Origin of the sequence: Streptomyces sp. HUAS CB01, from assembly GCF_030406905.1 — a bacterium.
Classification (GTDB): domain Bacteria; phylum Actinomycetota; class Actinomycetes; order Streptomycetales; family Streptomycetaceae; genus Streptomyces; species Streptomyces chengbuensis.
Map to the genome: position 1 here is coordinate 6,777,917 of NZ_CP129137.1, position 57,671 is coordinate 6,835,587.

A 57,671-nucleotide genomic window follows, 5' to 3' on the forward strand; every position below is an offset into this window, starting at 1 on the left:
TGCGCCACTGGAGCCGGCCGGTGGTGAGGCTGATGGCGTAGAGGTGGCGGTCGGCGGAGCTGACGTAGACGGATCCGCCGTCGATGACGGGTTCGGCGAGAATGCTTCCCGCTGATGGGGTGGCGTAGGTCCACAGGGGTTTTCCGTTGGAGCCGTTCAGGGCGCGGACTTTGCCGTTGGCGGTGACGGTGACGAGGACGTTGCCGGCGGCGGCGATGCGCTCCATCCCGACGTCGTCGGTTTCCCAGCGCTGCCAGGTGACTTTGTGGGTGGTGAGGTCGACGGCGCGGAGTTGGCCGTCGAATTTGGTGTGGACGTGGCTGGTGGTGGCGACCGGTTCGTATCCGTCGGTGACGGCGGGCTTGGGGTCCGAGGTGACAGCGGTCCACAGAGGTTTGCCGGTTTCCGGGTCGATCGCGTTGATGCGGCCGTCGCCGGCGCTGTAGACGGCCTGCTTCGTGGCGCGAGGGCAGGACTGGTTCGGAGCCTTGTAGCTCCACATGATCTTGCCGCTGGCCGGGTCGTAGCGCTGGACCGTACCACCACCGGAGTCGACCAGCGCCTTGGCCTCGTACTGCAGGCACCACCGCTTCTCCGGCAGCGGACGGCTCCATGCCGGTTTGCTCTCGACGCCGGGCCCCGGGTCTTCGTGGCAGGCGGTCAGCAGGGCTGCCGCGGCCGAGAGTGTCACGAGGAGCGCCGCCCGCTTGTACCGGGGTCGCCTGGTAGAGGTCATGTGAACTCCCCCGCGGGGACATGGACGAGACGGTGGTTCACGCCGGCCACGAACACGCCTTCGGCGGTGGCGAGGGTGCCGCGGATCTTGTTGTCACTCTCGTAGAAGGAGCCCATGAAACCGCCGTCGCCGACGCGCAGGGCAAACAGCCGACGGCCTTGGCTGGAGTAGTAGAGACGGTCGGCAAACAAGGCGAGGTTGCCCAACGGGGCATCGCCGGAAGAGGTGGGGAACGCGCGCTGCCAGCGTTCCTTGCCGGTCTTCAAGTCAAGAGCCCGGAGCAGCTTCTCGTCGTCTGTCGAAGCGCGGAGGTACAGCGTCGTGGCGTCGGCGGCCATGTTCCGGCCCTCAGCGGTGACCGCACGACGCCAGGTCTCCTTGCCGGCACTGTCGAGCGCGACGACGTGCGTGTCGGTCACCGCGACCACGGTCTGCCCGGAGGTGACACACCCGAGATTCCGGTGCGAGGGCGTGAGGGTCCGCTTCCACTTCGTTGCACCGGAGCTCAGGTCCAGCGCCCACAGGAACCCCTTCTCGGTCATGACGTAGGCCGTGCCATTCCGGACGGTGATACGACCCAAGGAGTTTCGACGGAAACCGGCGACCTCCGACAGGGCGATGCGGCCCGTGGCGTTCGATTCCAGAGACTGCGTCCAGAGCTCGTCGCCGTTCTGAGCCAGCCGAGCCGTGATGGTAGGTCCGTTGGTGGTCACCAGGACTCCGCTCTGCGTCACCGCGGCGGACTCCATCCCGTCCATGACCTCGTCCCACTTCACCGCCCCGGTCTTCACCTCGAGGGTGCGCAGCTTCTTGTCCATGGTCATCACGTGGACCAGCCCGTTCGCGGCGACGGGCTGGGCGATCAGACCACCGCTTGGCGTGGTCCATTTCAGCGTGCCGGTCTTGGCGTCGGCCCCGTAGACATCGCGGTTGTGTCCGGACGTCACCAGCGTGCCGCCATCGAGCACAGGCGCCCAGTCCAGAGGCTGGGCTGTCTTGAGGACCCAGTCCGGTTCGGCGTCGGCCTGCAGATAGGTCACCCCCGGCTTCTCACCGGCCTTGCCAGTCGATGCCGGATCGTCCTCATCGAGGACGACCAGCAGGGTGATGAAGGCGCCGATCAAGACGACGAAAGAGAAGAACACAAACGCGACGACGCAGCCGTCGCCATCCACATTCTTCGTCTTCACCACGGCCGGTGAAGCAGCCGATGATCTCGGCGGCTTCTTCGCCGCTGTGTAAGGGCTCGGCTTCGCGCCTGGCTTCGGCGCGGAAGGCGATGGGGCTGAGGGCGTGCGAGGGCGCGATGGTCCCGGCGATGTCGAGTACGGCGACGCGTAAGGGGAGGACGGGGGATCCGAGTACCGCGACGGGAGCTTGGCAGACGTCCCGGCGGGCGGGGAGCCGTAGGGAGCAGACCCTGGCGGCGCCGGGGAGCCGTATCCAGAGGATGCGGGCGGCGGCGAGTAGCCGGAGGGGGGGTGCGAAGACGTGGGCGCGGGTGGCGGCGGGGAGCCGTAGGAAGAGGTCGGCGGCTGTGAGGAGCCGGACGGGGCTGGCCCGGACCCGCGCGGCGGAGGCGAGTAGCCGGACGGGAAGGAGGCGCGCGGGGCCGGCGGCCAGTCTGGCCTCGCGTATCCCGGCGTCGGTGGAGTCGGCCTCGTGGGAGGCTTCGTCTTGGCGGGTGCGTCTGTTTCCCCCGGGGGAACAACGACCGCCTCAGGGTCGGGTCCGGCCTTGGCCGCGGGGCTGGTTGTTTCCCCCGGAGGAATCCCGGCTTGCCTCTGGATACGGGCGACTTCGTGCCCGATCGTGGCCCACGCCTCATCCACCGTGCTCTTGGCCTCCGCAAGGGCTTCCTCCGGGGCGGTGCGGTCCTCCAGCAGGGCATCGCGGGAACGGAACGCGGCAACCAGACGCTCCTCCAGATCGGCCACCTGACGCTCGGCAGCGATCCGCAGCCGCTGCTGCTCCGCCTCGCTCTCCTGCGCCTGACGCAGTTCCTCCTCCAGCCTCAGTTGCGCGACGCGTGCCTGCAGCAGCCGCTGGCTGACCTCCGCACGCGACGCAAGGGCAGCATCCCGCTCGGCGGCCCGCTGCGCGGCGTCACTCTCCGCGCGCTCAAGGCTCTCCCTCACCTCAGCCAGCTCCGCCTGCGCCGTCTGCTCCGCCCGCCGGCTCTCCTCAACCGCTTTTTGCGCGGCCAGCAGAGCCGCACGCAGCTCACCGACCTCCTTCTCCCGATCGGCATCGAGGCGGGTTGCTTGCCGGTCCTGCTGCTCGACCAGGTCGAGCAGTCGCTGCACCTCTTTACGCGCGGCTTGCTGCCGGCCACGGGCCTTGCGCGCCGCACGGGCAAGCTCTGCCTGCTGCTCCAGGCAACGCTCAAGGTCGTCTTCGGCGGCCTGTGCCTGTTCCAGCTCCAGCAGCCCGCCCCGACGCGTACGCTTCGCCTGCGCTTCTAAGGACGCGACTTCCTGCCGGGCCTTCTCCAAGCTCTCCTGACAGCGCACCAGTTCCGTCCGCAGCCGCTGCTGCTCGGCCAACGCCTGCTCGCGCTGCGCGACGGAGCGGTCCCGCTCGTCCATCAGCCGGTAGGAGTCGTGCAGCGGCTTGTTGGTGATCTTCAGTGCTGCGTAGTAGGCCTCGATCACGCGCTCGCGCGCTTCACCGGGCAGCGGCTGGCCCACGATCTCTTCCGCGTAGGCGAGCAGACGCAGCAGCTTGTCCCGGTCCGGTACCCGGTCCGCGTTCCGCAACCGCGACAGCGTGGTGGCGCTGAACCCCGAGCCGAGCGCCTTGGAGATGTCGGCCGTGGTGACACCCAGTGCGGTGAGCCGGTCGAAGAACTCGGTACGGATCAGCTCAGCGAACTCACGCTGAGCCCCACCCGCGGACGCCGCCAGGTCTTTGGGCTGCCGCCCCTGCTTACGCGGCACGCGCGGCTCGGGGGAATTCCTGCCGTCACCCTCGGCCATGTGACTCCCCTTGGCTGCCACCCCTGGGGGGATGTTGATTCCCCCTGTGGTCAGCGTTGTTCCCCGTTGTGGATCAAAGTTCAGCCCTCAACCATCGAGATCGCCGGCAGCAAACAGCGTCCGGAAACAGCCGAGTTGAGGAACAGGAAGACAATCATGCTGGATAATTCTCGCGTACGTCAGCACATCGCCGAAGAACGACGCCACCCCCGCCCCCGCACGCCGCTCCTCCTGAGGGCGACGGCGCTCGCCTGGGGGACCGGACTCCTGCTCGCCGGCCCCGCCCACGCGTCCGGCAGCGATCTCCTCGCCTCCCTCCAGCCCGCCGCCTCCGCCCAGCCCGCAGCACCCACCCCGGAGCAGCCCGCGGCGAACCCCGCGACACCAGAAGCGGCCCCCGGCCCCCCGGCCCCTGCTCCCCAGATGGACACCCAGCCGCCCGGCGTCAGCGCCTACATGCCGGCCGAGGCACTCATCACCATCCTCGTCATCACCGCGATCTTCACCCTCAGCCTCCGCTTCGGACCCGCCCTCGCGAAAACCGGCATCGAAGGCCTCCTGCGCCTGCTCCGCAACACACCCCCCGCCCCTTGACGGGCCCGTACCAGCCCGGCGGTGCCCCGGCCCCCGTCATGTGCCCGCCGGTGGTGAAGTTCGCGCCGATACGGAGTGGCGTCCGTGGCCGGGGTGCCCGGCCACCTGGCCATCAACCGGTCACTTCTCGGACGATTGCCCTGCTAGTCAGCACAGGCGGATGGAGCGCCACCCCCGGTCGCGGCAGATCAGCCCCCGCTGCTGCAGCTTGCCCAGCTGGTACGCCGTCGAGCCAGTGCTCGACAAGCCCACCGCCCGGCTGATCTCCAAGACCGTCGGGGACTCACTGCATCCGCGATCCACTCGCGGATGCAGTGAGGGATCCGGCGCTCCCTCTCGCTGATCTCTCTCACGCGGCCTCCCTCCAGCCGTCATCTGCACGGGCGGCCCGCCGCAGCTCCCCCCACATGGCTGGCGAGCGGCCCGTTTCAGTCCAGAAGGGGTGCCTGGCGATACGGCATGACTCCACGATCAGGCGGCGCCGCAACGCCGTGGTTCCGACCGAGGGAGAACAGCGAGCCAGCGCCTCATACGTGCGGAGCCAGTCACGCTGGATCTGCACCAGGTCATCAGGGAAGCCGTATCGCGCCATGGCTCGATTAGAGCACGTGTTCGAATTTGTGTGCACGGCGAGACACGTCACCCGGAATGGTGAAAGGAGTCGGGAGGCGATCCCGGGCCCCCGGAGAACGCACGAGGTAGGTGGCGGCTGGACTCCCCGACGACCGTCCCGCCGCTTCCCGCCGCTAGAGATGCCCGTTCCGGAGCGACCCGCTGGCCGGCTGCCGCCTGCTGGAATGAGGTTGCAGGGGCTATCCCGCGCTGGAACGTGGGGTCATGGTGAGCTGGAAGCACGGGGGCGCCGTTCCAGCGCCCGGGAGGGAGGAGGACGCCATGCCGGAAGAGCAGCTGCCCCTGGTGCCGTGGGGGCGGTTGGCCGCCGACCCCGAGACCGTCGGGCGGTACGAGGCCAAGGTGCACCGCGGAGGCGGCCCGGACGCCCACCACTGGTGGCTGGGCGCCATCAGCGACTCCGGGCACGGGAAGCTCCGCGCGGGCAGCCGAGCGGCAGGCACCTCCCGGGTGGTGTCGGCGCACGTACTGGGGTGGGCCATCCATCACGGGGCGGCCGCTCTCAGGAACGGAGCCGTGGTCCGGCACACGTGCGATGAGTCGAGCTGCCAGAACCCCCGACACTGGCTGATCGGGGAGCGACTGCAGAACGTCGTGGACTACGCCGCCCGGTCGCGCCTGGCCGGCCACGCGCTCGCAGACGTACGAGGCGCGGCCGGACGAGCGGTCGCCGTCCGGGACGGCTGGCCGCCGCGCAGTCGAGCGCAGCGAGACAGGTCTCCAGCTTCCGGCATACGACGCCGACCGATTCGGCCAGGCCGTCCTCGACGAGGCCGGTCAGGTCCTCGGCGAGACTCGCCGCCATCGGCCTGGTCGGCAACCGCCCACCGTCGGTAGCCCTGGCGCTCCCCGGGAGCGAGCACCGAATTCCAGTGTCCGGAGACGTAGGAGAGAGCGGTACGCAGACACATGAGGCCGTGCATCGAAGCATGTACCCGGCGGAACGAGCCGAGGTCGTCGCGGCGGACGTCGAAGGAGCGGAGCAGGTGACGGAGTTCCTCCGCCCGCTGCGGCGCCGTTGCCTGGAGGTCGACACGGACGCCGTCCACGATGCGGGACTCCCACGCCGGAAGGGTGCCGTCCACGATGCCAGGCAGGTCGATGTCGCTCGCCGCGTGGGCGAAGCCGCAGGCGAGGGCTCCCTCCAGCCAGACCTCACGAGCCTCGCCGGACGCGAGCAGAGCCTGGGCGACTCTGTCGGCGATCTCCCGACGCAGTCGTGCCGATGGGTTCACCGGTGCCCTCCTTCGATCAGAATCTTGTCGACGGCGTTGATCTCCTTGAGGAGATCGATGGCCCATCGGTCGTGCGCCGCGCACGTCCGAGCGCTGGGCGCCGATATGGGGCGAGGCCAGGAGGCTGAGCGGCGTCGTGGAGCCGGTGAGCAGCGGCAGGTGCTCCCGCTCGACCGGGTCGAGTGCGAGACCCGAGAGCCTCCCGTCCGCCAGTGCCCGCAGGCAGGCCGCGACGTCGAGGGTCTCCAGCCGTCCTGCGCAGATGAGCAGAGGCCTGCGACTGCTCCATGAGGGCTGCCGGCGACAGCTCTCGCAGACCGGGAGAGTTCGACGGCCACGCGGCGAAGGCCGCGCGGCCCACGTAGGGGCGAGGGCCCATTCGGCGGCCAGCCCGACCGGACCCGCGCCCCAGATACCTGCGGCCAGGGTGCTGAGTGACGCTCCCATGTACACCTGCTTCTCGTGCTGGCCGAGCAGCAGCGCGTGCTGCCCCAAGGGGATCCGCCGGGCCAGGGCCAGGGCAGCGGCGAGCACCCACTCGTCCACGGCGCCCGCGCCGGCCTCGGCGTTGCGGTGCAGCGTGATGCCACGGTGCCAGAGGGCGCTCACGTCGATGCGGTCGATGCCGGAGCCGGTCCGTACGACGTGCCGCAGGCGGTGGAGCGCGTTGAGCTCCCGCTCGCCGAGACGGACGCCGGAACGCAGGACGAGCACGGCCGTGTCGGCGGGCAGAGGCGGGTCCAGGTCCGGCACACCCGTACATGCGTGCTCACGAGCTGACCGTAGGCCGTTCGGAGGCCCTCCGTGATCTGTCGGATGCGGTGGGCGTCGAGAGCGGCCTGGTAGCGGGCGAGGCGGCGGTCGCAGTCCTTGATCGCGTTGTGGGCTTTGGCCTGCTCGGGAAGCATGCGGCCCTCGTCGTCGGTCTCGGAAAGCTCCGCGTTCAGGCGCTCCAAGACGCGCTGGGCGCTGCTGGAGGGGTGGCCGAGCCAGATCGGCGTGGACAGGATCAAGATGCCGCGGCCCAGGATCGTGTCCCGGATCTCCGGCCACGCGTCCCCCTCGCCCATGTGGGCCTTCACGCCGGGCTTCACGTCGTGATCGGCGATACGAATGGTCTTGCCCGTGACGCCGTGCCGGCGAGGGCGGCCATGGTCTGTTCGGCCAGCAGTTGTGAGCTCGCTCGCGCGGGCGAGGGAGACAAGGTGCAGACGAGCGCGACAGCACGGAGCGGAGTGTGGTCGTTGGAGTCCATGAAGCTCGACTACCTCGACGCCCGCCTTCGATATCGCACACGACGCGTGGCCACCCTCAGGCGTGGCCGGTCGGGCCGACTCGTGACGTGAACCCAAGTGGAACGGTCGACAACCGCAGCCGTCACGGAGGGGGCCGGATGACGGGCGTGCGGGTCCCCCCACTGCGCCCTGCCCGAGAGCGTCCGGGCAGGGCGCAGTGCGCTGCTACATGGCCGGCCTGTCCTCCACCGGGTGGAGGTCACGCACCTTCGATGTCAGCGTGCCCTCCTGCTGCTCGTACTGGGACAGTGCGAGCCCGAGACCGAAGAAGGTGGGTGCCCATTCCCCGACGAAAATGCCCCACCGGTCGGCGCGATCGACACCGAAACCCGGCTCCGCCTTCATTGACGCGGTCCAGGAGAAGATGGAGAGGCCGATCGAAACCACGGCGGCCGTGTAGGCGTGTTCGCTGCGCAGGCCTTTCTCGTGCAGCATTTTGATCATCGCTGATCTCCCTACGGAGTGGGTGAACACTCTCACCAGCGTCGCCCCAACCCGCGCCCACCGCACCCCCAGAGTGCAGAGCACCGGGCGGGACGACCGCCGGGTGATCGGGTCGCACCACGCCGCGGCCCTGGCGGAGCTCCACCTGGGGCGCCGAGAGGTGGCCGGGCGCGATGCGGCAGCCGTCCTTGCCGTGCTGAGGGACTGCACCCACGTCGTCAGCGAGGGCGGATCCGTGCCCGGACGGGCGCGCGTTTGTCCCGGGGACCTGACAGGGGCTTACACAATTGGGTGGGAATGATTTTGGTCAGGTGGAAGGGCCGCACTGCTCGAGCTTCGTGTACTTGGCCCCGACGAACCGAGGGGGGCGTCCCTGCCCGAGAGCGGAGACCGCCGGACGGCTCTCGCTGGTGCGCAGTGTTCCATCAGCTCTGCGCTCCCACCCATTCCCATGGGCGTCAGTGATGACCAGCGCCTTCACCGGCCAGGCAGGACCGGCCACGGTGATCTGCTCATACCGAAACTCCATGCGCTGACAAGGCGGCAGGACGCCGAGGGGGTAGAAGACACCCGCACCTTTCGGATCAGTGGGACCGGCGGGAGCAGCCTTCAGCCACGCGGACGCAGGGTCCAGTGAGCGATTCACGACCACCACCACGCTGTCATTGTCGCCCTCACCCCAGAACGCGATGAGGGCTACCTGGCGCCGGTTCCTGTCCTCCTGTTGCTCCTTGGACTGGGCCAGTTGATCGTCGGCGACTTGTGCGGCCTTCAGCGTGCCCCACGCAGTCACTGCAAGACCGGCAGCAGCGACGATGGCGGCCAGCACTGTGGTGTGCTTCGCCCAATCCGCGCGCCGGTACCGCTCACGTACGCGACGGAGTCTCCCTCCCGTCGGCCCTGTAGCGGCGGGCGGCGGCGACTGCCGTATCCGCATCGGCGGCTGTGGGGGTATCGCACGTACTCGTAGTCTGGCTCGGCGCGGCCGGGGGGCCGGCATGCCACCTCGCAGGGTCGTAACGGTGAATGCTCAGACACTCACGTCCGCTCCGCCGGGCTCCTACGATGGCAGGAGCCCGGCGGAGCGGATCCTTTCCCCGAAGACCCAGGAGGCGAACTGGGTGCCGTGATCGGCGTGCACTATCCCGCCTGGTTGGGGGCGCCTGTTGCGGAGGGCCATGTCTAACGCGTTCACCACGAGGGTGGAGTCCTGTCTGGAGTCGATCGACCAGCCCACGATCTTGCGGCTGAACGTGTCCAGGACCGCCGCGCAGTACACCCACCCTTCTCTGGTGCGGTGTTGCGTGATGTCGGTGACCCACAGCTCGTTGGGACGCAGCCGATGGAACTTCCGGTTGACCAGGTCATCGGCGGTGACGACACCCCGCAGGCGCTTGATCCGCACCGGTCCGGGCAGTCCGTGGATCCCGGCCTGTGTCATCAGCACCGACACGGTCCTCGAGCACACCTGGATGCCCATGCCCAGGGTGAGCTCGGCGTGGACGCGGCGGTAGCCGTAGGTACCGCGTGAGGCGACGTGGACCTCACGGATCAGCCCGGTCAGCCACTCCCGTCGCAGCTGCCGCGGTGTGGTCGGGGTGCGCTTGTGTTTGTAGTAGTTCTGCCAGGCGACCCCAAGGATCCGGCAGCATCGGTCGACCGGTGCCCCGGCATCGACGAGACGGTCGATCACAGGGTAGAGCCTTTTGGGGCCGGCTTGTCCTCGCCGAGGAACTTGGCGGCCTTGCGGACGATCTCGAGCTCGGCTCCCAGCTCGCGGATTCGTCGCCGAGCTGCACGCAGCTCTGCGGACTCCTCCGAGACCCTGCCAGGGCGCCGCCGTTGTCGATGTCGTCCTGGCGCAACCACTTCGACAACGTGACCGGATGGATGCCGAGGTCAGCGGCGGTCTGCTTCTGTTCTTTTCCTGCCCGCACCAACGCGATGGCGCGGGCGCGGAACTCAGCGGGGTAGGCGCGGGGCATGTCCGGCAGCCTTTCGTGAAGGCCGTCAGTTAGCCAGCAGAACTGGAACCTGAGAGGTGGGGCAGGTCAACGTGTCACCCGAACCTGTATCAGACCCGGAGATGGTCCTCGATGGGCGGCTGCGACCTGCTGGGGTGGGCGCGTGTGGCGATAGCTCTGGGTTAGCACGCCTGTTCGTGAATCCGCTCATGCCTGCTCAAGCCGGCCCGGCTCGCGAGGAATCAGTCGAAAGTGCGGACACGTGCCGTAGTCGCCCCGTTATCCTGAGCGCTGCACGAGGGGGCAGGGCGAGGGGGACCGCATGAGTAAGCCGTTTACCGTGTATCGAAAGGCCGTTCGAGGCTCTTGGGGGAAGTTCTGGTGGCTCGCTTGGCCGATCACCGAGCGGATCTCTGTGGGCGACGTACTGCACAACGTCGATGGTCATGTGCGGCGTGCCGGGACGCTCAAGGACCGCGGTGTGACCTATGAGGATCGGGCGGGCAACCCGCATGCAGACGTGCTGCATGACGCTGGTGGTTCCGCGTCAGTTCGATTCAAGCCTGCGGGCGTTGCCGTGGAGGGTTTCTCCGCCTTGGCGGCGGCTGAGTTAGGGGCAGCCGTTGAGTTCTCGAAGAGTCATTCCGCTCTTGTCGTCTACAAAGGACTCCAAGAGCAGGCGGTCGCCGACGAGAAGGCACTCGCGGCTGCGCTTGTCGACCTGACCTGGCAGACCTGGGACGACTCGCTCCTGGCCGTCACACAGGTCATATCCGCAAACTCGGGCACTCTGCTCATCAGCGAGTCCAGCGGAGCATCGGTGGAGTTCAGACTTCAGGCGGGCCTGGGCCAGGCCCCCTTTGGGATCGCGGATCTCGCCGGGGGCGCCTCCATCCTCCGGCACCGTGGGGTGTCCGAGAAGTGGGCTGGCGCAGAGTGCACCCCGTTCTTCCGAGTGGTTCGTCTGCGCAAACGCTGGTTCCGGAGCGTCACCGAGGACTACGGCCCACGCCAGCCCGGACGCGGTGCCCAACCTGAGCCCGTGCCGCCAGTGCTGATCGATGAGGCGCGGCATGACCCGAGTGCCGTGCTGGAAACGGCGGAAGCGGAGGAGCAGCACACGTCGGATCCGGCGTCGGAGTAGCCGAGCGGGTCGAGCAAGATGAAAAAAGCGTCACTGCGGATCACTGCTTCGAGCGACGGGGTCGGCTTCGGCGTCGTCATATCGGCGGGCGATCGCTCCAACGAACCGGTCCCGTTGGGGAGCCTCGGGGAGGTCCACCGCCTTCGCGAGGTCTTCGACCGCAACGCGAGCGAGGACGACCGCCGAGAGGCGGGCGACCTTCTGTATGAGGCCCTACTCGGGGGCGGTGTGGCGGACCATTGGGCCACCCTGCGGGCGGGTTGCACCGCGGACTCTCCGTTGCGTGTGGTCCTGGACATAGAGCCGGCCGAGCTCAGGTCATTGCCCTGGGAGCTCATGCGGCAGCGTGGCGCGTGGTTGTGGCGTCGCCCCGAGCTTCTGATGAGGCGCGGTGCTGCTGTGCCCGCCGTCGACGTCGGCATGCCGGAGGCGTGGCCGCTGCGCGTTCTGGTGGTCATCGGCACACCAGCGCGTGACGAGCAGGCCCTCGCTGAACAGGAGCTGGCCGCGTTGTCTGGTGTACTGGAGTGCAGGCCCGGCCAGGCTCATGTGGAAGTCCTGGACTGCCCGGACTCCGCCCATGAACTGGCGGAGGCAATCGAGGAACTGCGCCCCCACGCTGTGCACTTCATCGCCCATGGAATGCAGAGGGCGGGCGGTGGCAGCCCGGAGCTCTCGTTTACCACCGAGTCGGGGGGTGGCTGGCAGCTGTGCGCCGAGGACGTCGCCGACCTGACGCAGTGGCAGCCGCGGCTGGTGGTGCTCAACGCCTGCCATCTCGCCCAGGCAGATCCTGCAGATTGGGTTGGAGGCATCGCTCAAGCCTTCTCGGACACCGGCGCCCGGGCCGTGATCTCCATGCAGGCTGACATCAAGTCGTCCGCTGCCGTCGTCTTCACGCGGAGCTTCTACGAGGGTTTGGTGCGCGGCCTGCCCATCGACGAATGCATGGCAGCGGCACGATCCGCACTGGGCAAGCTACCGGAAAGAACAGGGGAGTGGGCTCTCCCCGTACTGCTCACCAGTACCGAGCCCGACGCCGTCCTGCCCTTGATAATCCGTTCTCCCGAAGGCTCCCGGCCGGAAGACATTCACCGCCACAAGCAGTACATCGATCTCCGCCGTTTTGTGGGTCAGGTCATGGAGCGCAGACAGGCATGGTGGGCGCTGGACGACCCGCGAAGCAACGACGGGATCCCGAAGCGCTCAGTGCTCGTGATCGGGGGACACTCCCACGGCGACTTCCGCCGGACGGGTAAGACCTGGCTGTCCAATTGGTGTCAGGCGACATGGTTCCTCCGCGGGCACCAGATCATCTCGGTGGACCTGTCATCCAGGCTCGCTGCACCGGGAGCGCGCGCCGGCGGTGGAACGAGACGTAAGGACTGGCTGACGGTGCTGCGCACGATCCGAGAGCAGGCAATCTCCTCGGATCAGCTCTGCTCGCTGCCGAAGGATGCCTTCCGCGACTTCAACGCGGAGTTGAACAGGCTCGTGGTCGGCCACGTACAATCGGTCGAGGGTGCGGGGGCCGGGCAGGAGGATGAGTGGAATCCCTTCAATGACGACGTCGGCCATGCGGATGAGCGCAAGAGGGACATCATGGCGGCTTTCGTCACCACCCTCCGCCGGGTGGCTTCCGACCAACCGTTGATCCTCGCACTCGATCACGCCGATCGGATCATGGAGGAGTCGCTCGGCGGTGAACTGTACGAGGGGCTGATTCGCCCTATCGCTTACGGCAAAGCGGCCCCCTTGCGCCTGGTGCTTGTCGCGCCCGACAATTGGATGCGACCGATAATCCCGGACGCCGACTCGCACGTCATCGGCCGTGTGCAAGTCGGTGACTTCAGGCGCGGGCAGCTGGTGCGGCTGGCCAGAGCGTACAGCCAGCGCCTTGGATGCGAGCCCAACAAAGCCACCATCGGAGTCGTGGAAGCTCTGGCCCGACAGCCGCAGGAGTACTTCGGCGTCGATCTGTTTGAATGCCTCACCCCGCACGTCGACCAGTGGGCGGCCGCGATCAATAAACTGGAGGCAGGGTGAGGAACACCACGGGCCTCTCGGCCGAACTCATCCGAAGGATGGCTGCCGGCGAAACCCCGCAGGAGATCATTCGGTCGTTTCTCCCACCGCCCTGGCGAGCAGTCCTGCGAGCCGGCGCCGCCGCGCGCACGTTTGACGCCAACTTGTACGAAAAGGTGCTCCGACCCTGGGCCATGAAATCGCACTCCGAAGTGCCCACGCTGGCAGAACTCATCGAAGAACGTGCGGTTGTCGTCGTTCCCGGAGAGCCGGAGAAGTACAGCCTCCCCGAAAGCGACCGGAATAGCTATTTCGCTGAATGGCACAACCCTGCCCAGCCCGATCTGTTCGCAACTCTGCGCATCCTCGAAAAGAAGATCGCCGATCACGCCCGCGAGGCGGGGGACGAACACGAGGAGCTACGGCACCTACTCCTGGCCGACCCGGAACGGGCGCTGACGCTGTTTGACGAGCACTTCGATCGCGCCGACAACCAACGTGACTTCGCGGCATGCGAGGACTACGTCGACGTGCTGAGGGATCCGGACCGATCCGCCCACCTCACGCCGGAATTGTGCGAACGGCTCCAGAACCGAACCGGCTACGTCAGGGCACGTTCCTACTGGGCCGCCGACTACGCCCGCTCCGCACAGTACCTTCCGCCGGACGACCTCCTCTGGGACGCCGACAAACTCTTACGTGGCGAATCACGGGTATGGCATTTGCATGCGGCCGGTGGTGCCGGGAAGACGATGATGCTTCGGTGGCTCGTCGCCCGGCGCTGGGTACCCGCGCCCAGTGACGTGCTGTGCGCACGCCTGGACTTCGACTTCATCAGCGCCAGGGCCGTAGGCCAGCACCCGTGGCTGATCCTGCTCGAAGTCGCGGAGCAGTTGAGCCGCCGTCTACCGAAGAGCGTGTTCGAACGGCTCGACGCCTACGCCACCTACCGTGTGCTCCTGGACCGCCGCCCCTCACGGCTGGCCAAGGACGTCGCACAGACCATCAACTCGCTCGACTCCGCCGCTGTGGAGGAACGCCTGCTGAGCGACTTCGCCGTGCGCCTGAACGAAGCGAGTGCCGGCCAGCCGTGTGTCCTGGTGATAGACACGCTGGAGGAGCTGCTACTCCACGGCACCGCCGAAGCCGAGCGCCTGCTCCATATGCTCACACGAATGCTCGACCGCTGCCCCGGGCTGCGGCTGATCATCGCCGGCCGGTACGACCTCCGCGAAAGCGTTCCCGACGCCATTCGCGCCTTCGACGATGCCGGAATCGAGCACAGGGAACTCAAGCCCTTCACCGCCCAACAGGCCCGCGCATACCTCTGTGAGAAGCGCGGAATCACCGACGGCGAACTGGTGAGGGCGGCGTTCCGGAAGTCCCACGGTCTCCCCTTCACGCTGGCGCTCTGCGCCGACGTCATCGACAGTGATCCCAGCATCACACCTGATGCGCTGACGTCCCATCAAGAGCCGCATCTGCACTACCTGATCGACCGGGTCGTGCAGCGCATCGACGACCGAGACGTGCGATGGCTGCTGCGCTACGGCGTGATCCCCCGCCGCCTCAGCGCCGAAGACGTCAGGACCGTCATGGCGCCCTGGATCGCGCGCGGGATCTTGGGCAGTGAAGACATCGACGATCCCCTCAGGGACGCCCACCACCTTCGGGGTAGGCCGGACGTCTTCCCCACCTCCAGCCAACCACCCGAAAGACTCGACGACGCCTGGCGGCGTCTACTGGACTACGCAAGCGCGTCGTCCTGGGTTTCCCGGCACGCAGGTGACGACTCCGTCGTCGTCTTCCACCCCAACGTCGTGGCACCCATGCGACAACTGGTCGCCCACCAGCCCGTCGCCCGGCATCTCCACCTGGCCTTCGCCCAGCGGTTTGACGACCTGGCACAGGCAGAGCCCCCTCAATGGATCAGCCACACCCGGGAAGGGGTCTACCACCGTTTTCAGGCCGGGGACCCGCACGCCGACGCCTTCTGGCGTCAGGCCGTCGACACGGCAGACAGGCACGGCCGGGTAGAGGACATGCGCGAACTTGCCGAGGAGGTACTGGGGCACGAGTACGTCGACGGCGACGCACCCAGGCAGCGCACTGGTAACGGCTTGCTCATCAGCCACGCGACACTGGCCGCCGCGCACCTGACCATCGCCACGAGCCTCGTTCTCAAACAGGCGGAGGAGACCACCTACAGCCCAGCCGACCCGATGTGGAACGAAGTCGAAAGCAGGCTGGCCCTCGTCGACCGACTGCGGAACACGGCTCCGTCCCCTTTCCCGCCCGACAGCGCCGAGAGCATCCTGAGAGCAAGCCTGCTCAGCGGCAAGAACATGCACATCGAGGCCCAGAAACTGATCCGCGATGCGCTGCCCAGGGAGACAGACGACCGGTGGAGAGAACGGCTCCAGGTCACCCTGGCCCGCATCCAGGCCGCAGTGAACGACTCCAACGCCGAGACCACATACCGCGATGCGCTGGCTACCGCACGGAGCGAGACCAGCCGACTCCTCATCTCCCTCGAACTCGCACAAGAGCTCGAGCGGCAAGGTCGCATCTCACAGGCATTCGAAATCGAGGACGCTGTGAGCCTCCCACAGGAGGAAGCGCCCGAGACTGAACAACCACGGCCAGGAACAGAGCGCGAGCGACTCGCCGCACTACGCACTCGTGCGACCCTGGCCAAAGCGCGAAGGCAACTCCAGGCGTTCGCGCCCACAGAGGCGATCACCACCCTTCAGCAACTCGAACTGTCCGCCGCCACCGGATCTCAACGCATGGAAACGTGCCTGCTCCGCGCCCAGGGATACCACCTTCTGGGACAGTCCAAGCAGGCACTTGACGCGCTGGACCACGTACGGAGACTGTCCACCGGCAGCGAGAGCCCCACCGCCTACCGGTACCTCGCCGCGAGCCTGATGAGAAAAGGGGCCATCGAAGGCGAACTGCTCGCGGCGGACTCAGCCCAGGAGTCCTTCGACCGCGCAGCCGGCCTCTGGAGCGACCTAGGCTTCCCCAAAGGGCATCCGCACTGCCTCCTCCTCTACGCCTCCTACCTGGCACGCCACCTCGGAGACCTCCGCCGCGCCGCTCAGGCCCTCAAGAACCTTCGAGCCGCAGACGGAAGGAACGAGTGGGCCGTCCAACGGGGACTGCTCTGGCGCGAACTCAGAACCCTGGGATACCAGGTGAGAGATGAAGACCTACTCGTGGTGCCCGCAGGCACACGCAACGAGCTCCTACGGGGAGGCGTGGCCGCGGCCCTCGGCTCCCACCAACGATCGGAACGCCTGGCCGAAGCCCTGGCAACCCTGCAACCGCCCCCGGCTCGGCTGACCGCACTCGCAGGCCTGGCCACGTACCCCACACCCCTCAACCCCGATCCATACACCGAGTTGGATCTACTCGCACCACTCTTCGACGGCATCGTCCAGCCCGCGGACACCGCGGCCGACCAGCAGGTACAAGTCCTGCGCCTGGCCGAGTTCGAACGCATCCGCGGCCGCGTCAAGCAAGCAGCCGCACTCGCCGACCGCGCCCACCGCATCCTCACCCGTGAAGCCCCGGACGACCCGCTACCCATCTGGCGCCGGGCCCGCTCCCAGATCAGGATGCAGGGCGAGGTGCGCCCCCAGACCAATCGGCGACTCATCCGTACAGCCCCCGAAGAAGCCCCACTGCTCGCCGCCGTGGGTCGGTGGCTGACCGCCAAACAGACCCACTCCCCACTGGTCAAAGAGGAGCAACTCAGCGCAGCAGCCGAGGCGCTGAGCCATGTACGTCAGGCCTCACTCTGGGAGGCGCACATCCTGAGACTCGTGGGGCAAACCCACGGGCAGGAGTCGATGTGGCTCGCAGCCGACCGCATGCTGGCCCGCCTCGGGCATCCGGAACCGTGGAGCCAAGCCTCCCGAACCGTGCACGAGCTGGCACGCCCACACGACGAACGCGTGCTGGCCATCACTACCGACACCGACTCCACACTCGACCACGAAGCCCTGGCCGAGACACTGCGCCAAGACTGGCGAACCGCCGCACAACAGGCAGCTCCGAGGCTCAGCAACGTGGCACTCGCCGGCCACCACGCCAGCAACACCCAAGTACAGTCCGACGACCCCGCCGCCCACGCATTCCCCTGGGAACTGGTGCCCGTCGCGGACGGCCTCGAAGACCGGGACACCGTGCTGTACCGGAACCTCCCGGACACCGCGGAGTCAGCCGACATCCGCGCACTACAAGCAGCCCTGCGAGCCATCTCCACCCCGGAACTCGTGGTCGACGGCCTGCTGGGCACGCTCACCGCCGCCGCAGTCGGCGCAGCACTCTCCAAGAACATCAGCGGCGCGGCCAGGACCGTCCTGTTCTCCGTAGGCGCAGCAGCCCTGTGGCAGCTGATGCGAGACAACAGAAGGCAAACACGCCCCCAACTCGGCGCCCGCACCGTCCTGCTCCTCGAGAACACCCCGGGCGAAGCAACCGCCGACCCCCGCCCGATGCGCCGACCACTCGCCGACGTGTACCAGAGCCAAGGCTGCGCAGCCCTCCAACTCGTCACCCCCGAGGCGCTCCCCACAACGAACGAAAGCGCACCAGCACTGCTCCACGTCAGCGCTCCACTGAAGGCGAAGGCGGGCTCCACGCCATACTTCGACCTCTCTCCCGTCGGCCTGAGCCACAGCGACCGTCTCGGAAGCAAAGCGTCCGGGTCCGATCTGGACCCGTCGAGACTCGTGCGATGGTTGGCCACGTTCGAGCCCGGAACGCAACCCCTGATCGTCCTTGCCCCGCCCCGACCCGGCTCGACGGCCGACATCCCCCTCCAGCTGGTCCTACGCAACCACTTCGCCGCCATGCTGTTCGCATCCGGTGTGACACCCGCGGTCATCTGCACCGGTCTGACAAGAACCCCAGACCTCCCAGCCATGGTCCTCGCCACAGGACTGCTCCGGGATGCGCCGCTGTTGGACCTGCACAAAGCAGTCCGAGCCATGCTTCTGCTCCACTCGGAAGACGAAACCACAGTCGACGGGAAGCGGCACAGGCAGACGCTGCAGAACCTCGACTGGAGGCACGACACCCTGACCGCGTTGTGCACCACGTTGTTCGCCACACCATCCGCACTGCGAATCTCCGAGCCGCAGCCCGAAACAGAGTCGGCATGAATGCCGGCAACAGTTCCCCGACGGCCCCCACCGGGCACGCGCCCGTCGGCTACCCCGCTCGCCGGGAGCACGAGATCCGGCACGTCCTCGGGGACTTCCACACAGAACTCGACGAGTGGAGCGAAGCAGTCCTGACCGAGGGGCCGCTCCTGAAGCACCGCTCACAGGTGACAGGCGCGACAGGCGTCCTCCGGGCCGCTCTCGAACGCGTGGAGCGCATGTCGGCGCCGGACCGATCACAGCGAGCTCCCGAGATCATGCTTGATCTGCACCACCTGTGGGACTTCTTCCGCGGCAAACTGCTGATCCGTCACCTGCCCCGCTACAAGTCCCTGCTCGACGTCTCGGACGAACTGGCCTGGTCCCTCTACGAGCCCGCACTCCGCGCGGCGGGAACCAAGGCGGGACAGTTCCCCAAGGAGCCGCCACTGACCTTCTTGAGCCGTCGTCCCATCCCCTTCGCCATGGCCCGAGGCGCAGACTTCGAGCCACTGCTTTCCCACGGCAGGCAGCGGACCTTCCACGGTCGCAGCGCTGCCCAGCACCTGCCGTTCCCCCTCATCGGCATCCCATGGTCCAGCGGCCGCCACCTTCCAGCACTCCTCGCAGTTGCCCATGAGACCGGCCACCACATCGAGGACGACTTCGGCCTGGCGCCCACGCTCAAGTCCCGACTCGCCGAACGAGCCGGCCTCACCCCGCAGCGATTGGCTCACTGGGAACGCTGGCTCGGCGAGACATTCGCAGACGTCTGCGCCACCACGGCATGCGGAGCCGCGTACCTCTGGACGCTGACCGACGCCCTCGGCCCCGCGGGCCCCGACGGCGAAGAGGGGTCAGGAGACTATCCGCCGGCCCGCCTGCGCGCCCTCGTCTGCCGCGCAGCCATGCCGCCGGGCACCGCCGGCCTCCTGCCGCCACTCCCCGGGCAACCCGACGCTTCGGACGATGAAGCAGAAGCCGTCGTAGCCGCCCTGACCGGAGAGGGAATGGCAGAACTCGACGGCCGCACGCCACAAGACCTCTTCGGCCTGCGCAGGCCCGAAGGCCTCACCCTCACCGTGGACCGACTGCTGAACACCTTGCCATCCAGCCGAGGGGACGTGCCAGGCATCCTCGCCGCGGCAACGCTCGCCTTCATGACAGCACCCGACAGCTACACCGAACGAGGGATAGGGGAACGCGCGCTCAACGAGGTACTGGCTCTCGTCACCCAGACCGCGCGAGCCGACACGGACCGCGACCTCCGCGCACAACGCGATGCAGCCTCGGGAAACGCCCTCTTCGACGCCCTCTCAGGACCGAGAAGGAGCAACCAGGGAGGCCAAGCCAGACGGCAGCAAGCGTGACATCGTCCTGACGACCAACGCCTATGACGGTGCCGGCAACCTCATCCAGGAGACCACCGGCGGAGTCCGCACCACCGTCACCCACGCCGTCGACGCCACGGGCCGCACCACACGCAGCACCCTCGACCCGACCGGCCTCAACCGCGTCACCACGTACGACTACGACGGCGACGACCGCATCATCCAGCAGACCCGGACGATCGACCCCCAGGCAAGAAGCTCACCGCGACCACCGACTACGACGCGGCCGGAAACCCCACCACGTCGACGCTCACCGAATGGTCCAGCACACGGATCACGACACAGACCTACGACACCGCGGCCTGATCACCTCCACGGTGAGCCCTCGTGGCAACGACTCCGGCGCGAATCCGAGTGATGGGCTGTCAGGTCACCTTCGTGTGGGTGGATGCGTTGTGCGATGTCTCCGAGGCCGTCCGTGATCTGTCGGATGCGCTGGGCGTCAGGAGATGGCTCCTTCTACCGGTCCGCGTGGGGAGCGTGTCGAGCTGCTTCTGGACGCTTTCCTTGTCCCGGTGCGCTTCGTTGATCCATTGGGTGACGACGGCGGGGTCGGCGCCGGCGACGCGGGCGGCCTGGTAGCGGGCGAGGCGGCGGTCGCAGCCCTTGATCGCTTTGCGGGGCTGGGCCTGCTCGGAGGTCGGTGTGCACGGGCTCCTCCCGTGTGATGACCGGTCCCGGATCCCGTGCCATCGCGGCCATTGCTTTCGTGAACCAAGGAGTGGCAAGCATATGAAGGTCGCCGTCACCTTTCCCAGCGCCGGTCTGCAGCTGGCCGGCATCCTGTTCACCCCGGACGACCACACCGGCGCCCCGCTGCCGGCCGTGGTGGTCTCCCACCCGGGCGGCGGTGTGAAGGAGCAGACCGCGAGCAACCACGCCGAACGGCTGGCCCGCGAGGGCTTCGCCGCGCTCGTCTTCGACGCCGCCTACCAGGGCGACAGCGAGGGCTCCCCGCGCGGTCTGGAGAACCCCTTCCAGCGTGCCGAGGACGTCCGTGCCGCCGTCAGCCATCTGTCGACTCGGGACGGCATCGACCCGGCCCGCATCGGCGCCCTGGGCATCTGCGCCTCCGGCGGCTACGTGCCGTTCGCCGCGCAGACCGACCACCGCATCAAGGCGGTCGCCACGGTCAGCGCCGTCGACGTTCGCAGCCTGCTGGTCGAAGGCCTGGGCCGCGGCCAGGGCCCCGAGGTCCTGCAGTCCCTGCTCGACCAGGCCGGCGCCGCACGCACCGCGGAAGCCAAGGGCGAGGCACCGGCCGTGCTGAACTGGGCCCCGGAAGGCCCGGAAGGCCCGGAAGGCCCGGAAGGCCCGGAGGGTCTGGAGGAAGCACCGACCCTCTACCGGGAAGCACAGAACTACTACCGCACTCCGCGGGGTGGTCACTGCAACTCGAACAACGAATGGCCGCTGCGCAGCATCGACCACATCGCACAGTTCGACCCCTACGCCATGATCGAGCTCATCGCGCCGCGCCCCGTGCTGATGATCGTCGGCTCCGAGTCGGACACCGCCTACTTCAGCCGTGAGGCCATCGGGAAGGCTCGGGAGCCCAAGGAACTGTTCGTCGTCGACGGCGCCACCCACATCTCCCTGTACGACCAGGACGCGCACGTCGTGCCCGCGGTCGCCAAGCTCGCCGACTTCTTCGGCCAGCACCTGACCGCGTGACACACCCGAGCACCTCGGCGCCGTCCTGCAGCGGATCGCAACAATGAAGAGAACGGAACAATGCAAACGGAATCTGTGCGTTTCAAGAATCGGACCTGGGATGTGGCGGCTGACCTCCGTGTCCCGGACGGGTTCGATCCGGCGGAGAAGCACCCGGCCATCGTCTGCGCCCACCCGATCAGCAGCTGCAAGGAGCAGACGTCGGGCAACGTCTACGCCGAGCGACTGACCGAACTGGGCCAGGTGACGCTCGCGTTCGACGCCTCGCACCAGGGACAGAGCGGCGGTGAGCCCCGCTACCTGGAGGACCCGGCCACACGTGGAAGACTTCCGCTGTGCGGTGGACCTCCTGGTCACGCTCGACTACGTCGACGAGGACCGCATCGGCGTCGTGGGCGTCTGCGGTGGTGGCGGCTATGCCGCGACGGCGGCGAGGACGGACCGCCGTATCAAGGCGCTGGGCACCGTGGTAGCCGCGAACTACGGACGGATTGTGGACGCTCACGCAATTCCCCAGCCAGAAGTTCACGATCTTCCCCAGGGGGATCCCGGAGTCCGCATCGCGGGCGCTGCCCATTAGAGGTGGAACACCGACGTTCGCTATCGCCTTCTGCCTCGGCCGAGCGGGCTGATAGAACCCCGTCATCATGTATCGCTGGTCGGCCGGGGCCGTCAGAACCGCCCCAGCAGTCGACAACTCCGGTCGATCACAGGTTTCTTCCACTCTCATACATGGCCAGCTCTTCGGGCGTGCCGTTGAACGCGGGGCCGCAGTTGGACGGCAGTCGCTCCACGACCATCGTGATCGCCTCCTGTGCTGTATCAGCTCTCCCGATCTTCTGAGTCCGCGAAGGTCCCTCAACGTAGTACGGCCCGGCGTGGCCCGGGCCGGCTGTTGTCGGGCCGATGTAGGGCACGTCCCATGTCCAACGCTGCTCAGTGCAGCGGCTGAAGTGCAGCTCCCACATCCCAACCCAGGGAAAGAGCTGCCGTAGCCGTGGCTCAGCGTATGCCGCCGCAACCAACTCAGCGCTGACCCGATCGGAGTCGAGTAGCTCCTGCCATGCCGCTTCCACCTTGTCTGCGCCTGAAGCGTTCGTCGTCATGCTCGAATTCTCCACTGCGGTCAGGTTGGGTGGGCGCGGTGAGGTCGGGAGCGCTATGCCGCACGATCGAGTATCCGGGCTACCGCGTCGTCGAAGCCCCGACCGAGGGGGGCGTCCCGGTCTGCAAAGTTCTCGCCCCGGTGCTCGCCTCCAGACGTGCGGACGCTGAGCCCCCTCGTCCAGCCGTCTGAGCCGCACACCGAACCGCCGTCCGGACAGGGGTGGGGAATTACGTGAAGCCGAAGGTGTGACCCGTGGGGAATTACTTGACCGTCGACACGGATCATGCGCGAGGGCAACCTCACCCCTCACGCGGCGCTCGAAACGCTCGAAGCGATCTGCAGGCAGCGTACGGCCGAGGCACGTGGCGCGGAACCGCTGATCACCACCTACATCCCCGACTCCCCCGAGGAGCGGGAGCAGGTCGGCGTCTCGGACGTCGACATCGTCAACGCTGTGGACTACTACCGCACGTCCCGAGGGCAGAACTCGAACTCACCGAACAGGCTGCGTTTCTCGGGCCTGCAGGCGGCACTGGATTCGACGCCTTCCATCTGGCAGAGGTTCTGCTGACGCAGCCCCTGCAAGTCATCGTGGGCGACGTGCCGGGTGCGTTCGGTTCGTACCGAGGCGGCTGGGAACTCTTCGACCGGGCCAGGTCGGACCGGAAGAACATCTTCGTCGTCGAGGGCGCGAGCCACTACGACCTGTACGACCAGCCGGAGTACACCACCCAGGCGCTGGAGAAGCTCGAATCCTTCTTCGCGGACACCCTGTAGACCGAACGCTGCGCCGGCCCGACCGGTGTCTGCCGAAGGGCGGCTGCCAGAACGACCACCCTTCACCCACCCGGCCGGGTGCTGGCGATCACAGCACCCGGCCGACCGAACAGGGAGACCATGTCGCCGGCAACCTCAGCGGGGAGAGCCGACAGGAGTGGCCCGAGGCCGGCAGCAAGGGGCTCTACCCGACATTCCGAACCGGGTTCCAGGGCCGCTACGTGCGGTTCCTGGGTGGCTGGCCGTTGCCGGGCGGGTGCTGTCCGGGGCCGGTGGGGTCCTGTGCCAGCGGGGTGGGGGACAGGATGGTGTCCTCTTCCCCGGGTTCGAGGAGGGTGTCGGCGGCGCCGATGATCAGCGGGTCGGGTGTGCCGACCGCTGCGGGGTCTTTGCGGGCGTAGTCGACGCAGGTGAGCAGATGGCGGATGGCCTCGAGCCGGGCGCGCCGTTTGTCGTTGCTCTTCACCACGGTCCAGGGTGCCCCGGTGGTGTCCGTGGCGCGGAACATGGCGACCTTGGCCTGCGTGTAGGCATCCCAAAGGTCGAGCGAGGCGACGTCGGTGGGGGAGAGTTTCCATTGGCGGACCGGGTCGACCTGGCGGATCGCGAACCGGGTGCGCTGCTCGGCTTGGGAGACGGAGAACCAGAACTTCACCAGGCAGATGCCATCCTGCACCAACATCTGTTCGAATACGGGGCATTGCGTGAGGAAGAGTTCGTACTGCTCGGCAGTGCAGAACCCCATCACCTTCTCCACGCCGGCGCGGTTGTACCAGGACCGGTCGAAGAAGACGATCTCGCCGGGGCCGGGGAGGTGGGCGACGTAACGCTGGAAGTACCACTGTCCGGCCTCCCGAGCGGTTGGTTTGTCGAGTGCCACGACACGGGCCCCGCGCGGGTTGAGGCGTTCTGTGAAACGTTGGATCGTCCCGCCCTTGCCGGCGGCGTCGCGGCCTTCGCAGATGACGATCAGGCGCCCACCGGTGTCCTTGATCCATCGTTGCAGTTTCAGCAATTCGATCTGCAAGATCCGCTTGGTGCGCTCGTATTCTCTCCTGGGCACTTTGTGGCTGTAGGGATAGTTCTCCCGCCAGGTCCGGATCGGCAGGCCCTGGCCGTCCAGCAGTACCGGCTGCTCGGGTCGCCTGCCGTCCACGCTCAGCCCGGCCAGCAGGTCTCTCTTCTCTCCCACGGCTGACCTCCTCTCCGGGGCCACGCACCGTGCCACCATTTTCGCGCCGCCTCGCCGCGGCTCGCGCGTTGGTCCCAGGGTCTTCGCCGGCAGGGGAAAGCCACAGGGCCCAATCCGCTCCCGGCCGGCTCCGAACCGCATCTCATCCTCGGCGTTTCAGTGCGTGTGTCACGCGTGGCAGTTCCTCGTGCACCAGACGGCCGACCAGCGCGCCGCCGAAGACGACGACGCCCACGCCGACCAGCCAGGTCTGGATGACCAGGACGGTCCCGATGGCCCCGTAGGTGACAGTGTTGGATGCGATCATCGGCGAGAAGACGAACCGGGAGAAGACTCTGAGGCCGAGCAGTCCCATCACGGTGGCCACGGCGCCGGGAAACAGGGCCCGCCACCGGATCCGCCCGCCGAGCAGCATGCGCTGGGACCACCACAGGAACAGGACCGCGCTCAGTGACGCGACCGCTCCACCCCCCAGAGGCCTGCCCCGCAGAGTCGTCGTGGCGGAGAGGAAGAGGTATCCGGTGAGGACTCCGAGCCACACAACGTGCCGCCACCTGGCCCGCCAGTGGGCGGGTGGCAGGCCCCAGACCTTCTCGTAGCCGGCCTGCACCGCCGCTGCAAAGGTCAGCCCGAAGGCCGCCAGGGCCGCGATGCCGAACGCGGTCGTGGTCCGCAGTGCCTGGCCGGGCCCGGTGAACAGCTCTTCCACCTGTTCCCTGGAAGCCGTCGACACGCCGAGCCCTTCCCCCAGCCACTGTGCGAACCCGTGCCCTTGCTGGGGATCGCCCGAGGAGACGATGATCAGCAACGGAACCAGCGTGAGGAATCCGAGCGCGGCGAAGCCCAGGGCAAGCTGCCCCAACTCCAGGTCGCTGCTCCGCCGCCATCCGCGCCCGACTGGGGAATGGCTGACGGCACGGCGCAGCCGTCCGAGCAGAGACGAACGGTCGGCGGCGCTGGAGGGCTTCATCGGCATGCATGTCGACTACCACGGCCGATGCCGACTCTGCTGACGGCACGGCGCATGGCCAAGCAGCGGTCAGATCGGTCGACCGCGGCGCGGCGTCGCGGGTCCCCGGTCCGATCTCAGGACTGGCGGTCGCGCCATCCACGGGCCGGTGCTCTCACGGTCGGTGTCCGCTTCCGCGTGTGAGGTACCTGGATGCGCTGTCCGTCAATGGCACGGCCGATGGTGCAATCGATGGTCGACGAGCGGGGTGAGACCCCTGAGGGCGTCGTGCGCCGGGCGGGAGGCCGTCGTGGTGCTGCCGCGGCGGGGACGGCGCGGGCCATTGCTTCGAGCGGCATCGGCGGTGGTGTTCGGGGGAAGCGTCAGCGGGGCGAAGTGGGCGTCGTCGACGCGGTGATGACGGCGTCTCGTCGCCCACGGGGGGCGGGGCGAGGTGACGACGCGGTGGTCGACGACCAGGCGGGTGGGGGAGGTTGTTCCAGGCGGATGCGTCCACACCGGCGCGGGTGAGCGGTCCGAGGTGCTCGGCCGACGCGCCGATCGGCGTGGGAAGTTCGGTTTCGTTGTTCCGTGCGTTCGGGTCCCCCGCACGTCCAGGATTCCCTCTCGGAAGCTTGTGGTCTCCCACCGCGGCAGAGCGCAATGTGCGTGAGTCCGCCGTCGTTTCGGTCCCGCTGCCGCCCTCGTGCAGCACACCTGCCGCATCGTCCGCCGGAGAGTACCTGATCGAGCCGGTCAGAACCCGGTGAACAGGTGTACAGTGAAAGTACCGGGAGTACTTCGCACACCGGCTTTCATGCGGGTGTCGTTTCCGGCGATCACGAGAAACCGGGCTGCCGACGGGCAGCCCGGGGGCAGGTCCGCACCATGACCACCACCCTCGACCGGACCGCGCCGCGCGACCTCGCCGCAGAGCTCCCGGCACGCTTGTCCCTCACCCCGAAGACCACCCTCGCCGGCCAGCTCGACGGGGCCTGGTGGCCCCGTTCACGCGACCTCGAGGCCGAACTTCCGCCACTCGCGGCTGCGCTCGACGAAACCTGGGGCCGCATCACGCGCGTCACCGTCAACCCCGCCCACTGGCCCGTCATCGCGCGCAAGGTGTCCGTCGCCGGGCACATCGTGCACGTGGGTTGGTTCACCGAACAGCATCCCGACAAGCTGATCCTCCTCTCCTACACCACCGGCCGCTGGGACCTGCTGGTGATCCCGCCCGAGACCGAACCCCGCGCCGCTGCCCGCCTGATGGCAGCCGCGGCGGTCCCCGGCAGCGTCCTCACCGCCGGGGCTCTGATGGCAGACGAAGCCACCATCGGGCGCGGCATCCGCGACGCCCGAGGCCGGGAAGCCGACTGGGAAAGCGAAGGCGGAGCCTGCATGTCCCCCTTCGGCTTCCCGATGGGCAGACGCGCCCTCCCGCTGCCCGGAAACACCGGGAGGTGAGGTCGTGGAGACCCTCGTCCTCATCGCAGCGATCATCCTCGCGACCGGAGTCGGAGTGCGCCTGATCCACCTGCTCAACGCGCAGCACGACGCCCGGATCGCCGCCTACCACTACAGCGACCCCCTACCGAGACCTCCCGGCCGGCCGGACGGCACCGGTCGTCGAGCCCACCACACGGTTGCCGACCGGTGAAGGGCGGACCTTCCTCGACCGGGGGCAGCGAGTGGGGCGCCATGGCGCCCCACTCGCCGATCTCTCGCCCACTCCGAAGGGAACACACCCACGTGAAGTACATCGAGACCCAGACGACGCCGTCGCCCGGACTCGCCGAGGTCCGGATCATCGCGCACACACCCGAAGCCGCCCGCGCGGTCGCGGAGGTGCTGCGCCGCTGCTTCGCAGGCGCGGAACAGCGCAGTTACCCCGGGCTCGACGGGGACACCCGCCTCCACCTCACCGTGGACACGGCGACCCCCGCCGGTTCCTGGCCGGCCGCCAGCCGGAGCTCCGCCGGCATCGGCGCCCACTCCGACGAGGTCTGACGGGCCGGAAGGCCGGAGCCCCCGCGACAGGACGCGCTCAGGGCCGGAGCGCATCCGAGGGCTACCGTGAACAGGTGCTCCGGGTCCGTACGCAGTCGCCGAAAGGCAGCAGTCGTCCCGTACGGGGGTGCGGACACCGTCAGCCGGGCTGGGGGCGGCCGAAGAGGAGGTCGTAGCCCGCGGGGAGCTGGAGCAGGATCTGGCCCAGCAGATCGTCGCCGGCGGCGTCGGCGACGGCGCTGAGGACGGCGCCCACGTCCCACGCCGCGGTCTGTTCGGTGGCCCCTTCGATCCAGGCCGCGGTCGCCCGCACGAACCGCTCCGGTGACAGCGGCTCGGCGCTCTGCAGCGGGTTGAGAAGGATCAGGGCGAAGCCTTCCGGCAGACGCGCCGCCAGCTGCGCGCGTACGTCGCCGACCAGGTGTGCGCCCAGCAGCGCGAGCACCACGCGCGCCGCGCGCTCGGTCTCCTGCAGGGAGTCGTACTCGCCGCGTTCCTTCACCTGGTCGAGGAACGCTTCCCGTCGCACCGTCACGTCGGTCGCCACCCCTTCCTCGGTCCATGGGGCGCGGAGGACGGGAGAGGGGAACGGATACCCGTCCTCCGCCGCTGCTTCAGCTGTCGCCGGTCCGGCTCAGCCGGAGATCTCCTTGTGGCCGGACCCGATGCCGATGGCGATCTTGCGGGGCTTCGCCCGCTCGGCGATCGGGATCCTCAGGATGAGCACGCCCGCGTCGTAGTCGGCCCTGATGTGCTCGGTGTCCAGCGTGTCGGCCAGCACGATCTGGCGGGAGAAGACGCCCAGCGGCCGTTCCGACAGCTCCATCTGCACGTCGTCGGCCTTCGCCACGGGACGGCGTTCGGCCTTGACGGTCAGCATGTTCCGTTCGACGTCGATGTCGATCGCGTCCGCGCTGACGCCGGGGAGGTCGAAGGCCACCACGTACTCGTCACCCTCGCGATAGGCGTCCATCGGCATCGGGGAAGGTCGCGACCAGGTGCCCGGGCCCATCAGCTGCTGCGCCAGCCGGTCGAGCTCACGGAAGGGGTCGGTGCGCATCAACATCTTGAGACACCTCCAGAAGGTTCGGGCAGTTGCTGCCAATGCGCCTCACTGAAACCGTTGTAACATGTCATCCAACGGATGACAAACATGGTGTCGTCCAAAAGATGACAGCCCTCGAGGGAGGTGCCCATGACCCCGCCCCACCAGCCGGCCCGACCAGGTACCGACGCCATGAGCCCGCGGTCGTTCCTCGCCGCCGCGGCCGCCCTGGAGGCCATCGACGAAGCCCTGCACTCCGCCCGGAACGGACTCGCCGGCCCCTCCGACGCCCACGTCGGCCCCGAGCAGGCCCTGGCCTCCCTCCTGCTGCTGCGCCAGGTGCGCGAGCAGCTCGCGGACTGGGAGACCGGCCTCATCGAGACGGCCCGCCACGCAGGAGCCAGCTGGGCCGACCTCGCACACCCCCTCGGCGTCGCCAGCCGCCAGGCCGCCGAACGCCGCTACCTGCGCAACCGGCCCGGCCCCGCCGGAACCACCGGTGAACAACGCGTCCAGGCCACCCGCGAACGCCGCGCCGCCCAGCGCACCACCGCCTCCTGGGCCCGCCGCAACGCCGCCGACCTGCGGCGCATCGCCGGGCAGATCACCGCCCTGACCGACCTGCCCACCGCCGCCCGACTCCCGATCAGCCAACTCCACGCCGCACTCGCCCACGACGATCCCGCCGACCTCATCCACCCCCTCAACGCCACCCGCCCCTACCTGACCACCGCCCACGCCGACCTCGCCGCACAACTCGACACCCTCACACCCCCCTGATCCGACCGCCCCGTGGGGAGGGTCGGTGGAAGTGACGCGTCGATGAGGGCGCCGGCGCGAGGGGGGTGGCGACAGCAGCGGCGCCGTGCCGGCGGGCGAGTCCTCCCGCGTCTGCCGATGGCGCGCAGGCGCCGTTCGGCGGCTTCACGGCTGAGGGGGCCGACCGCCGGGGCGAGCGGCGAACGGCCCGGGGTGTCCGGCGAGCAGGACCCCACGGCCGGGCCTGCGAAGACCGCGGAGACAGCACACGGTGCCTCCCGTACCCTCGTCACCACCTGGAGGTGGGCTGCCGCTAGCGGCAGATTCACTGGCTGCCTCGGGAGTGTCGCACCTGGAATGTCAGCCGGTCCGAGGTAGAGGTCTGAAAATGAGCAACCAGGACACCGTGGGCGAGGCCGCGCCATTCGACGTCGACTACGAGGCGGTCTTCCGCGCGATGCCCGGACCTGCGCTGCTGCTCACCCCTGACCTGGTCATGGTGGACGCGAACGACGCATTCCTTGAACGGTCCGGCCGCGACCGCGGGGATCTTGTGGGCCGTTCTGCATTCGAGGTGTTCCCGGTGGACCCCGCTGATTCGGACGCACCGGGCAGCCGGCTGCGCGCGTCGGTGGACCGGGTGCTGACCACCGTACGGCAGGACACCATGACCCTGCGGCGGTACGACCTCGAGTCGCCCGGACGGGCGGAACCCTGGGAGAGGCGATTCTGGACTCCGGCGAACGCGCCGGTTCTCGGCCCGGACGGGCGGGTGGCACTGATCATCTCCCGGGTGGAAGACGTCACCGAACTGGTCCGCATCCGCGCCGCCTTGCGCGAGGCGGGCAAGGCCCTCAGCGATGAAGAGGCCATGACGGCCGGGCTGCTCTCGCAGTCCCAGGATCTCCAGGAACTCAATGAACGGCTGCGCCTCGCCCACGCGCGGGAACGCGAGATCGCGGTCAGCCTGCAGCGCGCCATGCTGCCGAGTGTCCCTCTGGGCTTCGGCGAGGTGGCGGTGCGCTACCGCCCTGCAGTCGGTTCCCTCAACGTGTGCGGTGACTGGTACGACGTCCTCGACCTCGGTCAGGACCGCCTCGCTGTGGCTGTCGGTGACGTCGTCGGTCACGGTCTGGAAGCCGCCGGGGTGATGGGCCAGCTCCGCAGCGCCCTCAGCGCCGCCGTCCGCGCAACAGGTGAGCCGGCCACCGCCCTCAAGACACTCGCCCTGCAGACACCCACGATCGAGGGCGCCGTCGCAGCCACCGCCCTCCAGACGATCGTCGACCGGACCGCCCACACCATCACCTACAGCCGCGCCGGACACCCGCCACCCCTGCTCCTCCACCCCGACGGCTGCACTGCCGACGTCCTGGACGAGGTCGTGGACCCTCCCCTCGGCGTGTGGGACCTGGACGCGGTCAGAAGCCAGGCATCGCTCGCATACGAACCCGGAGCGACGCTCGTGCTGTACACGGACGGACTGATCGAACGCCGCGGCGAGGACATCGACACCGGCCTGGCGCGCCTCACCGACAGCCTCACCCAGCACTGCGGCCTCGGCCCCGAAGCCCTCGCCAGCGCCCTGCTCGCCGACCTCCATCCGCGCGGCAACAGCCCGGACGACGACACCGCCTTGGTCGTCGTCCGGTTGTGAGCAGCCACCGCGACGTGACGGCGACCACCACTGCTCCGACAACCTCGCAACGCGGCGGTCCACCGTCCGCGTCCGCACCGCATCGGTCGCGCCGCCGCGCGGCGTCCGCCGCCACCGCGTACGGAACAACGACCGCGACACCACCGTTCCGTCACGACCGAGGCCGCGTCCTGGAAGCCGAGCCCCGGGGACGCATCGCACACCACCGCTGACACGCGTACGCCCCCGGGGCCGGCCGGCCGCCGGAGCGGGGAACCAACTGCGCCTACGACCAGGCCACCGGCATCCCGCCGGCAGCCGCACCGACACCATCCAGCCCGTCCCGTGCCGGAGGCGGTACCGCCGGTGCGGGGCAGGTCCTTCCTCGCCGCCCGGAGGTGGTGTGCGACACGAAGGTGCTCCGAGACCAGGACGCCAGGGCGTGTGGCCACAGTCCCTCCTGGCCCGCGACGCCTGGCACGCACGCACGCTCGCTGCGTTGTCGGAGTCGTCCACGTACGTCCAGTACGAGGACGATCCTCCGTCCTGCGATCGCCCGCACCGGACGCCGCAGACCCCGCGCTGCGGGCGGCCGGAGCTGCTTCGCAACACACCTAGATGCGGGCGAACTTCCGGCTCTGGTCGGCGAACTCCTGGGTCATGGCGCTGCTGACGGTGGGTCGGGTTTCGCGGATCGTTTCCAGGTAGGTGTCGGTGGTGGGGTGGAGCCGGGTTCCGGTGTCGAAGGTCCGCTCGAACTGAGCCTGCGAGACGGTGCGGGCGACGTGGGCGATGTCGGCGGGGGTGAACCCCTCACTGGCCGACGCGAGTGCCGCGCAGTCGGCCTCCGCGCCTGCTCGTGCCAGGTAGCTCTCCCACAGCGCGGTCCTGGCCGTGTGGTCGGGAGGGCCGATGGGCAACACGTAGTCGAAGCGGCCGTGGCGCAGGAAGGCCGGGTCCAGTGTGGTCACGTTGTTGGTGGCGCAGACGAGCAGCCGTCCGTCCTGGCCTCGGAACCGGACGATCGCCTTGAGCAGCTCGTTGACGATGCCGACCGCGGTCGCGTCCGCGCCGCTTCGTGTGCCGGCGACTTCCTCGACCTCGTCGATGAAGACAAGGACATGGTCGAGCTGGGCGATCTCGTCGAAACGCCGACTCAGCCCGGCCGCCAGCCCGTACTCGGCGGCGAGGCGCGCCGGGAACAGTTCGAGGAAGGGCCACGCCAGACGACTGGCGATCGCGCGGGCGAATGTGCTCTTGCCCGTTCCGGGTGGTCCGAACAGCATGACCGCGCGGGGCAGTTCGACGCCGTGCTGGGCGGCCATCTCGGGGTGGGCCAGCGGCAGGACCAGGCGGCGCTCGATGAGCTGTTTCTCGTGTCGCATGCCTGCGACCCTCTTCCACAGTCCTCCAGGCGGCAGCTCCGCTCCGAGAGAGGACAGCATGCTGATCGCCTGGGGGGTCACCGGCCCGCGCTGCTGGAAGAAGACCAGGCCGGATCGGGCTTCGAAGTCGCAGTTCCGCAGGGCGTCGGCGCCGGTCTCTCCTTCGGGCAGGACCGCGTGCACCGTGCGTACGCCCTCGGCGAACAGCCGGTGCTCGAGAGCCGTGATCAGGGCACTGCCGAGGCCCAGGTGCCGCCAGGTCGGCGACATGCAGAGGCGCAGGATCCACGCCCGGTCGCCCTCCAGCCTGCTCACCGCAGCACCGACCACCACGTCGTCCGCCACCGCCACCACGGCCGGATCAGCGGCTTGGAGGGCCGCCACGGCGTCGGAGAGCGGAAAGAGCGGCGGCTCCCCCGTCGTGCCGCTCTCCGTGTCGACACGGATCACCGCCTCGAGATCGTCCTGGGAGTAGTCCCTGATGAGCCAGCTCGTCATGATCAGCTCCGCGCGTTCGACCGTACCTCCATCATCAGCTCCCGCCCGGGGTGCGACGACCGGGCGTCCCCCGTCGCCTCCCGCCCGGTGAATCCCACGGGGTGCGCGCCACCGGGCCACGTCGCCCCGGGCGCCGGGAGACCGTGCCGGGCACCGACGACGGGCCTTGCTCAGGCCCGTGTGGGCACGGTCCCCGGCGGAGGAACGGGCGGCACCCGGCCAGGGCCGTGCCCGCTCCGCAGCGAGCGTGGGGTCCTGCTGCCCACCATGAGGTGGGCCGGAACGGCACGGCGTCCTCATCATCCGACCGAGGCGATCGAGAACGGGCCGAGGACGGGCCGCACATGGGCCCCGAGGGCGGCAACCTGCGGGTGGGCTGGATCCGTTCGAGAGCCGGGGCCTCGGAGGGACGGCTCGCGAGAACCCTGCGGAACTCGGTCAGGGCAGGCGGTCGCGGTTCCGGTGCGGCTTCCCGGTCGGCAGCACCGCCGCACGTGGCGGTGAGTCCACCTGCCGGTGTCAGGCGCGCGACCGGGCCGCATCTGGGCGTCGTACGCCGGCGCGCCCTTCGAGCACCCTCGGGGCGGCGGCGGACACCGAGCGGTGAGGCCTCGGTCAGCACGACCCCCGCGGCACCCGCGACGACCGTCGGACTCGGATCAGTGGGCGCGGGCGCCGGTGTGGGTGGTGAGGCGGTACTCGACGGTGAGGGGGAGGTTGCCGAGGTCGAGTGCCTGACGAAGACGGGGCAGTCCGTGGGTGGTGAGGCGATGGTTGATGGCGGCCGGATCACCGTCCTGGTCGGTGGTGATCACCAAGGCGAGCATGGGGTTCTCGTGGGATCCGGCGAGCGTGGCGCGGGCGTCGCGGACGCCGGGGTGCGTGGTGACTTCGCTCAGGAAGGGGACGGTGGCCGCGTTCGCGGCGAGTCGGGTGCTCCCTTGCTCGGGGTTCTTCTCAAGGTGCCAGGTGTGGGCTTTGGGGCGTCGGGCCACCTGTGCGGCGAGCCAACGAAGGGCGAGCAGTCCGAGCACGATGGCGGCGGCCGCCGTGACCCACAGGACCCAGGTGGGTGGGGCGGCGGCGTCGCCGATGAGTGGGGCGCCTCCATCGAGGAAGGTGAGTCGGCTGAAATGGGCTGCCACGGCGAAAAGCCCTGCGGCGAGCAGGACGACGCCGAACACGGCGAGCAGCGCGCGGTTGAGTCGGGCCGGGCGGTTGAGGCTGGTCATGGCGCGTTCCTGGGCGCACGGAGCCGGATTCTCGATGCCGGCCTGTTCGATGGGGCTATTTCGTCCAGGCGCCGATCGAGCGCGCCGCGGACGGCATCGGTGAGTCCCGTGGTGTTGGTCCGGTCGGTGCGGATGCGGGCGACGATCGTGCGGCGGCCCAGCCTCACTCTTGCTCTGGTCACCCCGTCGACACCCGCTGCCGTGCTCCGCAGGGCATGGCGCAGGCTGCGCCTGGTGACGCCGGCGTCCACCTCACCGGTCAGCGGCAGGACGGTGGGTTTCCCCGGCAGGAGCGAGGCGAGCAGAAGGAGGAGGCCGAGGAGGACGGCCGCGACACCCGCGCCGAGAACGGCGGTGTCGTTCCAGTGACTGCTGTGCAGGCTGTCGATGACGGATCGGTGGCTGATGAGCGGGCTCTGCCCGGCGATCAGTTGGATGGCGACGACGGCGGTCAGGACGCACGCGGCGAGCAGGACCAGGGCGGTGAGGGTGGCGGGGACGGTGCGGCGGGGCCGGCGTTTCATTGGACTCTCCTGGATGGGGAGTCGGCACTGCGCAGGGCGGTGACGTCGATGTCGACGCGGGTCACGGTCAGTCCGGTGAGTTCCGCCAGGCGGTGCACCAGGCTTGTGCGGGCGTTCTCGGTGGCGCGGGCGACGGACTCCGGATAGGCGACGGAGAGGTGAACGTCCAGCGCAGCGACCGAGTCGCCGGTGACTTTCGCGGTGACCCGGGCCGAGGAGCCGGATCCGTCTCCGCGTGGCGCTGTGCCGAGTATCCGGCCGGCCGTTCCACCGATGTGCTCGACTTCCGTCAACACCCGGGCGGCGATGCGTCCTACGGCACGGTCGGAGATCGTTGTCCTGCCACGCTGCGCAGCACAGGTGTCCGGGTCGGCGTCAGTGGACGGTGCGGTCGCGGTGTCCATGGAAGTTGTCCCTGTCACGGCCGGTGAGTTGCGCAAGGTCGAGCTTGCCGTCGAGGTAGCGCCCCACCAGCAGTCCGACAGTCCCGAGGACGAGGAGGACGAGGAAGGCTTCGAAACCGCCGAACGCGGCGGCGAGGCCGAGGACGAGACCGGTCAACAGGCCGGTCTGAGTGGATGTCATGTCGATTCACCTCGAGTGTGCGATGCCGGCCGTGCGGCAGGGGACCGCGGGGTCCGCGAGTCCGCCCGGAGGCCGGACGGAATCCACGACGCCCCGCGCGCGGTGTGACGGGCTCCTGCGGGTGGCGGAGCCCCGAGCGCCGCTACTGGACACGGTCGCCCGGGCCCTGGTCGGCGCCGTCACCGTCGTCGGCGGGCAGGTGCACGTCGTTGACGTTGATGTTGACCTCGACGACTTCCAGGCCGGTCATCTGCTCGACGGAGTCGATGACGTTGTTGCGGACGTCCTTGGCCAGATCGGGTATGGCCACGCCGTATTCGACCAGCATCTGGAGGTCCACGGCCGCCTGCCTCTGACCGACCTCAACGGAAACGCCCTGTCCGGCACTGGCCGAGGCTCCGGGGATCCGTCCCTTCACCGCGCCGAACGCGCGTGCCGCTCCGCCTCCCAGCTCGTGTACGCCGGGTACCTCACGAGCGGCAAGACCGGCGATCTTCTGGACGACGACGTCGGCGATGGTGGTGGAACCCTGCCCGGACGCCTGTGCAGTGGAGGCATCCGGTGCGCCGGCACTCCTGTCGGTGCTGCCTGCGCCGAACGTCGAGTGTTCGGCGGTATTCGTGGTGGCCGGGTTCGTCATGGTGCGCTCCTCGGTTTCGTGGCTCTCGACGGGGCGGGTTCGCGCTCGTCTACCTGAAGGACCCGTACCAGGGGAGAACGTCATGGCCTCCTGGCCGCTGCCGTCGCTCGCGTGACCGCGGCGAGGGCGCCGTCGTCCACGTCGGTGACGACCAGGCGCAGCCGTGCGTCATTCCAGCGGGTCCCCTCGAGCGCCGTGGACAGCGCGGCCTCGGCCGCGCGCAGGAGCGGGGGGAGGGGGAGAGCGAGGGCGACGACGCGGATCTCCACGAGGTCGTCGTCGATGCCGACGGCCAAGGCGTCGAGGTTCCACGGCACGCCCGCCCCGCCGGGGGAGGCGGCGGGAGAAGCCGGACGAAGACCGGGGATCCCGTCCAGGACGGACAGAAGTGAGCGTGTCAGCTCTGATCTCGGGGTCATCACGTATCCGTCCCGTTCACGTGGACGTCCATGATCGACACCGTGACGGCCTGCGGTACGAGGCCGGTGGCAGCGGCGATCGCGCGCCTGACCTCGCGCTGGACGGCCCGTCCCACGATGGCGGCCTGGTCCTGCCCCGAGGTGACAAGGTCGAGGGAGACGCGCGGCCTCGAGGGGACGGCGGTGTCGTCGAGCGTGACTCTGACGCCCTCGGTCGGGGCCGGAGCAAGGCCGTTGATCTTCTGGCGTGCCAGCCGCGTCCACTGGGAGACGAGCCCGGTCAGGCCGGGTTCGAGGCGCACGACGCCGGGGACGCCGAGAGCGGCCCGGGCGGCGACGGCGGCGATCACCGGCTCGGCGATGACCCACTGGGCGCGGGAAACCCCGGCCTTGTCGTCCGGCACGGTCGTTGTCATGGCGGCCACCGTGTCCTCGTGCAGCAGTCGCTGTCCTTGCGCTGCAGTCGCTCTCAACGGTTTGCTGCCCGATCCGGGGGGCCTCATGCGTCGTAGAGGTCCTCCACGGTCAGGTCCAGGCGCACCGGGGTCACCCCGACCCGTGCTGCGGCGGCCGCAGCGACACGCTCGCGCACCTCGTGGACGGCGTCGGCGGAAAACCTGCGGTACGCCACGGCAAGGCTCATCTCCACCTCCACTTCCCCGACCGCCTCCGCGGCGGCGATCCGGCAGCGTCGCGCACGCACACCGTCGACGGAGTCGGCGGCGCTTCGCAGCACCGCGGCGACCGCCTGTTCGCTGATCCGCAGCCCGCCCGGCTCCGGGCCGGGCAGTGCGAGCATGTGGTGACGGCGGGTCTCCGCGCGCACCGAGGACATGATCCGTTCGACCAGGCCCAGCGACACAGGCGCTGCGTCCTCCGAGGCCAGACCGCCGGCCACCTGTCGCAGCACCACCAGGCCCTTCCGCGTCGCTGAGCAGTACGCGCAGGTGGCCTCATGGGCGTCGGCCGATCCGGCGTCCGTCGCATCGAGCCGTTCCCACACCGTCTCGGCATCGCGGCCGCAGGGCAGCATGCAGCCCTGAGCCTCGCTCATCGCCATGGAGCCATCGCCTCCGCCAACTGCGCTCGAGCGCGCGCTATGCGTCCACGCACTGCCGTCTGGGTGGTGCCCGTGGCACCGGCGATCTCCATGTAGGAGCGCCCGTGCACCTCTCTCAGCAACCAGCAGGCCCGCTGCTCGGGCGTCAGCCGTTTCAGGGCCTCCCCGAGCGCCGTCAACTGCTCGCTGACCTGCGCCGCCCGCTCGGGTGCCCCAGCGGCGTCGACGGATTCGCGACTGTCCAGGTCGGCTTCCGCGACGGGTCTGCGGGCCCGGATGAGGTTCAGGCACCGATTGGTGGTTGCCCGGTAGAGCCAGCCGAGGAACGCGGTGTGGTCCCGCAACTGCGGCAGCCGCCGCCATGCGGTCAGGAACACCTCCTGCACCACGTCCTCGGCATCGCCGCGGCCGGCCAGCATGTGCAGTGCCAGGCGGTACATCGGTCCCTGGTAGCGGCGCACCAGCACCTCGAACGCCCGTGTGTCGCCGCCGCGCGCGCGGACCACCAGGGTGGCATCGTCCAACGCCACCTCCTGTGCGGAGACGGCGAGCCGGGGACCGACATCTGTGGGCGATGTCATCGGCACAGCCTTCCTGCGCCAGGCATGCTCTCGCCTTCTTCCACACGTACTGGATTCCCGGCCGCACCACGGCGGCAGTAGAAGGACACAGCGGCCGCGCCATCGTCACGGCTCATTGAGCATCTGCCCTGCGCACGGCCGACGATGCGTCGCGTCGCGACGTTTGCGAGGAAGCGCTGCCTCGGACCCGCAGCGCACTGCCTCCGTCGTCGTGGGCAGCGCTTCTCGAGATGCGACCGACACGATTCGGGCGAGACTGGTGAGTACAGGACTGGTCTTGAGCCAGGGCCATGGTGCCGAGGCGACGGCCCATCGAGGCACTGATCGCCGGGTGGTGGATGGCCTGCCGTCCGAACTGAGGGGGGATCCAGTCCCCTTTCGTTGCGCTCCCGAACGCGGTCGTAGTGGCGCTGTCGGTGGAGGCCGCGCCTGCTGTGGAACGGCGAGTGCCCCAGGGATGAAGGTGACGTGTTCATGGACGATCAGACCAAGATGGCTCTCGCCGCGGCCATCGCCGGTGGCTACGTGCTGGGCCGGACGAAGAAGGGCAAGCTGGCGCTGAGCGTGGGGACCTATCTGGCGGGCAGGCGGTTCGGTCTCGAACCGCGCCAGCTCGCTGCCGAGGGAATGCGCAGGCTGGGGGAGATACCGCAGGTCGCCGAACTGCAGGACCAGCTGAAAGGGGAGGTTCTCGAGGCCGGCCGCAAAGCGGTGACAGCCGCCGCCACCCGCAGCATGGGGACTCTCGCCGCCACGCTCCACGAGCGCACGGCCGGCCTCGGCAAGAAGAAGGAAGAAGAGGAGCCGGAGGAGGACTACGAGGAAGGCTACGAGGAGGAGGAAGAGCCGGAGGAGGAGTACGAGGAAGAGGAGCCTGAGGAAGAGGAGCCTGAGGAGGAGGACGAGGAAGAGGAAGAAGCGGAGGAGGAAGCGGAAGAAGACCAGGACGAGGAACCCGAACGCGAGCGCCCGCAGCGCAGCAGAAGCTCCCGGCGGCCGGCTCGACCGCAAAGGCGTGGCGCGTCGAGGCGTGAGGAGACCCCCTCTGGCCGGAGCGCTTCCGGCGCAGCGGCGAAACGGGGATCCGGAAAGAAGAGCTCCGCATCGAAGCCGGCGGCGAAGAAGGCTGCCCCGGCGAAGAAGTCCGCCACCGGCAGGCAGGCTCGTGCGAAGAAGGCGGCGTCTTCAGGGCGTGCGGAGAAGAAGACGTCCCAGCGTGCCGATCGCCGGAGGTAGTCCACCATGGCCAAGGAGACGAAGGAACCGGACGTGAAGTCGGCGGTGGGCGGAGTGCGTGAGGCGTTGTCGGGCTTCGTCGGTTCACAGGTCGAACGGCTTGCGGAGAAGGCCGGTGACAAGCTCACGGACGTTACCGAACAGCTCACCGATGCCGCCGACAACGGCGGGTCGCTGCTCAAGATCGGCTCACGCATCCTCGGTGGCGAGTCCCCCGTCAAGGCGTTCTTGTCCGAGAAGGCCAAAGGCGTGAAGGACAGCGTCGTGGACAAGGCCAAGGAAGCGTTCGGCGGCGGCAAGGGCAAGTCCGGGGGCGGCGGCAAGAGCATGAACATCATCGAGGTCCTCGACGTCGGCGTGTCTCTTCGCACGGCCTACGACTACTGGACGCAGTACGAGAAGTTCAGCAGCTTTACCAAGGGTGTTCGCTCGGTCTCCAAGAGTGACGAGGTGGCCAGCGACTGGAAGGTCAAAGTCGGCCCTTCCTCGCGCAGTTTCAAGGCGACCGTTCAGCAACAGATCCCGGATGACCGGATCGTCTGGACCTCCGAAGGTGCCAAGGGGTCGACCAAGGGGGCGGTCAGTTTTCACGAACTCGCGCCGGAACTGACCCGCATCGTCCTGGTCATGGAGTACTTCCCGTCCGGGTTCTTCGAGAAGACCGGGAATCTGTGGCGTGCCCAGGGCCGCCGTGTCCGCCTGGACTTCAAGCACTTCCAGCGGTACGTCACGCTCGCCGACGAGGAACCGGAAGGCTGGCGTGGCGAGATCCAGGACGGTGAAGTCGTGATGTCACACGAGGAAGCCCTGGAAGAGGAAGAGGCGACCCAGGCCGAGGACTCGGAGGACGAGGGCGCGTACGAATCCGTGGAGGACGAGGACGGCGCCACCGAGGACGAAGACGAAGAGGAGGAGGACGTCGAGGACGCCGAATCGGAGGACGAGGACGAGGACGAGGACGGGGACGAGGACGAGGGCGAGGAGGGACGAGGCCGAGGCCGATGACGACTGGCCGGGGTGGTCCGTGCGCCACGGGGCCGGTGGACTACGACGATCGGGTTGCGGCGGGCGTCGCGGATCGGGGTCCCTGTTTCGTGAAGGCTCGTGAGGGCTTGCCGGTAAGACGCGATGAGGCCGGTCTCGACGTAGGGGAGGTCCAGTTCCTTGCAGTAACGGCGGACTATGAGGCATGCGCGGCGTAGTTGAGGGGGCATGCCGGGGAACAGGTGGTGCTCGGTCCGGTGGTTTGAGGCCCCCGAGGGCGATGTCGTCGATCCGGCCGCCACGTACGATCCCCGGCTCATGAGTCGGCGTAGTCCTCGACGCGTTCGCGCGCGTTCCACCCGCAGCAGCAGCGGGAGACACTCGCCCTCCGGCAGCAACGCATCGAACGCTCGACCACGCCGGCGACGTCCGGATCCGTCGTCGCGCCGGAGAGGCGCGCCCGCACGCTCTCCAGCGACCACGTCTGCCGTGCGGTCTCCAGCGGGGGAGCAGGAACGATCCCCGCGCATTAAGGACCGCTGATTGGTGACGTGGACAGCGACCGCCTGACGCGTCGATGAACGCTTGGGGATGCATCGTCCGGACCAGGGTGTCGAAGCGCGCTGCGGGTCCCGTGAGACGGATGCCGGCCTCAGGGGCGAGTTTCTACGGGTTGCTGTCGCCGGACTTGAGCCGGACTCTGTGGCTGAGGTCACCGTTACTCATTGGTAGCCAGTGCCGCTGAATGCCCCTTCTGTGTGGTCTTGTGACGTCTGGACCCTGAGTGGGGAGCCGAGTAAGGTCACTTCGTTTGATTGATCTTCACAAAATTCTCAGATTGTGAGTTGCGCGTAGTGATAAGACGGGGGCGCCGCGGGGGAGCGGCGCGGGGGGTTGCGTCAACGGCCGTCGCCTTGTTGGTGCTTGGTGGCGTGTCGGCCGGGTGTTTGATGCCGAGCGCGGTGGCGGTAGGCGTTGATGAGGGGGCAGAGGCGGCGGAAGCCGTTTCGGGCAGGCCTGCGGATGAGGCCGCGCGGGGGAAGTCGTTCTGGGAAGACGACGGCCTTCCGGTCAAGAGTGCGGAGCAGAAAGCTTCCGAGAGGGCCGTCGCTGAGGGCCGCCGTGTTGAGGTGGGCACCCTGACGAATGAGGCGAATCAGGTCTTTGCCAATCCTGACGGCACGTTCACGGCGGAGTCTTCGCCGGCGCCGGAGCGAGTACGCAGGGGTGGCTCCTGGGTGCCGATCGACACCTCGTTGGTCAAGCGTGCCGATGGCCGGTGGGCGCCAAAGGCGGCCCAGGACGTGGTGCTGTCCGGCGGGGGCGATGCGGGTCCGCTGGCCAAGATCACGCGTGGTGGCACGTCGTACGAACTGGGAAGTCCCTGGGCGCTGCCGGTCCCGAAGATCTCAGGCTCGCTCGCTGTCTACGAGTCGGTGCGACCCGATGTGGACCTCGTCGTTCAGGTGCGTCCCGATGGTTTCACTCAGAACCTGGTGGTGCACACGCGTCAGGCCGCGGCTGATCCGGCTTTGAAGCAGATCAAGTTCCCGGTCAAGACCGGCGGCTTGTCGGTGCGGACCTCGGACAACGGGAATATCTCACTGGTCGATGGCGGAGGGCACGCGGTGTTCTCCAGCAGTGCCGCCCTGATGTGGGACTCCGCTGCGGCTCCGGCCGCGCCCGCGGCCGCCCGTGTCGGCAAGTCGAAGGTCAGAGCCGCTTCTCTCGCGGCTCCGGCCGAGGTTGCCGCCGAGGACAGTCCGGTGGCTCCCGAGCCGGGTTCGAAGACGGCGGTCGCTGACGTCGACGTCACGTCGGGTGCCCTGTCCGTGTCGCCGGATCAGGAGTTTCTGAGCGCGTCCGACACGTCCTATCCGGTGGTGATCGATCCGCCGGCGGTGAGCGCCACTTTGACGGGATGGACCACGATCTGGTCGAACCTGTCGGGGACGTCGTTCTGGAAGACCTCGCATGCTCTCGGAGTCGGCTACGACGCGTACGTCGACAACAAGCAGGCCAAGTCGCTGTTCCAGTTCGACACCCGCAGCGTGGCGGGCAAGAAGATCCTGGGCGCGACGTTCACGGCCTATGCGATCTGGTCCGCGAACTGCGACAAGCGGGATGTCAACCTCTATCGCACCAATCCGATCTCCGGCTCCACGACGTGGAACAAGCCCCCTACCGGCTGGTCGTACGTCACGAAGGTCTCAGCGGCCAAGGGATTCTCGTCGGCCTGCCCAGACGGCGATGTGGAGTTCAACGCCACCGCCGCAGTCGCCTACACGGCGAAGGCGAAGTCGACGACCACCACGCTGGGTCTGACCGCGAGCAGTACGGATCCGATCGCGTGGAAGCAGTTCATGTCTCCCACCGACGACCGGACGACGAAGGAGCGCAAGCCGCGGCTTTCCATCACGTACGTGTCTCCGCCGACGACCGCTCCTTCCGCTGTGAAGCTGTCCGACCCCAACGTTGCGTGTTCCGCGTCCACAAGTCCGGCACTCATTCGGGACGACACGCCGCGCGTGACAGCCACGCCGACGTCCGCGGACGGATCCAACGCCAGCATGCGCCCGAACTTCGAGCTCTACGCGGGGTCAAGCACCACGCCGATCACCATGAGCCCGGACACATGGACCGTCAGCGGTCAGCCGGGCTCCGATCCCACTCCGAAACTCGTGAGTGGAACGACGTACAAGTTCCGTGCCAAGAGCCAGTACCGCTACACCTACGGCGGGACGACGAGCTTCCTGTACGGACCGTGGTCCAGCTACTGCTATTTCAAGGTCGACACCACCGCTCCACCCAAGCCGGCGGTGACCTCTCGGGAGTACCCGCAGTGCTCGGGCACCACCTGTGACGCCTCACCTGAGACAGGCAGCGTCGGCCAGACCGGCACCTTCAAGATCACCGCTGGTGCGAGCGATGTGCGCCGCTACGACATCTGGCTCAACGGCGTGTCGCTGGAGAGCAAGAAGTTCACAGCCAACACGCCGAGCTACGAGATCAAGGTGACCCCGACCAAGCGCCTCTCCAACGTGCTGCGGGTTCAGACCTACGACCTCGCCGGCAACATGAGCGAGAGCGTGGATTACCTGTTCAAGGTCGCCAAGGCATCCAATCCCCTGGCTGCGTGGAAGCTGGACGGCACAGGAGAGAACTCCGCCGGAAGCGTTCACCACCTGACCTTCGGGGGCGGCGCCGCTTTCACCGACCACGCTCGGCTCGGTGGAGGGCTGTCCGCCAACGGTACGAACGCGTACGCCGCCACCTCTGGGCCGGTGGTGGACACGACCGGAAGCTTCTCGGTCTCCGCCTGGGCGAAGCTCGGCTCCCGCGACAAGCTCAGCACGGTGGCCAACCAGAACGGCACGAACGTCGGCGCTTTCCAGCTCTACTACTCCAACACCTACGACAGGTGGGTGTTCAACCGCTACAGCCAGGACGCCTCCAGCACGGTCAAGGTCCTTTCGTCACGGCCGGGTGTCATCGGTGCATGGACCCATCTCCTCGCCGTCTACGACAGAAACGCGCAGCAGATTCGCCTGTACGTCAACGGCCGCCTCGAAGCCACGACGTCCTACACCACGCCGTGGGCGGGTACGGGCCCCTTCGAGATCGGCCGGATGAAGAGCACGGACGGTAGCCCTGGCAGCTACTTCAAGGGCGACATCGACCACGTCCAGGCATGGAACCGTGTGGTCTTCCCCGACGAACTGTGGGCGCAGACCAACATGGAGAACCCCGACACGGACCATCCCCAGGCCGCGCTCCTCGCTCACTGGGCCATGGACAACACCTCAGGCACCACGGCCGCCGACGCGTCCGGGCGCGGCCACATCCTGCAGTCGTTCGGCGGTGCCGCTTTCGCTACAGCCGACGACCCGGCCCACGGCAACGTCCTGGACCTCGCGACCGACCAGCGAGGCTACGCCACCGCTCCTGTCGCCCTCGATGACTCCGGGAGCTTCACCGTCGCCGGTTGGGTCAACCTGAACGCCACCGTGCTGGAGAACACCACGGGCGCGCATTCGCCCACAGTCTTCGCTCACCCCGGTGCCCAGCGCAACGCCTTCCGCCTCTGGTACCGGCAGGAGGTGGGAGAAGCGGACGGCGACTGGAACTTCGGCCTGTACCAGACCGATGTACTGGAAGGCCCGGCCGCCACCGTCACCTCGGAGCCGGTCAACCCGCCCGGCAACTGGATCCACGTGGTCGGCGTCTACGACTCGGTCAGCCAGTCGGCCAAGCTCTACCTTGCCGGCCGGCGTGAGGGCGCTGAGGACGGCGTGCTGGTCGACAGCGTCTTCCAGTCCGACCAGCCGCTGATGGTCGCGCAGGCTCGCCGCCACGACAACGGAACATGGGGGAACCGCCTGTACGGGCAACTCGACGACTTGCGTGTCTACGCCGGCGTGCTGTCGGAGCCCGAGATCACCCAGCTCGCGACCGTGGACGAACCGCCGATCGACATCGGCTGATCCCCCCGCCGCAACATCGCACACACCAATCACATCTCACGCGGTGGTGTGCCGGTCCGATCGGCCCGGCACACCATCCGGTCAAGGATGCGGAGAATCCTTTTGTCCAGCACCAGACCAGTGCTGTCCTCATGGTCGTGGAACAGGGCGAGCCGACGCCGCACAGCGGCCGTCGCTCTGCCGGTGACCACGGCCATCATCACCACCCTGCTCGGGGCGGCACCCGCACAGAGCTTCGAGCGGGATCCCAGCGCGCTGCCCAAGGCCAAGTTCGGCAAGGCCAAGCCCTTCGAGGCCAAGCACAAGAAGCCCGCGGACCCCGCCCGGCAGGCCGCCACCAAGACACGCGAGCGAGCCTCCAAGAAGGTCACCTGGCCCACCGGAGCGGCGGCGAACGTCGTCGTCCCGACCCCGGCCGGCACCGCGACGCGCGCTGCAGGACTGCCCGTCACCATCGCACCGGTGATCGACCCCAAGGGGACCAAGACCGGTAAGGCGCGTCGCGCAGCCGCAGCCCTCAAGACCGAACCGGGCGCGCCGGCCAGGGCCGACGTGCGCATCCTGGACCGCGCGGCCACGGCAAAGCTCGGCGTCGACGGCGTAGTCCTCACGGTAAGAAGGTCCGACGGCGCCACGAGCCCGTCCGACCTGTCCGTCGGCCTCGACTACAGCGCCTTCGCCCACGCCTACAGCGGCAACTGGTCCTCCCGCCTCCGCATGGTCCAGCTGCCCGCCTGCGCCCTCACGACCCCGGCCAAGGCCGCTTGCCGCACCACGACGGAAATACCCTCGAAGAACGACACAGCGGATCAGACCGTCACGGCGAAGGTCACGACGCCCAAGGCGGCACAGGCACGCAGCGCCTTCGCCGTACTGGCCCTGTCAGCCGGTGCTTCCTCCGACCAGGGTGGCTATGAGGCCACTCCGCTGTCCCCGTCCGCCACCTGGTCGGGTGGTGGCTCCAACGGTGACTTCACCTGGTCCTACGCCATGGACGCCGTCCCCGCTCCCGCCGGCCCCGAGCCTTCGCTGTCGATCAGCTACTCGGCCCAGAGCGTCGATGGCCGCACCTCCGCCACCAGTGCCCAGCCATCGTGGATCGGCGAGGGCTTCGACCTCCCGACCTCGTACATCGAGCGTTCCTATGCCAGTTGCGACGACGACGGCCAGGACAAGAAGTACGACCAGTGCTGGAAGGAGGACAACGCCTCCATCGTCCTGAACGGCAAGGCCAGCACACTGGTCAAGGACAAGACCTCAGGCGAATGGCATGTGCAGGGAGACGACGGAGAGCGCGTCGTCCGCGGCACAGGCGCGGTCAACGGCGACGACGGCGATGCCGGCACCGACGGTGACATAGGTGAGCACTGGACCGTCACCACCACCGACGGCACCCAGTACGTCTTCGGCAAGAACCGTCTTCCCGGCTGGACCGACGGGAAGACCGAGACCAACTCGGTGTGGACCGTACCGGTCTTCGGTGACGACGCCGGCGAGCCGGGCTACTCCGCGGGCTCCAGCTTCGCCTCCCGCGCGAAGAACCAGGCCTGGCGCTGGAACCTCGACTACGTCGTGGACCCACACGGCAACGTCATGACGTACTGGTACAAGAAGGAACTCAACTACTACGCCAAGAACGGGGCGACCGGCAACGGCACGGAGTACACCCGCGGCGGATACCTCGAGCGCATCGACTACGGCCAGCGCACGGACACCATCTTCTCCACCGCACAGCCCGCCGCGGCACGCGTGAAGTTCACCGTCAAGGAGCGCTGCATCCCCGTCTCGGGTGGCGAGACCTGCTCGAGCCTGGCTTCCTCCAACCGGAATGCCTGGCCGGATGTCCCCTACGACCAGATCTGCAAGAAGGACACCGTCTGCACGGACCAGCCGGCACCCTCGTTCTTCACGCGCAAGCGGCTGACCGACGTCACCACCAAGGTCTACAAGGGCACCGGTACCGGGGCCGACACGGACTACCGCGACGTCAACACTTGGACGCTGGACCACTCGTTCCCCGACCCTGGCGACGGATCCAACGCCGGACTGTGGCTGAAGTCCATCCAGCACACCGGTAAGTCCGGGACACCGATCACTCTGCCCGCAGTGACCTTCACCGGCGTCCAGATGCACAACCGCGTCGACAAGATCGGCGACGACGTCGCGCCGTTCATCAAATGGCGCGTACGAACCGTCACCTCCGAGACCGGCTCGGTGCTGACGGCCAACTACTCCGACCCGGAGTGCGTCGCCGACAGCAACATCCCCTCCGCGCTCGACAAGAACAACAAGCGCTGCTACCCGGTGAAGTGGATCCCCCCGTCCAATCCCACACCCGGCACGAACCCCCAGCCGCGTACGGACTGGTTCCACAAGTACGTCGTCACCCAGGTCCTCGAGTCGGACCCGACCGGCGGCGCCCCGCTGAAGCAGACCGACTACAGCTACCACGGCGGAGGTGCATGGGCGTACGACGACCAGTCCCCGATCACGCCGACCAAGTACCGCACCTGGGGCATCTGGCGCGGATACCAGAAGGTCACCACCACCACCGGTGAAGCCGCCGCCAATCCCACCAGGAGCGTGAGCCTCTACTACCGGGGCATGGACGGCGACAAGCAACTCGACGGCTCCACCCGCAAGGAGTCGGTGACCGACTCCAAGGGCAACGAGGTCACCGACTCAGGGCACTTCGCAGGCCAGCTGCGCGAGCAGATCACCTACAACGGCAAGTCCGGCGCGGAAGTGTCCGGCACCATCACCACGCCCTGGATGCACCGCACCGCCACGGCCACCCATTCCCATGGCACCGTCAACGCTTACATGATCCGCACCGCGAAGGAGGTCACGCGCACCCCCCTGCCTGGGGGGACCGAGATCACCTCCACGACCACCACCAGTTATGACACAAAGAGCGGTGAGCCTCTGACGGTGGAGACCGAAGGCGGCGGCCAAGAGGAGTGCACCCGCACTGAATACGCTGTCAACGAGGCCGCGTGGATGCGGAAGTATCCCAAGCGCGTGGAAAAGGTGTCTGTCGCCTGTTCTGCGACCCCTGCGAGGACAGGAGACCCCAAGACCACCGACGTCGTGTCAGACGTCCGGACGTCGTACGACAGCAAGCCATGGGGCACTGCGCCGACACGTGGAGACGTGACCGCCACTCAGAGGGTGACGGGTTACAACGCCGGAACGGCCCAGATTCAGACGGTCGGCACCGGCACGTACGATGCACTCGGCCGGTCGGTTGACACCTTCGACACCAACGGAACCCGCACCAAGCACATCGAGTACACGCCCGCAGCCGGCGGGCCACTGACCCTGACCAAGGCGAGCAACGCCCTCGGCCACACCACCACCACCGAGATCATTCCCGACTGGGGTGTGAACAAGGCAAGTGTCGACCCCAACAACGGGCGAACTGAGATGGCTTACGACGCCCTCGGCCGCCTCACCGACGTCTGGCTTGCCGACCGTGCCAGAGACAACGCCCCCAGTACCCGGTTTGAGTACAAGGTCCAACGTGACGACGCATCTTGGGTCGCAACCAAGTCGCTGAACAACGACGGCAGCACCTATCAGACGTCGTACGCCATCTACGACGCTCTGCTGCGGCCTCGCCAGACGCAGGCGCCGGGCGTCGGCGGCGGGCGTGTCGTGGCCGAGACGAAGTACGACACGCGCGGTCTCGAGGTGGAGACAGCGGCCGACTACATCGACGCTGTCGCCCCCACGGGCAAGTTGGCCAATCTGCTGACCGCGACTCCGGTCGGCACACAGAAGACCTACGACGGCGCAGGCAGGCCCACGGCCGAGATCGTCCTCGTGCGGGGCAAGGAGTTCTCCCGCACCACGACCACTTACGAGGGCAACGCCACGATCGTGGAGCCGCCGAAGGGCGCGGCGGCAGTGCGAGAGGAGGTCGACAGCCGGGGACGTCTGTCCGAGAAGCGCGAATACGACGGTAACCGCGCAACCGGCAGCTACACCAAGCTGACCTACGCGTACGACCACGCCGATCGGCTCACCAGAGTCGGGGACAGCGACGGCAATACCTGGACCAGCGAATACGACTTCCTCGGTCGAAAGACCGCGTCCATCGATCCGGATGCCGGCCGCACCAAGACCGAATACAACGAACTCGACCAGGTCGCCGTCACCGAAGACGCTCGTGGCGATGCCGGTGTCGTCAGCTACGCGTACGACCTCATCGGGCGCCCCACAGGGAAGCTTGCCGGACGTATCCCGGTCGTCGACGGCAAGCCGGTCGTCGACGACTCCAAGTACCTGGCGCGCTGGTCGTACGACACCGTCGCCAAGGGCCAGCCCACCTCCGCGATCCGCTACGAGGGGGGCAAGAACGGTAAGGTCTATGCCTCCACGAATGCTTCCTACGACAAGCTGTACCGGGTCCTGAAGGAGCAGTACACGGTCAGCACCAGCGAGGGAGCGCTCGCGGGCACCGGCGTCTACACCATCACCAACGTCTACAACCTCGACGGCACGCTCCAAAAACGCACCATCCCCGCGATGGGCGGTCTCGCTCAGGAGACCCTCAGCTACGGCTACAACGCCCAGCGTCTCCCGGACTCCATGCAGGGCCTGACCGGCATTGTGCGCTCGACGAGCTACCTCCCTGCCGGCGAAAAGATCCGCACCACGCTGGGTGTCTCCTCCACGGCAAAGTGGACGGAGATCAACAACTCCTACCAGGACGGAACCAAGCGGCTGGCTCGCCAAACCGTCCTCTCCGAGAGCCGCAGTGGAACCGACGCTGACACTCACTACAGCTATGACACAGCAGGCAACCCTGTCGAAATTGAAGACCGAGCCACCACCCCCGGTGACAGGCAGTGCTTCACCTATGACGGTCATCGCAGACTGAAGAGTGCCTGGACGGCCACCACCGACTGTTCCACCGCACCGAGCACAGGCAACGTCGGCGGCATCGCTGCTTACTGGAAGTCCTTCACCTACGACAGTGCCGGCAACCGGAAGACGTCCACCGATCACCTGGCCGCTGGAGGCCCTGCCACCACCTCCTACGGCTACGACCTCAAGAACGGCGAAACCAAGCGCCCGCACCTGCTGGCGAACACCACCACCACTCCGACCAGCCCAGCCAAGCCCGATACCAGCTACACCTACGACAGTGCGGGTAACACGACCACCCGCACAGTAGGAGCAAAGACCCAGACGCTTGAGTGGGGGCCCGAGAACTCCCTCACCAAGGTCACCGAAGCCGACAACACGGAAACGTCGTATCTCAACGACGCTTCCGGAAACCGACTCATCCGCCGCGACAAGACGGGGACAACCCTGTACCTGGGCGAGACCGAACTCCGGATGGACAAGGCCACCGGCAAGGTCGACGCGACCCGCTTCTACTCGCACGGCGGTCAAGTCGTCGCCATTCGGACGCCCAAGGCCCTGACCTGGATGTGCACGGACCACAACGGCACCGCCAACCTCCAAATCGACGCCACGACCCAAACCCTCACCAGGCGCCAGATGCAGCCGTTCGGTGAGACCCGCGGCTCAGCCCCGGCCAACTGGGTGGGCGAGAAGGGCTTCGTCGGGGGTACCCAGGACCCGACCGGCCTCACCCACCTCGGCGCCCGCGAGTACGACGCCACCACTGGTCGATTCATCAGCGCCGATCCCATCGCGGACCTCAAGGACCCGCAACAGATCAACGGCTATGCCTACAGCAACAACAACCCCGTGACCTTCGCCGACCCTGACGGCAAGTTCTTCGGATCGCTCATCGGTCTCATCGTGGCCGTAGTGCGCTATGTAGTGGCTGTCGTCCACCAGTACCACCGCTACCAGTCCAGCTCACGGGCGTCCAGAACATCCTCCCGTTCCGGGATCTCGCCGTGGGGCACTGGCAACAGCGGCGGTGGCGGATCGGACTGCAGCGCTACCTATCCGGCGTACAAGCCGGGTTGCAGCACAAACGTCGAACCCGCGAACCCCAAAGCGCAAGGCAGTTTCAGCGACTTCCTCGGAGGCGTCGGACACAATCTGGCAGCCTCCGGAGAAGCGATGACGAAGCTCAGCCCTTGGTGCTGGATCGAAGACTGCAGTGGCGGGACGAAGCAGTACGACGACTTTGTTACAGAGCGGGGCATCGACAAGAACACCAAGGCATGGGACGCCGGCAACGCCATAGTGGAAGTGGCAGGCATTTTCAGCCTCTTCGGTGCCGGTAAAGCCTTGGCCAAGAAGCTGCTCAAGGGAGGGGCGAAGAAGGCACCCAAGGCCACTCGCGTCCCTGGCGGGGGATGGGACCTCAGTGGTGGAGCGGACCCTATGAGTGTCGTGCCGAAGAATGCCGTGAAGGAGAAATGGACGCAGCAGCCTGGTGGAGTTGAGCACGGGGTGAAATGGAAATGGAAAGATGAGGTGACGGGGAAGACGGTGCGAATGCGTGTACATGGCCCCGATCTTTCGGCGCCTGCGGGAAGCAATGCCCATGGGGGGCATGTATACCGCATTCAAATATCGAACCAGTATCAAGATATATATGGCAATCTCTACCATCGAAAGGTGCACGACCCGAACAGTCCGAACTATAATCACGAGGGAGCCAACGCAACTCATATCCCTTGGCCCGGCCAGCATGCTCGACCTGCCTATGACTGAGAGGCAACCGTGAGAATTGAGCGGAAGCACCTCGTGACACTCATTCATGAACTCACAAGTCCCCGCCCGCAGATACGTTCATCCGCCAGTGATCGGATCCAAGACTGGATGGGAACCTTCTCCATTGGGGATGGTGAGTTGCTGTCCGAAATCCTGGCGACAGTGGCATCGTGTGAGACCGACAGGGTGTGCTTGGAAGCTCAACTGCACGCACTTTCGGAGCTCGATGCCGCAAACAAAATAGGCGATGCGGACCTATCGTCACTCAGGTGTATACCGGCTGATAGGCTGCACGAGGAGCATGAGGACTACATGCAAGACCTCGCTGCCTACCTGGGCGAAGGTAACGGCGATTCGGCTAGCTGACCCTAGGTGGGGGTTAGCGTCTGTTGGCTGTCAAAGAAGTTGCTTTTCGCCCCCCTGCAGCAGTGGAGCATGACTGCTCTGCATCGTCAGTCCGTGGGCGCCTTCCGAGCGGGAAGGCGCCCACGTCTTGTGTCCGCAGGTACGAGCAGGCAGTGCCGGAAGTCCTCCTGTCGCATCGCACGCCCAGCGAGAATGAGGCGAGCGCTCGTCTACCCGGCTCGCTCCTTCGTCACTTGGGCTCTTCGGTCCGCAACGTGTCCCCGCGCAGGGCCTTGTCGGTGGCCCGTCCTATGACGGTGGTGGCTCCTGCGTCCACGGCGCCCCCGACGACGCCCCCCAGGATGGGGACTCCCTTGGCAAGCGTGATCGCAGCGCGCTGGGTTCCGTACTTCGAGATGAGGTATGTCCCGGCCTTCTTGTTGATCGCTCGGATCATCGTGATCGGGATCTTCTTGATCATTTGCTCGCCGAACTTCTGGCCCACTTTCACGCCGAAGGCTGCGAGGACGCTCTGCGTGCTCATCCCGATCGCAAGCATCATCGCGACCGTTCGCACGTGCGGGTCGTTGATGTCCCATCCCCGAAGGTGGGCGATGGCACCAGCCATCCGCATGTTGACAGCGACGGACGCCGCGACGTTTGCAGGGATCGTCACGCCTGCCGTGAGCAGACCTCCGAGCCCGGTAACGAACCCCTGCGCCCCGGCCGCAGCCGCGGACTCCTTGATGAGGCGGGCGATGACCGCGTCGATGTCATCCTTCATGTCCTCAGGCGAACGCCGCCCATCGTCACCGGGTGCCCTGTAGCCGGTGCCCTGTCGGCGCGAAAGACGATCCTCGGCCCACGTCACCGACCCCGTGATCGGCCCCACCCCGTTCACCATGACCTTCTCGGCAAGGCCGGCAACCCACCGGCCGGTCTTCTCGACTGCTCCGTCGTCAGACGACTTCTCGTCAGTCATCACACACCCCCTTCTGCGAGCGCCTCACGAGAGGTCCCGCACTGCTGCAGGCGCCAGGATTTCGGTCGCAGGCATCCCCGGCAAGGCAGCAGGCGGCTGAAGCCGCACCCCTCTCGCTGCCGCCCGTTCACCTTCACGCCACGACGTCCCTTGCCGCCACCGCCTTCGCCGGCTGAAGCGGTCGCATCGTCCCATGCAAGTGAAAGCATCGTCAAACCTTCTTCGTTGGCTGGCATTTGCTCGAATCAGGGATGGCGAGCCGAGGGTGGCTGCCGTCCGCCCCGCAGTCGACCTCCACCAGAAACGGGTTCGGCTTGCCCGGTCCACGAGGGCAGGCAGCGTTCCCTGGCGAGCTGGCCTCGTGCTGGAGCCGGCCGAGCCGGGCGTGCTGTACCCCCGGGCGAGGAGTTGCGGCGTTCCGGTACAGCCGGTGGCTTTCCGCGGACGGCTCCCAACGGGAGTTCGCATCGTGTTCGGTGCGCGGCCGACGGGCAGTGTCACTGAGGCCGTGGCCCGGGGCGCGTCACCCAGGCATGCTGCGGCGCCCGCTGGGCAGAGCCCGTACGGGACTTCAACCGTGGCAGGACGGCGATTACCCGCAACGCCGTTGAGGACGGCCGAGGGGGACAGACGGGCGGGCCGGCGCACGGCGACGGATCGCCTACCGCGACAGGGAGCGTGGTCTCGGACAACGTCCGGCAGCGTCGATCCGCCTCCGCCTCGGCCCCGTCAATGCCTGCCCACCGGCGAGTCGGCGTGGCGGTACCCCCGCGCGTGGCGGCGGAGGGTGCGTACAGGCATCCCGATGGCCGGAGTGGAGGACGCGACACCCTGGCGAGCGACGCCGCGTTCGTTCGGCCGCGGCCCTTCTCGACGGTTGGTAGCGTGTGTGCGGCGGAGCACACGCAGGCTGGGGGCAGCATGGGGCTGGCAAACCAAAAGATCATCTCTCAGGTCGAGGACCTTCTGCAGGGCAGGGTCGTCATTCCCTCCATCCAGCGTGACTTCGTCTGGATGAGACCCGACGTACGCGACCTCTTCGATTCCCTCTACCGGGGCTATCCGGTTGGCGCTCTGCTGCTGTGGAAGACCGATCTGACCGTGCCCTTCAAGACGGCCGCTGTCGTCCAGACCGACAAGTCGGCGCACCACCCCCTCTATCTGCTGGACGGGCAGCAGCGGTTGACCTCTCTTGCCTGGGTGTACCGGCCCGAGTCCAAGGCCGACGGCCGGCTCATCGACCTGCGCTTCGACGTGCGCACCGAGGAGTTCGTCAACCCGAGTGCGGTCCAGGGCAAGGATCCCCTGCTGATCCCGGTGTCCACGCTGTTGCAGGAGAACGTGCAGTTCTACCAAGTCCTGCGCGACGCCGGTATGTCGTTCGACGATCCGGACTTCGGCACGTGGACCCAGCGGCTGCAGAAGGTGAACAACGTCCGGCACCACCAGATCGCCGTCATCACCTACGAGTCCGACGACTACGAGGAGGTCGCCGAACTCTTCGCCCGGCTGAACAAGGGCGGGCGGCGGCTGTCCAAGGGCGATCTCGTGTACAGCGCCATCGCGGCCCGCTGGTCCGACGGACTGGACACCATGGACGCCTTCCACCAGGAACTGCGAGACAGCAACTTCGCCTTGAACAGGGAAGCCGTCCTGCGTCTCATGAGCCTCCTTGCGGGAACCGGCGCCCATCACATCAAGCTCATCGGGGCAGATGTGGACGAAGCCGCACTGAAGGAGGCCTGGCAGGCTACCGAGAGGGCTCTGCGCTTCGCCATCGACTTCCTGAAGGGTGAGTGCTCGATCGCCCGGTCCGAGGTCCTCTCGTCGCCGAATGTCACCATCGTGCCCGCCCTGCTGCTGCACCACCGCGATGGCAAGCTGCGCCCGGGGGAGGCCCAACTACTGCGCCGCTGGGTGTACACGGCGATGGCGTTCAGCCACTACTCCCTGCAGGTCGAGGGCAAGCTCGACGCGGAGGCCAGGCTGATCAAGTCCCGTGCGGGAGCAAACCTGTTCGCCGAGCTGATCCGCAGGGCCTCCGGTACCCGGTCCCTGGACAGCGCCCTCCACCCGAGGGACCTGGAGCAGAAGGGGCCTTGACCCCGGATGTTGAACACGTCTATGCGGCTCGGGTCAGGGTAGTTGATGTTGGGTGGAAGGCGTTCTCGTAGGCGATCGGGGATCGTTGTCCGAGGCGGGAGTGACGGCGTCGGGTGTTGTATCGGTGGAGCCATCGGAAGGCGTCGAGGCGGGCCTCGCGCTCGTCCGACCAGCTCTTTCGCCCCTTGAGCGTCTCTCTTTTGAAGGTCGCGTTGAACGACTCGGCGGCGGCGTTGTCCGCGCTGGACCCGACCGCGCTCATGCTCTGTCGGACCCCTGCTGACCTGCAGGCTTCGGCGAATGCCCGGCTCGCGTACTGGGCTCCGTGATCGGTGTGCATCACGGCTCCGGCGAGAGTGCCGCGGGTGCGGATCGCCGCAGCGAGGGCGTCGGTGACGAGATCGGTGCGCATGTGGTCGGCGATCGCCCACCCGGCCAGACGGCGTGAGCACAGATCGATGACGGTCGCGAGGTAGCAGAACTTCCCGGCGCCGATGGGCAGGTAAGTGATGTCGCCGACGTACTTCGTGTTCGGGACCACGGCGGTGAAGTCCCGGCCGATCAGGTCCGGTGCTTTCGCGGCGGCCGGGTCCGGGACGGTGGTGCGGTGCCGGCGCCGCAGGCGGACGCCTTCAAGGCCGATGGTCCGCATGATCCTCGCGACGCGCTTGTGGTTGACCACCAGGCCGTCCTCGTCGCGGAGCTCGGCGGTGATCCTCGGGGCGCCGTAGGTGCCGTCGGAGTCTTTGTGGACCTGGCGTATCCGGGCCGCGACTTTGGCCTCGGCGGCCTGGCGGGCCGCCCGGTCCGGGGCGGTGCGGCGCCAGTAGTAGAAGCTCGAGCGGGCGATCCCGAGGATGTCGCAGAGCCGCTTGACGCCGTATCGGCGCTGGTGGTCGTCAACGAACTGGCAGCGGTTCAGGAGCCGTAATTTAACTACTGCTTGAGTTGATCTCGTTGTCGTGCTGCTCGATCACGCGCTTCAAGGCTTCGAGCGTGCGGGGAGGGTGGGTCCGGCGGAAGACGAGGACTCTGGCGAGCTCGGGCCCGGCGAATGCCAGCATCGGCTTGGACCTCCCGGCGTGGTAGCTCAGCACGTTGCGCTTGCGGCCCATCAGTTCGGCCGCGAGGGTCAGGGTGACGGTGTTGCGGCTGCGGAGCACGGCGGCCAGGACGCGGTGGCGGTGATCGAGGGTGCCGAAGCCAGGGTTGCGGCCGCGGCCGTCCCTGCCTGCGCTCTGGCGTTCGGCTTCGGTTAGGACCTGTTGGCACGGTTCGAGGTGGAGCACGAGCTGTTCGAACTGTTCTCGGGGCATGCCGGTGAGTGCGGGGTGGGTGAGGAGGAAGGTGGCCTCGGCCGGCACCGGAGGTCCCGACTCGTCGCGCGGATCTTCCGGATGCTGGTGGTCGGGGTCCTGCGGGGCGATGGTGTAGTTCCACTCGCCGTGGAATTCATCGCGCTCGACCCGCCGCTCGACGCCCTTGCGCTCGGCCCGGGTGAGTGCGCGGCCGGTGGGGTACACATTCTCGTCCAGCACGGCCTGGACCGTCAGTCCGGTGCTGGTGCGGGTGGCCGAGATGGTCTCCAGCAGCACCTCGTAGCTTGTCAGCGGCTGCCCGCGCAGGCTGTGGGTGATCCGGGAGAACAGTCGGTGTTCCACTTTGTTCCATTTTGAAGTACCCGGCGGGAAGTGCATGACGGTGATGCTCAGCCCGCACTCGTCGGCGAAGTCGGCCAGGCCCATCTTGAACAGGCGGGAGTCGGCCGAGTTGGCCCCTCCGGCATCGGCGGTGACCAGCAAGCGGTCCACGCCGGGGTAGTCGAGGCATCCTTGGACCTTCCACCAGCGGCGCAGGGACTCCACCGCGAAGGCGGCGGTGTTGCGGTCGGTGCCCACATTCACCCAGCCGCTGTCGCGCCCCAGGTCATAGATGCCGTACGGGATGGCGACCGGGGTGCCGGGGTCGATGAAATCGTGGTCAGGGGCGGTGATCGGCTGGCCTTTGGGGCGGTAGGTGCGGCCGGGCCGGGCGAAGTCGCCGATCGGTTCCTTCTGCTTCGTATCCACACTCACCACCGGCAGGCCCCCAGCCAGGAAGCGTTCGGCGGCGGAGTTGATGTGCCGGAACTGGGCGTCGCGGTCGGGCACCTGACTGCCGGAGCGGGTCTTGGCCATACCCTGCAAGCTGAATCCCATCGCACGCAGCAGGCCGCCGACCACTGGGGCGCTGACCGGATGACCGGCATCGGTCAACTCCCGGGACAAGTCCCGCAGCGAGGCAGTGGTCCAGCGCAGCGGGGACACCGGATCACCCACCTCACGCGGCTCGATCAACAACTCGAGAGCCGCCACCAGACCGGGGTCGCGCTCGGCGGCAGACTTGCGCCCACCACCGGGCTTGCGCACCCGCCCCAATGCCGCTGCTCCGCCCGCGAGTTCCTCACGCCCTCGTGTAACGGTCGACTCCGAGACCTCCGCCAGCCTGGCAACGGCCGCGATCCCACCATGCCCCAGCGCCTCGGCCTCGGAAGCCAGATACAGACGGCGCTGCCGCTCATCCAGATGCGGCAGCACCACCGCGAACTTCGCATCCAGCACCGTCAGAACTTCATCTGGAATCGCCACAACAGCCCAACTACCACACAGAACTGAGGCATTGGCCCGAATCCGGCAGTAGTTAAATTACGGCTCCTCACCAGCGCGTCTCCCCGGCGAAATACCGGGCCGCCTTGCGGAGGATGTCTCGTTCTTCCTCCAGCTCGCGAATCCTCTTCCTTGCCGCGGCCAGCTCCGCCTGGACGGCGTTACCACCAGACTGCGCAGTGGCCGGCGGCGCGGAGTGGGCACCGGAGCGGCGGCCGTCGGCAGCCCGTATCCAGTTCCGCAGCGTCTCGGTGTTCACCCCGAGATCAGCGGCGACCGACTTGATCGTCGCTCCCGGACGTGATCGGTACAGCGCGACCGCGTCCGCCTTGAACTCGGCGGGGTAGTGCTTCATCCCCACGGGGACTCCGTTCTCCTGGACCATCAAGATCCAAGTCTCTCCGGTGTCCAAGATCCGGGGTCAAGGCCCAAGTACTCCACACACCCCTTCTTCAAACTGCTGTACATCGCCGCACTGCGGGGCACGGCACGGGACTGGGCGACCAACATCGCCATCAGCGACCAGCCCATGAACAGCGCTGCCAAGATCGAGTTCCACCATGTGTTCCCGCGCGCCCGGG

General features: G+C 67.8%; 45 protein-coding genes and 4 pseudogenes (2 of these 49 running past the window's edge). 20 read left to right on the forward strand and 29 right to left on the reverse strand.

What is annotated here, in order from left to right; genetic code table 11:
* Positions 1-736 carry the 5' portion of a PQQ-binding-like beta-propeller repeat protein gene (locus tag QRN89_RS29695; protein ID WP_290352495.1) on the reverse strand. 335 nt of this gene lie to the left of the window's left edge, so only the first 736 of its 1,071 coding nucleotides appear in the window; it begins with the start codon at positions 734-736; its stop codon lies beyond the left edge, outside the window.
* Positions 733-3,714: an outer membrane protein assembly factor BamB family protein gene (locus QRN89_RS29700; protein WP_290352496.1), complete on the reverse strand. Its 2,982-nt coding sequence runs from the start codon at positions 3,712-3,714 to the stop codon at positions 733-735. The genes QRN89_RS29695 and QRN89_RS29700 overlap by 4 nt, the downstream gene beginning before the upstream one ends.
* 156 nt (positions 3,715-3,870) lie before the next feature.
* Here QRN89_RS29700 and QRN89_RS29705 point away from each other — a divergent pair, with 156 nt between their 5' ends.
* The gene (locus QRN89_RS29705) at positions 3,871-4,308 is read left to right on the forward strand and encodes a hypothetical protein (RefSeq protein ID WP_290352497.1); all 438 of its coding nucleotides are present in this window, start codon (positions 3,871-3,873) and stop codon (positions 4,306-4,308) included.
* A 147-nt stretch (positions 4,309-4,455) separates the two neighbouring features.
* On the opposite strand, the gene QRN89_RS35650 is transcribed toward QRN89_RS29705, so the two are convergent.
* The 7 genes and pseudogenes from QRN89_RS35650 to QRN89_RS29730 form a co-directional block, all read right to left on the reverse strand.
* Positions 4,456-4,683 (reverse strand): LexA family protein, encoded by a 228-nt coding sequence (locus tag QRN89_RS35650; RefSeq protein ID WP_356948701.1) that lies wholly within the window; start codon positions 4,681-4,683, stop codon positions 4,456-4,458.
* Positions 4,658-4,900, reverse strand: coding sequence for a DUF8825 domain-containing protein (locus QRN89_RS35965; protein WP_494478358.1), 243 nt, complete (start codon positions 4,898-4,900; stop codon positions 4,658-4,660). The genes QRN89_RS35650 and QRN89_RS35965 overlap by 26 nt, the downstream gene beginning before the upstream one ends.
* A gap of 640 nt (positions 4,901-5,540) precedes the next feature.
* On the reverse strand, positions 5,541-6,929 hold the full coding sequence (locus QRN89_RS29710; RefSeq protein ID WP_290352498.1) for a hypothetical protein: 1,389 nt from the start codon (positions 6,927-6,929) through the stop codon (positions 5,541-5,543).
* A gap of 149 nt (positions 6,930-7,078) precedes the next feature.
* Positions 7,079-7,431 (reverse strand): annotated as a pseudogene (locus QRN89_RS29715) (NAD(P)H-dependent oxidoreductase); the annotation flags it as partial.
* Between the two features lie 205 nt (positions 7,432-7,636).
* Positions 7,637-7,915: a hypothetical protein gene (locus tag QRN89_RS29720; protein WP_093659635.1), complete on the reverse strand. Its 279-nt coding sequence runs from the start codon at positions 7,913-7,915 to the stop codon at positions 7,637-7,639.
* Positions 7,916-8,222: 307 nt separating this feature from the next.
* Complete coding sequence (locus tag QRN89_RS29725; RefSeq protein WP_290352499.1) at positions 8,223-8,744, reverse strand: hypothetical protein; 522 nt, start codon at positions 8,742-8,744, stop codon at positions 8,223-8,225.
* Positions 8,745-8,978: 234 nt separating this feature from the next.
* A pseudogene (locus tag QRN89_RS29730) lies at positions 8,979-9,900 on the reverse strand (IS3 family transposase); the annotation flags it as partial.
* Between the two features lie 301 nt (positions 9,901-10,201).
* On the opposite strand from QRN89_RS29730, the gene QRN89_RS29735 reads away from it, so the two are divergent.
* The 6 genes from QRN89_RS29735 (at position 10,202) to QRN89_RS35655 (ending at position 21,846) form a co-directional block, all read left to right on the forward strand.
* On the forward strand, positions 10,202-11,023 hold the full coding sequence (locus QRN89_RS29735) for a hypothetical protein (protein ID WP_290352500.1): 822 nt from the start codon (positions 10,202-10,204) through the stop codon (positions 11,021-11,023).
* Positions 11,024-11,041: 18 nt separating this feature from the next.
* Positions 11,042-13,069 carry a CHAT domain-containing protein gene (locus QRN89_RS29740; RefSeq protein WP_290352501.1) on the forward strand — a complete coding sequence of 676 codons (2,028 nt, stop codon included), beginning with the start codon at positions 11,042-11,044 and terminating at the stop codon, positions 13,067-13,069.
* Positions 13,066-18,222 (forward strand): hypothetical protein, encoded by a 5,157-nt coding sequence (locus QRN89_RS29745; RefSeq protein ID WP_290352502.1) that lies wholly within the window; start codon positions 13,066-13,068, stop codon positions 18,220-18,222. The genes QRN89_RS29740 and QRN89_RS29745 overlap by 4 nt, the downstream gene beginning before the upstream one ends.
* A complete protein-coding gene (locus QRN89_RS29750) occupies positions 18,219-19,571 on the forward strand; it encodes a hypothetical protein (protein WP_290352503.1) in 1,353 nt (450 codons plus the stop codon). The genes QRN89_RS29745 and QRN89_RS29750 overlap by 4 nt, the downstream gene beginning before the upstream one ends.
* A gap of 753 nt (positions 19,572-20,324) precedes the next feature.
* Positions 20,325-21,266 carry an alpha/beta hydrolase gene (locus tag QRN89_RS29755; RefSeq protein WP_290352505.1) on the forward strand — a complete coding sequence of 314 codons (942 nt, stop codon included), beginning with the start codon at positions 20,325-20,327 and terminating at the stop codon, positions 21,264-21,266.
* Between the two features lie 319 nt (positions 21,267-21,585).
* Positions 21,586-21,846 (forward strand): dienelactone hydrolase family protein, encoded by a 261-nt coding sequence (locus QRN89_RS35655; RefSeq protein ID WP_356948669.1) that lies wholly within the window; start codon positions 21,586-21,588, stop codon positions 21,844-21,846.
* A gap of 127 nt (positions 21,847-21,973) precedes the next feature.
* Here QRN89_RS35655 and QRN89_RS29765 read toward each other — a convergent pair whose 3' ends face one another.
* Complete coding sequence (locus tag QRN89_RS29765; RefSeq protein WP_290352506.1) at positions 21,974-22,372, reverse strand: DUF6193 family natural product biosynthesis protein; 399 nt, start codon at positions 22,370-22,372, stop codon at positions 21,974-21,976.
* Between the two features lie 285 nt (positions 22,373-22,657).
* Here QRN89_RS29765 and QRN89_RS29770 point away from each other — a divergent pair, with 285 nt between their 5' ends.
* Together QRN89_RS29770 and QRN89_RS29775 are read left to right on the forward strand one after the other, a co-directional pair.
* Positions 22,658-22,945 (forward strand): hypothetical protein, encoded by a 288-nt coding sequence (locus tag QRN89_RS29770; RefSeq protein ID WP_290352507.1) that lies wholly within the window; start codon positions 22,658-22,660, stop codon positions 22,943-22,945.
* Between the two features lie 29 nt (positions 22,946-22,974).
* Positions 22,975-23,151: an alpha/beta hydrolase gene (locus QRN89_RS29775; RefSeq protein WP_290352508.1), complete on the forward strand. Its 177-nt coding sequence runs from the start codon at positions 22,975-22,977 to the stop codon at positions 23,149-23,151.
* Positions 23,152-23,368: 217 nt separating this feature from the next.
* Here QRN89_RS29775 and ppk2 read toward each other — a convergent pair whose 3' ends face one another.
* Together ppk2 and QRN89_RS29785 are read right to left on the reverse strand one after the other, a co-directional pair.
* Positions 23,369-24,382 (reverse strand): polyphosphate kinase 2, encoded by a 1,014-nt coding sequence (gene ppk2 / locus QRN89_RS29780; RefSeq protein ID WP_392859176.1) that lies wholly within the window; start codon positions 24,380-24,382, stop codon positions 23,369-23,371.
* Between the two features lie 103 nt (positions 24,383-24,485).
* Positions 24,486-25,319, reverse strand: coding sequence for a YhjD/YihY/BrkB family envelope integrity protein (locus QRN89_RS29785; protein ID WP_290352510.1), 834 nt, complete (start codon positions 25,317-25,319; stop codon positions 24,486-24,488).
* Between the two features lie 861 nt (positions 25,320-26,180).
* Between QRN89_RS29785 and QRN89_RS29790 the strand changes: the two genes are divergently transcribed.
* The 3 genes from QRN89_RS29790 (at position 26,181) to QRN89_RS29800 (ending at position 27,299) form a co-directional block, all read left to right on the forward strand.
* Positions 26,181-26,756, forward strand: a complete 576-nt coding sequence (locus tag QRN89_RS29790; protein WP_290352511.1) for a DUF5994 family protein — start codon at positions 26,181-26,183, stop codon at positions 26,754-26,756.
* A 4-nt stretch (positions 26,757-26,760) separates the two neighbouring features.
* Entirely contained in the window at positions 26,761-26,949 is a 189-nt protein-coding gene (locus QRN89_RS29795) for a hypothetical protein (protein WP_290352512.1), read from the forward strand.
* Between the two features lie 92 nt (positions 26,950-27,041).
* Complete coding sequence (locus QRN89_RS29800; protein WP_290352513.1) at positions 27,042-27,299, forward strand: hypothetical protein; 258 nt, start codon at positions 27,042-27,044, stop codon at positions 27,297-27,299.
* Between the two features lie 139 nt (positions 27,300-27,438).
* Here the strand turns inward: QRN89_RS29800 and QRN89_RS29805 are convergent, their stop codons facing one another.
* Positions 27,439-27,834: a DUF2267 domain-containing protein gene (locus tag QRN89_RS29805; RefSeq protein ID WP_290353915.1), complete on the reverse strand. Its 396-nt coding sequence runs from the start codon at positions 27,832-27,834 to the stop codon at positions 27,439-27,441.
* Between the two features lie 99 nt (positions 27,835-27,933).
* On the reverse strand, positions 27,934-28,365 hold the full coding sequence (locus tag QRN89_RS29810; protein WP_290352514.1) for an Hsp20/alpha crystallin family protein: 432 nt from the start codon (positions 28,363-28,365) through the stop codon (positions 27,934-27,936).
* A gap of 129 nt (positions 28,366-28,494) precedes the next feature.
* On the opposite strand from QRN89_RS29810, the gene QRN89_RS29815 reads away from it, so the two are divergent.
* Both QRN89_RS29815 and QRN89_RS29820 read left to right on the forward strand, forming a co-directional pair.
* A complete protein-coding gene (locus tag QRN89_RS29815) occupies positions 28,495-29,124 on the forward strand; it encodes a type III effector protein (protein WP_290352515.1) in 630 nt (209 codons plus the stop codon).
* Positions 29,125-29,491: 367 nt separating this feature from the next.
* Positions 29,492-30,760 (forward strand): PP2C family protein-serine/threonine phosphatase, encoded by a 1,269-nt coding sequence (locus QRN89_RS29820; RefSeq protein WP_290352516.1) that lies wholly within the window; start codon positions 29,492-29,494, stop codon positions 30,758-30,760.
* Positions 30,761-31,353: 593 nt separating this feature from the next.
* On the opposite strand, the gene QRN89_RS29825 is transcribed toward QRN89_RS29820, so the two are convergent.
* From QRN89_RS29825 to QRN89_RS29870, 10 genes are all read right to left on the reverse strand, one after another.
* Positions 31,354-32,622, reverse strand: coding sequence for an ATP-binding protein (locus QRN89_RS29825; RefSeq protein ID WP_290352517.1), 1,269 nt, complete (start codon positions 32,620-32,622; stop codon positions 31,354-31,356).
* 659 nt (positions 32,623-33,281) lie between these two features.
* Positions 33,282-33,854: an Asp23/Gls24 family envelope stress response protein gene (locus QRN89_RS29830; protein WP_290352518.1), complete on the reverse strand. Its 573-nt coding sequence runs from the start codon at positions 33,852-33,854 to the stop codon at positions 33,282-33,284.
* A complete protein-coding gene (locus tag QRN89_RS29835; protein ID WP_290352519.1) occupies positions 33,851-34,378 on the reverse strand; it encodes a DUF6286 domain-containing protein in 528 nt (175 codons plus the stop codon). Before QRN89_RS29835 ends, QRN89_RS29830 begins: the two co-directional genes overlap by 4 nt.
* Positions 34,375-34,782, reverse strand: coding sequence for an Asp23/Gls24 family envelope stress response protein (locus QRN89_RS29840; RefSeq protein ID WP_290352520.1), 408 nt, complete (start codon positions 34,780-34,782; stop codon positions 34,375-34,377). Before QRN89_RS29840 ends, QRN89_RS29835 begins: the two co-directional genes overlap by 4 nt.
* Positions 34,754-34,963 carry a hypothetical protein gene (locus QRN89_RS29845; protein WP_290352521.1) on the reverse strand — a complete coding sequence of 70 codons (210 nt, stop codon included), beginning with the start codon at positions 34,961-34,963 and terminating at the stop codon, positions 34,754-34,756. The genes QRN89_RS29840 and QRN89_RS29845 overlap by 29 nt, the downstream gene beginning before the upstream one ends.
* Before the next feature lie 142 nt (positions 34,964-35,105).
* Positions 35,106-35,603, reverse strand: a complete 498-nt coding sequence (locus QRN89_RS29850) for an Asp23/Gls24 family envelope stress response protein (RefSeq protein ID WP_290352522.1) — start codon at positions 35,601-35,603, stop codon at positions 35,106-35,108.
* Positions 35,604-35,683: 80 nt separating this feature from the next.
* Complete coding sequence (locus tag QRN89_RS29855; RefSeq protein WP_290352523.1) at positions 35,684-36,022, reverse strand: hypothetical protein; 339 nt, start codon at positions 36,020-36,022, stop codon at positions 35,684-35,686.
* Entirely contained in the window at positions 36,022-36,438 is a 417-nt protein-coding gene (locus QRN89_RS29860; RefSeq protein ID WP_290352524.1) for an Asp23/Gls24 family envelope stress response protein, read from the reverse strand. Before QRN89_RS29860 ends, QRN89_RS29855 begins: the two co-directional genes overlap by 1 nt.
* A gap of 83 nt (positions 36,439-36,521) precedes the next feature.
* Positions 36,522-37,082, reverse strand: coding sequence for a hypothetical protein (locus QRN89_RS29865; protein ID WP_290352525.1), 561 nt, complete (start codon positions 37,080-37,082; stop codon positions 36,522-36,524).
* Positions 37,073-37,663 carry an RNA polymerase sigma factor gene (locus QRN89_RS29870; protein WP_290352526.1) on the reverse strand — a complete coding sequence of 197 codons (591 nt, stop codon included), beginning with the start codon at positions 37,661-37,663 and terminating at the stop codon, positions 37,073-37,075. Before QRN89_RS29870 ends, QRN89_RS29865 begins: the two co-directional genes overlap by 10 nt.
* A 474-nt stretch (positions 37,664-38,137) precedes the next feature.
* Here QRN89_RS29870 and QRN89_RS29875 point away from each other — a divergent pair, with 474 nt between their 5' ends.
* Both QRN89_RS29875 and QRN89_RS29880 read left to right on the forward strand, forming a co-directional pair.
* On the forward strand, positions 38,138-38,899 hold the full coding sequence (locus tag QRN89_RS29875) for a histone protein (protein WP_290352527.1): 762 nt from the start codon (positions 38,138-38,140) through the stop codon (positions 38,897-38,899).
* Between the two features lie 6 nt (positions 38,900-38,905).
* Positions 38,906-39,904 carry an SRPBCC family protein gene (locus tag QRN89_RS29880; RefSeq protein WP_290352528.1) on the forward strand — a complete coding sequence of 333 codons (999 nt, stop codon included), beginning with the start codon at positions 38,906-38,908 and terminating at the stop codon, positions 39,902-39,904.
* 59 nt (positions 39,905-39,963) lie between these two features.
* On the opposite strand, the pseudogene QRN89_RS29885 reads toward QRN89_RS29880, so the two are convergent.
* Positions 39,964-40,189 (reverse strand): annotated as a pseudogene (locus QRN89_RS29885) (acyl-CoA desaturase); the annotation flags it as partial.
* A gap of 644 nt (positions 40,190-40,833) precedes the next feature.
* Here QRN89_RS29885 and QRN89_RS29890 point away from each other — a divergent pair.
* Together QRN89_RS29890 and QRN89_RS29895 are read left to right on the forward strand one after the other, a co-directional pair.
* Positions 40,834-44,367, forward strand: a complete 3,534-nt coding sequence (locus QRN89_RS29890) for a LamG domain-containing protein (protein ID WP_290352529.1) — start codon at positions 40,834-40,836, stop codon at positions 44,365-44,367.
* A 183-nt stretch (positions 44,368-44,550) separates the two neighbouring features.
* The gene (locus tag QRN89_RS29895; RefSeq protein ID WP_290352530.1) at positions 44,551-51,015 is read left to right on the forward strand and encodes a polymorphic toxin type 30 domain-containing protein; all 6,465 of its coding nucleotides are present in this window, start codon (positions 44,551-44,553) and stop codon (positions 51,013-51,015) included.
* A gap of 595 nt (positions 51,016-51,610) precedes the next feature.
* Here QRN89_RS29895 and QRN89_RS29900 read toward each other — a convergent pair.
* Positions 51,611-52,342, reverse strand: a complete 732-nt coding sequence (locus tag QRN89_RS29900; RefSeq protein ID WP_290352531.1) for an EcsC family protein — start codon at positions 52,340-52,342, stop codon at positions 51,611-51,613.
* Between the two features lie 921 nt (positions 52,343-53,263).
* Here QRN89_RS29900 and QRN89_RS29905 point away from each other — a divergent pair.
* Complete coding sequence (locus QRN89_RS29905) at positions 53,264-54,445, forward strand: DUF262 domain-containing protein (protein ID WP_290352533.1); 1,182 nt, start codon at positions 53,264-53,266, stop codon at positions 54,443-54,445.
* A 19-nt stretch (positions 54,446-54,464) separates the two neighbouring features.
* Here QRN89_RS29905 and QRN89_RS29910 read toward each other — a convergent pair.
* The 3 genes and pseudogenes from QRN89_RS29910 to QRN89_RS29920 all read right to left on the reverse strand — a co-directional run.
* Positions 54,465-55,370, reverse strand: a pseudogene (locus tag QRN89_RS29910) (IS3 family transposase); the annotation flags it as partial.
* A gap of 7 nt (positions 55,371-55,377) precedes the next feature.
* Positions 55,378-57,072 carry an ISAzo13 family transposase gene (locus tag QRN89_RS29915; RefSeq protein WP_435833280.1) on the reverse strand — a complete coding sequence of 565 codons (1,695 nt, stop codon included), beginning with the start codon at positions 57,070-57,072 and terminating at the stop codon, positions 55,378-55,380.
* A gap of 67 nt (positions 57,073-57,139) precedes the next feature.
* Entirely contained in the window at positions 57,140-57,445 is a 306-nt protein-coding gene (locus QRN89_RS29920) for a transposase (protein WP_290352534.1), read from the reverse strand.
* Between QRN89_RS29920 and QRN89_RS29925 the strand changes: the two genes are divergently transcribed.
* Positions 57,437-57,671, forward strand: the 5' portion of a protein-coding gene (locus QRN89_RS29925) for a hypothetical protein (RefSeq protein ID WP_290352535.1). The gene runs 605 nt beyond the window's last position; only the first 235 of its 840 coding nucleotides appear in the window; its start codon is at positions 57,437-57,439; its stop codon lies off the right edge, out of view. The genes QRN89_RS29920 and QRN89_RS29925 overlap by 9 nt on opposite strands.

Coding starts and splice junctions, on each gene's coding strand:
- QRN89_RS29700 (WP_290352496.1), bottom strand. CDS start 3,714: ATGGCCGAGGGTGACGGCAGGAATTCCCCCGAGCCGCGCGTGCCGCGT.
- QRN89_RS29705 (WP_290352497.1), top strand. CDS start 3,871: ATGCTGGATAATTCTCGCGTACGTCAGCACATCGCCGAAGAACGACGC.
- QRN89_RS35650 (WP_356948701.1), bottom strand. CDS start 4,683: ATGACGGCTGGAGGGAGGCCGCGTGAGAGAGATCAGCGAGAGGGAGCG.
- QRN89_RS35965 (WP_494478358.1), bottom strand. CDS start 4,900: ATGGCGCGATACGGCTTCCCTGATGACCTGGTGCAGATCCAGCGTGAC.
- QRN89_RS29720 (WP_093659635.1), bottom strand. CDS start 7,915: ATGATCAAAATGCTGCACGAGAAAGGCCTGCGCAGCGAACACGCCTAC.
- QRN89_RS29735 (WP_290352500.1), top strand. CDS start 10,202: ATGAGTAAGCCGTTTACCGTGTATCGAAAGGCCGTTCGAGGCTCTTGG.
- QRN89_RS29740 (WP_290352501.1), top strand. CDS start 11,042: ATGAAAAAAGCGTCACTGCGGATCACTGCTTCGAGCGACGGGGTCGGC.
- QRN89_RS29750 (WP_290352503.1), top strand. CDS start 18,219: ATGAATGCCGGCAACAGTTCCCCGACGGCCCCCACCGGGCACGCGCCC.
- QRN89_RS29755 (WP_290352505.1), top strand. CDS start 20,325: ATGAAGGTCGCCGTCACCTTTCCCAGCGCCGGTCTGCAGCTGGCCGGC.
- QRN89_RS29765 (WP_290352506.1), bottom strand. CDS start 22,372: ATGACGACGAACGCTTCAGGCGCAGACAAGGTGGAAGCGGCATGGCAG.
- QRN89_RS29770 (WP_290352507.1), top strand. CDS start 22,658: ATGCGCGAGGGCAACCTCACCCCTCACGCGGCGCTCGAAACGCTCGAA.
- ppk2 (WP_392859176.1), bottom strand. CDS start 24,382: ATGGTGGCACGGTGCGTGGCCCCGGAGAGGAGGTCAGCCGTGGGAGAG.
- QRN89_RS29785 (WP_290352510.1), bottom strand. CDS start 25,319: ATGCCGATGAAGCCCTCCAGCGCCGCCGACCGTTCGTCTCTGCTCGGA.
- QRN89_RS29790 (WP_290352511.1), top strand. CDS start 26,181: ATGACCACCACCCTCGACCGGACCGCGCCGCGCGACCTCGCCGCAGAG.
- QRN89_RS29810 (WP_290352514.1), bottom strand. CDS start 28,365: ATGTTGATGCGCACCGACCCCTTCCGTGAGCTCGACCGGCTGGCGCAG.
- QRN89_RS29815 (WP_290352515.1), top strand. CDS start 28,495: ATGACCCCGCCCCACCAGCCGGCCCGACCAGGTACCGACGCCATGAGC.
- QRN89_RS29820 (WP_290352516.1), top strand. CDS start 29,492: ATGAGCAACCAGGACACCGTGGGCGAGGCCGCGCCATTCGACGTCGAC.
- QRN89_RS29825 (WP_290352517.1), bottom strand. CDS start 32,622: ATGACGAGCTGGCTCATCAGGGACTACTCCCAGGACGATCTCGAGGCG.
- QRN89_RS29830 (WP_290352518.1), bottom strand. CDS start 33,854: ATGACCAGCCTCAACCGCCCGGCCCGACTCAACCGCGCGCTGCTCGCC.
- QRN89_RS29835 (WP_290352519.1), bottom strand. CDS start 34,378: ATGAAACGCCGGCCCCGCCGCACCGTCCCCGCCACCCTCACCGCCCTG.
- QRN89_RS29840 (WP_290352520.1), bottom strand. CDS start 34,782: ATGGACACCGCGACCGCACCGTCCACTGACGCCGACCCGGACACCTGT.
- QRN89_RS29845 (WP_290352521.1), bottom strand. CDS start 34,963: ATGACATCCACTCAGACCGGCCTGTTGACCGGTCTCGTCCTCGGCCTC.
- QRN89_RS29850 (WP_290352522.1), bottom strand. CDS start 35,603: ATGACGAACCCGGCCACCACGAATACCGCCGAACACTCGACGTTCGGC.
- QRN89_RS29855 (WP_290352523.1), bottom strand. CDS start 36,022: ATGACCCCGAGATCAGAGCTGACACGCTCACTTCTGTCCGTCCTGGAC.
- QRN89_RS29860 (WP_290352524.1), bottom strand. CDS start 36,438: ATGACAACGACCGTGCCGGACGACAAGGCCGGGGTTTCCCGCGCCCAG.
- QRN89_RS29865 (WP_290352525.1), bottom strand. CDS start 37,082: ATGGCGATGAGCGAGGCTCAGGGCTGCATGCTGCCCTGCGGCCGCGAT.
- QRN89_RS29870 (WP_290352526.1), bottom strand. CDS start 37,663: ATGACATCGCCCACAGATGTCGGTCCCCGGCTCGCCGTCTCCGCACAG.
- QRN89_RS29875 (WP_290352527.1), top strand. CDS start 38,138: ATGGACGATCAGACCAAGATGGCTCTCGCCGCGGCCATCGCCGGTGGC.
- QRN89_RS29880 (WP_290352528.1), top strand. CDS start 38,906: ATGGCCAAGGAGACGAAGGAACCGGACGTGAAGTCGGCGGTGGGCGGA.
- QRN89_RS29890 (WP_290352529.1), top strand. CDS start 40,834: ATGCCGAGCGCGGTGGCGGTAGGCGTTGATGAGGGGGCAGAGGCGGCG.
- QRN89_RS29900 (WP_290352531.1), bottom strand. CDS start 52,342: ATGACTGACGAGAAGTCGTCTGACGACGGAGCAGTCGAGAAGACCGGC.
- QRN89_RS29905 (WP_290352533.1), top strand. CDS start 53,264: ATGGGGCTGGCAAACCAAAAGATCATCTCTCAGGTCGAGGACCTTCTG.
- QRN89_RS29920 (WP_290352534.1), bottom strand. CDS start 57,445: ATGAAGCACTACCCCGCCGAGTTCAAGGCGGACGCGGTCGCGCTGTAC.